Source organism: Terrabacter sp. 2RAF25 (genome assembly GCF_052115265.1).
Taxonomy (GTDB): domain Bacteria; phylum Actinomycetota; class Actinomycetes; order Actinomycetales; family Dermatophilaceae; genus Terrabacter.
The window spans coordinates 1-57,013 of record NZ_JBFRGJ010000013.1; the positions used below are offsets into that span (position 1 = coordinate 1).

A 57,013-nucleotide genomic window follows, 5' to 3' on the forward strand; every position below is an offset into this window, starting at 1 on the left:
GGTCCGAAGCACACTGGTTCGTCCGGTAGGCTTTGGTGGGTAGGAACCGCTGACACCAAGCGGGTTGAATCTGGACGGTCTGAAGGCTGGTTCGCGGGTTTGACTCCCAAGCTTGAGGCGGGTAAGTTTGAAGGGTTGCCCCGGAGGCCTCCTCGGTGAGGTGGTTGATGGTGTGTGTCCGATTCTTGAGAACTCAACAGCGTGTCAAAAATCGATGCCAATTACCTCGTCTCGAGGCTGGCTCGGGCTGCCCGTGTGGGTGGTTTGGGTTGGTTTTGGAACGAATTATCCTTTGGWTGAATTGAACTTCTAGCTTTTTGAGCTGGTTGTTCGACTTCAGTCAGGTTTTCGGACCCTTCTGGGTTCAAAGTGTGCTCGGGCGTTTTTCGCGTTCGGGTGTTTGAACATCAACGGAGAGTTTGATCCTGGCTCAGGACGAACGCTGGCGGCGTGCTTAACACATGCAAGTCGAACGGTGACGATCAAGCTTGCTTGGTCTGATCAGTGGCGAACGGGTGAGTAACACGTGAGTAACCTGCCCCAGACTCTGGGATAACCCCGGGAAACCGGAGCTAATACCGGATATGACACCAACCTGCATGGGTATGGTGTGGAAAGTTTTTCGGTCTGGGATGGACTCGCGGCCTATCAGCTTGTTGGTGAGGTAATGGCTCACCAAGGCGACGACGGGTAGCCGGCCTGAGAGGGCGACCGGCCACACTGGGACTGAGACACGGCCCAGACTCCTACGGGAGGCAGCAGTGGGGAATATTGCACAATGGGCGAAAGCCTGATGCAGCGACGCCGCGTGAGGGATGACGGCCTTCGGGTTGTAAACCTCTTTCAGCAGGGAAGAAGCGCAAGTGACGGTACCTGCAGAAGAAGCACCGGCTAACTACGTGCCAGCAGCCGCGGTAATACGTAGGGTGCGAGCGTTGTCCGGAATTATTGGGCGTAAAGAGCTTGTAGGTGGTTTGTCGCGTCTGCTGTGAAAATCCGAGGCTCAACCTCGGACTTGCAGTGGGTACGGGCAGACTAGAGTGTGGTAGGGGAGACTGGAATTCCTGGTGTAGCGGTGGAATGCGCAGATATCAGGAGGAACACCGATGGCGAAGGCAGGTCTCTGGGCCATTACTGACACTGAGAAGCGAAAGCATGGGGAGCGAACAGGATTAGATACCCTGGTAGTCCATGCCGTAAACGTTGGGAACTAGGTGTGGGTCTCATTCCACGAGATCCGTGCCGCAGCTAACGCATTAAGTTCCCCGCCTGGGGAGTACGGCCGCAAGGCTAAAACTCAAAGGAATTGACGGGGGCCCGCACAAGCGGCGGAGCATGCGGATTAATTCGATGCAACGCGAAGAACCTTACCAAGGCTTGACATACACCGGAATCACTCAGAGATGGGTGCGTCTTCGGACTGGTGTACAGGTGGTGCATGGTTGTCGTCAGCTCGTGTCGTGAGATGTTGGGTTAAGTCCCGCAACGAGCGCAACCCTCGTTCTATGTTGCCAGCACGTCATGGTGGGGACTCATAGGAGACTGCCGGGGTCAACTCGGAGGAAGGTGGGGATGACGTCAAATCATCATGCCCCTTATGTCTTGGGCTTCACGCATGCTACAATGGCCGGTACAAAGGGCTGCGAAACCGCGAGGTGGAGCGAATCCCAAAAAACCGGTCTCAGTTCGGATTGGGGTCTGCAACTCGACCCCATGAAGTCGGAGTCGCTAGTAATCGCAGATCAGCAACGCTGCGGTGAATACGTTCCCGGGCCTTGTACACACCGCCCGTCAAGTCACGAAAGTCGGTAACACCCGAAGCCGGTGGCCCAACTGTTTACAGAGGGAGCCGTCGAAGGTGGGACTGGCGATTGGGACTAAGTCGTAACAAGGTAGCCGTACCGGAAGGTGCGGCTGGATCACCTCCTTTCTAAGGAGCAGTCATTWATGGCAGCCCGGTCTGTCCCCGAGTGTGGGGCAGCGGGTGCTCAAGGGTGGAACATCGATTATTTGGCGCCGACCTGGTCGCTTTTCTCAAGTACAAGCTGGTAACAGCAGTGGAACGAGGGGGTGGCGGGGGAGGTGCCTGACACGTTGTTGGGTCCTGAAGGATCGGACGACACGCGCTGGGCCCGGTTGATACCGGGTTCTTCGTGTGTGYCGGCTGGTTTCTTCTGGTCGTGGGCCCTACCGAACATTCGAGCTGGTCTCGGGTGGGGTGTGGGGTGCCGGTTGTATTTTGAGAACTTCACAGTGGACGCGAGCATCTTTGTAGTGTTCAAGTTTTTAAGGGCACACGGTGGATGCCTTGGCACCAGGAACCGAAGAAGGACGTAGGAATCTGCGATAAGCCTCGGGTAGTCGATAACCAGACTGTGATCCGAGGATTTCCGAATGGGGAAACCCGGCTGGAGGCAAGTCCAGTCACCCGCACCTGAATATATAGGGTGTGTGGAGGGAACGTGGGGAAGTGAAACATCTCAGTACCCACAGGAAGAGAAAACAACAGTGATTCCGTGAGTAGTGGCGAGCGAAAGCGGATGAGGCTAAACCGGGCGTGTGTGATAGCTGTCAGGCGTTGCACGTTCGGGGTCGTGGGACCCGCCATCCAGTGCTGACATGCTGGTAGGGAGTAAGAAATCTGCGTCATAGTCGAAGAGCATTGAATGGCTCGGCACAGAGGGTGCGACCCCCGTAGACGAAATGGTGTGGACTCCCGGTGGATTTCCCAAGTAGCACGGGGCCCGAGAAATCCCGTGTGAATCTGGCAGGACCACCTGCTAAGCCTAAATATTCCCTGGTGACCGATAGCGGACAAGTACCGTGAGGGAAAGGTGAAAAGTACCCCGGGAGGGGAGTGAAATAGATCCTGAAACCGTGTGCCTACAATCCGTTGGAGCCTCCCGCCGTTGGGCGTGTGGGGTGACAGCGTGCCTTTTGAAGAATGAGCCTGCGAGTTAGTGCTCAGTGGCGAGGTTAACCCGTGTGGGGAAGCCGTAGCGAAAGCGAGTCCGAATAGGGCGACCATAGTCGCTGGGTCTAGACCCGAAGCGGAGTGATCTACCCATGGCCAGGTTGAAGCGCAGGTAAGACTGCGTGGAGGACCGAACCCACTTAGGTTGAAAACTGAGGGGATGAGCTGTGGGTAGGGGTGAAAGGCCAATCAAACTCCGTGATAGCTGGTTCTCCCCGAAATGCATTTAGGTGCAGCGTCACGTGTTTCTTACCGGAGGTAGAGCTACTGGATAGCTAATGGGCCTCACCAGGTTACTGACGTTAGCCAAACTCCGAATGCCGGTAAGTGAGAGCGTGGCAGTGAGACTGCGGGGGATAAGCTCCGTAGTCGAGAGGGAAACAGCCCAGATCACCAGCTAAGGTCCCTAAGCGTGTGCTAAGTGGGAAAGGATGTGGAGTTGCTGTGACAACCAGGAGGTTGGCTTAGAAGCAGCCACCCTTTAAAGAGTGCGTAATAGCTCACTGGTCAAGTGATTCCGCGCCGACAATGTAGCGGGGCTCAAGCACACCACCGAAGCTGTGGCATTGACATACTGCTCGGCACCGACACCTGCGGGTTCGGTGTCCAGGCGTGTTGATGGGTAGGGGAGCGTCGTGTGGCCAGGGAAGCGGCGGTGTGAACCAGCCGTGGAGGCCACACGAGTGAGAATGCAGGCATGAGTAGCGAATGACGGGCGAGAAACCCGTCCGCCGAATAACCAAGGGTTCCAGGGTCAAGCTAATCTGCCCTGGGTAAGTCGGGACCTAAGGCGAGGCCGACAGGCGTAGTCGATGGACATCCGGTTGATATTCCGGAACCGGCGAAGAACCGCCCATGATGAACCCAGTGATGCTAAGTGCCTGAAGCACGCCCACCGGACCTTCGGGTCCATCGGGTGTGTGGAGCGCACGACCCGATCTGGTAGTAGTCAAGCGATGGAGTGACGCAGGAAGGTAGCCTCCGCGTGGCGATGGTTGTCCACGTCCAAGGGTGTAGGGCGCGATCCAGGCAAATCCGGATCGCATGAAGCCTGAGACCTGATAGTGACCGCGAATGCGGGAAGAGGGTGATCCTATGCTGCCGAGAAAAACTTCTAGCGAGGTTCGAGCCGCCCGTACCCCAAACCGACTCAGGTGGTTAGGTAGAGAATACCAAGGCGATCGAGTGAATCGTGGTTAAGGAATTCGGCAAAATACCCCCGTAACTTCGGGAGAAGGGGGGCCCTGATCGTGACGACACAAGCTGTCTGAGCGTGATCGGCCGCAGAGACCAGGGAGAAGCGACTGTTTACTAAAAACACAGGTCCGTGCCAAGTCGCAAGACGATGTATACGGACTGACGCCTGCCCGGTGCTGGAACGTTAAGGGGACCGGTTAGCCTCACGGCGAAGCTGAGAACTTAAGCGCCAGTAAACGGCGGTGGTAACTATAACCATCCTAAGGTAGCGAAATTCCTTGTCGGGTAAGTTCCGACCTGCACGAATGGCGTAACGACTTCTCCACTGTCTCAACCACGAACTCGGCGAAATTGCACTACGAGTAAAGATGCTCGTTACGCGCAGCAGGACGGAAAGACCCCGGGACCTTTACTACAGCTTGGTATTGGTGTTCGGTACGGCTTGTGTAGGATAGGTGGGAGACTGTGAAGCCGTCACGTCAGTGATGGTGGAGTCAACGTTGAAATACCACTCTGGTCGTTCTGGATATCTAACCTCGGTCCGTGATCCGGATCAGGGACAGTGCCTGGTGGGTAGTTTAACTGGGGCGGTTGCCTCCTAAAAGGTAACGGAGGCGCCCAAAGGTTCCCTCAGCCTGGTTGGCAATCAGGTTTTGAGTGTAAGTGCACAAGGGAGCTTGACTGTGAGACAGACATGTCGAGCAGGGACGAAAGTCGGGACTAGTGATCCGGCGGTGGCTTGTGGAAGCGCCGTCGCTCAACGGATAAAAGGTACCCCGGGGATAACAGGCTGATCTTGCCCAAGAGTCCATATCGACGGCATGGTTTGGCACCTCGATGTCGGCTCGTCGCATCCTGGGGCTGGAGTAGGTCCCAAGGGTTGGGCTGTTCGCCCATTAAAGCGGTACGCGAGCTGGGTTTAGAACGTCGTGAGACAGTTCGGTCCCTATCCGCTGTGCGCGTAGGAAACTTGAGAAAGGCTGTCCCTAGTACGAGAGGACCGGGATGGACGAACCTCTGGTGTGTCAGTTGTTCTGCCAAGAGCACCGCTGATTAGCTACGTTCGGAAGTGATAACCGCTGAAAGCATCTAAGCGGGAAGCACGTTTCAAGATGAGGTTTCCAGGCCCGCAAGGGCGAGAGGCTCCCAGCTAGACTACTGGGTTGATAGGCCGGATGTGGAAGCACAGCAATGTGTGGAGCTGACCGGTACTAATAAGCCGATAACTTGACTTACAAAGATGCTACGCGTCCACTGTGCGGTTCCCGAGATACAAACGGGAACACACCCACTGAATTGATATCTCCATAGAGTTTCGGCTGTCATAGCGAAGGGGAAACGCCCGGCTCCATTCCGAACCCGGAAGCTAAGCCCTTCAGCGCCGATGGTACTGCACTGGTGACGGTGTGGGAGAGTAGGACGCAGCCGGACACACTTTTCGACCACGACGGCGGCACGATCGAGGTCGGTGCCGGCCAGTCGGTCCTCACCCGCGGTGGTGAGCGCATCCGCTACTCGTGCGGACCCGACGGGGCCGAGTACGTCGCCGTGTGCCTGCCCGCCTTCAGCCCCGACACCGTCCACCGTGACGACGACGAAGCCGTGGAGCAGGGGCAGTGAGCATCCCCGCGTACGAGGACGTCGAGCTGCTGGAGCGTGCACCCAAGGTCCTGCTGCACGACCACCTCGACGGTGGCCTCCGGCCCCAGACCATCCTCGAGCTCGCCCGGGACTGCGACTACGACGGGCTGCCCGAGTCGACCGCTGAGTCCCTCGGCACCTGGTTCCGTGAGAGCGCCGACTCCGGCTCGCTGCCCCGCTACCTCGAGACGTTCGACCACACCCTGGCGGTCATGCAGACCCGCGAAGGGCTCTTCCGGGTGGCGAGCGAGTGCGCCCAGGACCTCGCTGCAGACGGAGTCGTCTACGCAGAGAGCCGCTACGCACCCGAGCAGCACCTCACCCGCGGCCTGACCCTCGAGGGGGTCGTGGAGGCCGTGAACGCCGGCCTGCGCGACGGCGAGGCCAGAGCGGCGGAGGCAGGTCACCCGATCCGCGTCACCTCACTGCTCACCGCGATGCGCCACGCGGCGAAGTCCACAGAGATCGCTCAGCTCGCGATCCACTACCGCGACGAGGGAGTGTCGGGGTTCGACATCGCCGGCGCCGAGGCCGGCTACCCACCCACCCGACACCTCGACGCCTTCGAGTACCTCCAGCGCGAGAACTTCCACTTCACCATCCACGCCGGTGAAGCCTTCGGGCTGCCCTCCATCTGGCAGGCCATCCAGTGGTGTGGTGCCGACCGCCTCGGCCACGGTGTTCGCATCGTCGACGACATCACCATCGACGGCTCGCCGTTCGCCGAGTGGCTCGAGGGCAACAAGGACGACCCCGCTGCCCTGACCACCCTCGAGCTCCAACGCGTACGCCTGGGGCGACTGGCGGCATACGTGCGCGACAAGCGCATCCCGCTGGAGATGTGTCCCAGCAGCAACCTGCAGACGTCGGCGGCCCGGTCGATCGCCCTTCACCCGATCACCCTGCTCCGTCGACTGCGCTTCCGCGTCACCCTCAACACCGACAACAGGCTGATGAGCGGCACGTCGATGAGCCGCGAGGCGGCCCTGCTGCGCGACGAGGCAGGCTGGACCCTCGAGGACCTGCGCTGGGTGACGATCAACGCGATGAAGTCGGCCTTCATCCCGTTCGACGAGCGGCTGGCGCTCATCGACGGGGTCATCAAGCCCGGCTACGCCGAGCTCGGCTACGAGGTGCCTCCGATCGGCTGACCACGCGGAGGCAGCCCCGGGGGGAGCGCGCGCACCGCGAGCCCTCCGGGACCGCCACCTCTGGGGTGCCCGCCCTCGTCAGCCCGCTCAGTCGGCTGCGAGGGCAGCAGTGACTGCGGCCTCGACGTGCAGGCGGGTCGTCGGGAAGACCGGCACCGCGGAGTCGGACTGGTCGACGAGGAGCTCGATCTCGGTGCAGCCGAGGATGATGCCCTCGGCGCCTGCGGCCACCAGCCGTCCGATGACCTGGCGGTAGGCCTGCCGGGACTCCTCGCTCACGACGCCGAGGCACAGCTCCTCGTAGATGACGCGGTGCACGAGCGCCTGGTCGTCCGCTTCGGGGACGAGCACGGTGAGCCCGTGGCCGGCCAGTCGCTCACGCAGGAACGGTTGCTCCATCGTGTAGGCGGTGGCGAGCAGGCCGACCCGTGACAGGCCCGCCCCTCGCACGGCCGCGGCCGTGACGTCGCCGATGTGGAGCAGGGGGATCGACACGGCCTGCTCGACGGCGTCGGCCACCTTGTGCATCGTGTTGGTGCAGATGAGCAGCAGCTCTGCGCCACCGGCCTCGAGACCCGCTGCGGCTGCCGCGAGCAGCTCGCCGGCGTCGTCCCAGCGGCCCTCGGCCTGCAGTCGCTCCACCTCCGCGAAGTCGACGGAGTGCAGCAGCAGACGGGCGGACGACAGCCCGCCGACGCGCTCTCTCACGAGCTCGTTGGCGAGCCGGTAGTACTCGGCGCTCGACTCCCAGCTCATCCCGCCGAGCATCCCGACGAGCTTCACCGCCCGGCGCCTGCCCCGAGGAGCGCGCCGAGCTCGGCCTCGGCCTCGCGTGGGTGGACGCAGCGGGCCCCGTCGGCCCTGGCGCGGGCGATCACCGAGGGCTCGTCGCGCCACAGGGTGAGGCCACGACGCAGGAGGATGTGAGGCGGCTTGCGCCGCTCGGACAGGTCGCGCACGAACCTCCGAAGGGCCGTCAGCGTGCGGTTCTGGCGGACGCACAGCGCCTCGGCGAGCAACCCCTCGGCGCGCAGGGGTGCCACGAGGCGGCCGGCGAAGAGCCCCTCGGCCAGCACATAGTCGTGCGCACGCGCCGTCACGGTGTGCCGTCCGGTCACCGCCGAGGCGCCGATGTCGTAGACCGGCACCTCGACCGAACCGTCGTCGACGAGCGAGCGCAGGGCGGCGACCGCTGCCCCGGCATCCCACGAGTCGGGGTGGTCCCAGTCGGCGATGCCGAGCGGGGATCGGGGCAGGGCGGGGTCGCTCGCCTCGCGGTAGAAGTCATCGAGACGCACGACCGGCCAACCGTGGGCGGCGTGGAGCCGCGCCGAGAGCCTGCTCTTGCCCGACCCGCTCGGACCGGTCAGCAGGATGACGCGTCGCCGACCGCCCGACCCGTCGCCGACCGCGGACACGTGGCGTCCTCCCTGCTCGCTCCGCATCCGCGGCTCAGAGGCCCTTGGGGTGCCAGACCGTCTTCGTCTCGACGAACGCCTTGATGCGGCCGAGGCCGGGGTCGGTGTTCCAGTCGGGCTCGACGGGCTGTCCGTCGACCACCGTCGGGCGGTAGACGCGCTTGAGGTTGCCGGCTGCCTCGGCCTCGAGGGCGGCCCAGTCGACGCCCTCGGCGCCGGCCACGCCGGTGAGGTCGATGGCGTTGACGTCGCGGTGCGCAGCGAGCCACGAGGCGACCTCGGCCGTGCGGGCCGTGATGATGTTGACGACGCCGCCGGGCACGTCGGAGGTGGCGAGCACCTCGCCGAGGGTGACGGCCGGGAGCGGCCGGTCTGCAGACGTCACGACGACGGCAGTGTTACCCGCGGCGATGACCGGCGCGATGACCGACACGAGCCCAAGGAGCGAGGAGCCTTGCGGGGCAAGGATGCCCACGACACCGGTCGGCTCGGGTGCGGAGACGTTGAAGAACGGTCCGGCGACCGGGTTGAGGTTGCCGAGCACCTGGGCGATCTTGTCGGTCCAGCCGGCATACCAGACGACGCGGTCGATCGCGGCGTCGACGACGGCGTTCGCCGCGCGCGCCGACAGCCCCTCGCTCGCGGCGACCTCGTCGACGAACTGGGCACGACGCCCCTCGAGCACCTCGGCCACGCGGTAGAGCACCTGGCCACGGTTGTAGGGCGTCGCGCCGGACCAGCCGGCCAGGGCCGAGCGTGCCGCGACCACGGCGTCACGGACGTCCTTGCGCGAGCCCATCGAGGCGTTCGCGAGGAACTCGCCCTTGGCGGACACGATCTCGTAGGAACGGCCCGACTCGCTGCGCGGGAACTCGCCGCCGATGTAGAGCTTGTAGGTCTTGCGCACGTCGAGGCGGCTCATCGGGCGGCTCCCGTCAGGGTTGCAGGGGCGGTGGTGACGTAGGCCTCGAGGCCGTGGCGGCCACCCTCGCGGCCGTAGCCCGACTCCTTGTAGCCGCCGAACGGCGACGTCGGGTCGAAGCGGTTGAAGGTGTTGGCCCAGACGACACCGGCCTTGAGCTGGTCGGCCATCCAGAGGATGCGCGAGCCCTTCTCCGTCCAGACACCGGCGGAGAGGCCGTACGGGGTGTTGTTGGCCTTCGCGACCGCCTCCTGGGGCGTGCGGAAGGTCAGCACCGACAGCACCGGGCCGAAGATCTCCTCGGTCGCAACGCGGTGCGTCTGCGAGACGCCGGTGAGCACGGTCGGGGGGAACCAGAATCCCTTTGCGGGCAAAGAGCATTCGGGGCTCCAGCGCTCGGCGCCCTCGGCGACGCCCGCCTCGACGAGCGCGGTGATGCGGTCGAGCTGGGCCTTGCTGTTGATGGCGCCGAGGTCGCTGTTCTTGTCCATCGGGTCGCCGACCCGGAGGGTGCCGAGGCGCCGCTTGAGCTTCGCGATGACCTGGTCGTGGACGTTCTCCTGCACGAGCAGGCGCGAGCCGGCGCAGCAGACCTGGCCCTGGTTGAAGAAGATGCCGTTGACGATGCCCTCGACGGCCTGGTCGATGGGGGCGTCGTCGAAGACGATGTTGGCGGCCTTGCCGCCGAGCTCGAGGGTCGCCTTCTTGGACGTGCCGGCGATCGAGCGGGCGATCATCTTGCCGACCTCGGTGGAGCCGGTGAAGGCCACCTTGTCGACGTCGGGGTGCTCGACGAGCGCCTGACCGGTGCGGCCGTCACCCGTGATGATGTTGACGACGCCCGCGGGCAGGTCGGCCTGCTGGCACACCTCCGCGAAGAGCAGCGCGGACAGCGGGGTGGTCTCGGCGGGCTTGAGCACCACGGTGTTGCCGGTCGCCAGGGCCGGGGCGATCTTCCACGCGAGCATGAGCAACGGGAAGTTCCAGGGGATGACCTGGCCCACGACGCCGTGCGGGCGGGGGGCGTCGGCGCCCGAGGCGGACAGGCCGGCATACTCCAGCTTGTCGGCCCAGCCTGCGTGGTAGAAGAAGTGCGCGGCGGCGATCGGCACGTCGACGTCGCGGGTCTCCTTGATCGGCTTGCCGTTGTCGAGGGTCTCGAGGACGGCGAACTCGCGGGCGCGCTCCTGCAGGATGCGGGCGATGCGGAAGAGGTACTTGCCGCGCTCGGCGCCGGACATCCTGCCCCACACGCCCTCGAAGGCGCGGCGGGCTGCGGCGACGGCCTTGTCGACGTCCTTGGGGCCGGCCTGGCTGACCTCGGCGAGCACCGTCTCGTCGGCCGGGTTGATCGTGGCGAAGGTGGCCTTGGGGCGGGTGAAGGCGCCGTCGACGAAGAGTCCGTAGGACTTCTCGATCGTGACGATGGCGCGTGACTCCGGCGCCGGGGCGTACTCGAACGTGGGCATCAGGGTGTCTTTCTTGAGCTCAGTCTGTGCAGTCAAGGCGGTCGGCTGACGGGTGTCCGTCAGTCGATGGTCACGTAGTCGGAGCCCGAGTAGGCACCGGTCGCGAGCTTCTGACGCTGGAGGATGAGGTCATTGAGCAGGCTCGAGGCGCCGAACCGGAACCACTGCGGGCTCATCCAGTCGTCGCCGGCGATCTCGCTGACCATGACGAGGTACTTGATGGCGTCCTTGGTGGTCTTGATGCCACCGGCCGGCTTGACGCCGACCTGAACGCCGGTGAGCTCGCGCCAGTCGCGGACCGCCTCGAGCATGATGAGCGTGGCCGGCAGGGTCGCCGCCGGCTGCACCTTGCCGGTGGACGTCTTGATGAAGTCGCCACCCGCGAGCATCGAGAGGTAGGAGGCCCGGCGCACGTTGTCGTAGGTGACGAGCTCGCCGGTCTCCATGATCACCTTGAGGTGCGCGTCGCCACAGGCCTGCTTGACCTCGGCGATCTGGTTGAAGACCGTGAGGTAGTCGCCGGAGAGGAACACGCCACGGTCGATCACCATGTCGATCTCGTCGGCGCCGGCCTCGACGGCGTCACGCGTGTCGGCCAGCTTGACCGGCATGCTCGCGCGGCCCGACGGGAACGCCGTCGCGACCGCGGCGACGTGGATGCCGCTGTCGCCGAGAGCCGCCTTGGCCGTCGCGACCATGTCGCCGTAGACGCAGATGGCGGCCGGTCGGGGCGTCGTCGGGTCGAGGGCGTCGGGCACGAGCGCCTTCGCGCACAGCGACCGGACCTTGCCGACGGTGTCTGAGCCCTCGAGCGTGGTCAGGTCGATCATCCCGATGGCCGTGTCGATGGCCCAGGCCTTGCTGGTGGTCTTGATCGACCGGGTGCCCAGCGACGCGGCGCGGCCCTCGCAGCCGACCTGGTCGACGCCGGGCAGGCCGTGGAGCCACGAGGTGAGGGCAGGGTTCGTCAGGCGCGACACCCCGAGGACGTCACGCGCCTGGGCGGTGAGTTCCTGCGCGGAGCGCGTCGTGGTGCTAACAGTCACCACGGGAGTCTATCCACCATTCGAGACGGGCCGTGACCCGTGAGAGAGTGCCACCGTGAGTCCCGAACCACAGCCCGCAGGGCCGACCGGGCCGGCTCCTGACGCCGGCACCCCAGAGCGCCGCACGCTTCGGCCCGGCTCGTCCGTCGTGGTCGGGGCGCTGACCGGGCTGGCCGGTCTCGGGCTGCTCGTGCCCGTCCTGCTGACGTCTCCCCGCAGCTGGTCGCTGATCTCGGCCATCGTGCTCGCGCTCGTGCTCGTGTGGCTCTTCGTCGTGCGCCCGTGCGTCGTCATCCACGCCGAGGGCGTCCGCGTCGTCAACCCGATGCGCACCACCGAGCTCACGTGGCCGGTGATCACCGAGGTGCGCTCCCGCTGGGCTCTCGAGCTCGTCGCCGAGGGCGCCCGCTACACCGCCTGGGGCGTGCCGGCCGATCCTGGCCGGCCCCGCTACGGCCGTGGCCTGCTGACCTTCAGCGCGAACCGGGTGCGCGGCCGCGGCACGTCGGAGCTGCCGGCCACCTCGAAGGTCCAGGCCCAGGTGGTCGCGGCGGAGATCGAGGAGCGCATCGCCGCCGACCGCAGGCGCAAGGACGGCCGCACCCCTCGCATCGCGACGCGCGTGTGGGACCCCGTCTCGGTCGGTCTGCTGCTGGCCGCGGCCGCCTTCTTCGTCATCGCGACGTTCGTCGTCTGACGGCAGCTCCTCGAGAGGCCCGTCGGGCGCCGTGACGTCGTCACCGCCGGGTGGAGGCGAGGACGACCGCCGTCACAGCGACGTCAGGCGTTCCATGTCCGCGCGCACGTCGGCCAGCCGCGTCTCGGCAACGGCCTTGGACTCACCCAGACCGGCGGCGTCGGCCACCGGCTCGATGACCTCGAGGTAGACCTTCACCTTCGGCTCGGTGCCGCTGGGCCGCACGATGATGCGGGAGCGATCGGCCAGGTGGTAGCGCAGGCCCTCGGTCGGCGGGAGGCCGCCGTCGCCGCGGGCGAGGTCGTCGGCCCGGGTGACCTCGATGCCCGCCACCACCGTGGGCGGCTCGTTGCGGAGCCGGCCCATCAGCGCCTCCGTCTGGGCGAGGTCCGAGACCCGCACCGAGAAGGAGTCGGTGGCGTGCACGCCGTGCTCGACCGCGAGGTCGTCGAGCAGGTCGGTGAGCGTGCGACCTTCGGCCTTGAGGGTCGCGGCGAGCTCAGCGAGCAGCAGCGCGGCACTGACGCCGTCCTTGTCGCGCACGAGCTGGGGCGCGACGCAGTAGCCCAGGGCCTCCTCGTAGCCGTAGCGGAGCCGGCGCACGCGCGAGATCCACTTGAAGCCGGTCAGGGTCTCCTCGTGAGCGAGCTTGGCCGCCTTGGCGATCGACGCAAGCAGCCGCGAGGAGACGATCGAGTTGGCGAAGACGTCGCGGCGTGAGACGCCACGCCGCACGACGTGCGCCCCGAGCAGGGCACCGACCTCGTCGCCGCGCAGCATGCGCCAGTCGCCGAGGGCCGGGTCGAGCACCGCCGCCGCGCACCGGTCGGCGTCGGGGTCGCTCGCGATGACGAGGTCGCATCCCGTCGCGCGGGCCCGCGCGAGCGCGAGGTCGATGGCGCCCTTCTCCTCGGGGTTGGGGAAGGCGACGGTCGGGAAGTCGGGATCGGGCACGGCCTGCTCGTCGACGGCGACCGGCGCCGGGAACCCGGCCCGGACGAAGGCGGCGTGCACGGTGCCGTGGCCGACGCCGTGCAGGCTCGTGTGCACGACGCTGATGTCGCGAGGCGAGTCGGGGTCGACCACGGTGGCGACCGCGTCGACGTAGCTCTCGAGGAGGTTGTCGCCGAGCGTCTCCCAGCCCTCGGCCGCGCGGGGCACGTCGGCGACCCGTTCGACGCGGCCGATGTGGGCCGCGATCTCGCCGTCGGCTGGAGGCACGATCTGGCTGCCGTCGCCCAGGTAGACCTTGTAGCCGTTGTCCTGGGGTGGGTTGTGGCTGGCGGTGACCATGACGCCGGCGTCGGCGCCGAGGTGCCGGATCGCGAAGGCGAGGACCGGGGTGGGCAGCGGCTGGGGGAGCAGCAGGGCGCGCCCGCCGGCACCGACGACGACCGCCGCGGTGTCGCGGGCGAAGACGTCGGAGTTGTAGCGCGCGTCGTAGCCGATGACGACCGTCGGGTGCTCGCCCGCGCCGCCCTCGGCGCACAGGTAGGCCGTGAGGCCGGCCGCCGCACGGATGACGACGCTCCGGTTCATCCGGTTCGGGCCCGCGCCGAGCGCCCCGCGCAGCCCAGCGGTGCCGAACTCGAGCAGGCCCGACATCCGGTCAGCGAGGTCGGCCCCGGCCTCGGCGTCTCCGTCTGTGGCGCGCGTGAGCAGCGCATCGAGCTCGGCCCGGGTGGTCGGGTCGGGGTCGTCGTCGCGCCAGGCCCGCGCGGCGGCATACATGGTCTCGGTGGTGTCCACGGTCGTCATCACAGGCGCCCCACGACGGCCGCGAGCAGGCGCCCGCAGCGTTCGGCGGCGAGCTGACCGGCCTCGAGCACCTCGTCGTGGCTCAGCGGGGTCTCGGAGATGCCCGCGGCGAGGTTCGTGACGAGCGAGATCCCGAGGACGTCGAGGCCGCTCTGGCGTGCGGCGATGGCCTCGAGCGACGTCGACATGCCCACGAGGTCGCCTCCGATGACCTTGGCCATCTGCACCTCGGCCGGCGTCTCGTAGTGCGGACCGCGGAACTGGACGTAGACGCCCTCGTCGAGTGCCGGGTCGACCTCGCGGGCGATGTCGCGCAGCCGAGGCGTGTAGAGGTCGGTGAGGTCGACGAAGTTCGCACCTTCGACGGGGGAGTGCGCCGTGAGGTTGATGTGGTCGCGGATGAGCACCGGAGTGCCCGGCGACCACGCGGGATTGAGCCCGCCACAGCCGTTCGTCAGCACGATCGTCGAGCAGCCGGCGGCCTTCGCGGTGCGCACGCCGTGGACGACCGCCCGCACGCCGCGGCCCTCGTAGAAGTGGGTGCGGGTGCCGAAGACGAGTGCCCGACGACCGGTGTCGCCGATCGCAACCGACCGCATGCTGCCCGAGTGGCCGACGACGGCGGCCTTGTGGAAGCCGGGCACGTCGGCGTTGTCGACGGTCGCGAGGGTCTCGCCGATGAGTTCGGCCGTCTGCCCCCAGCCGGAACCGAGCACGAGCGCCACGTCGTGGCGCTCGGCTCCTGTGCGCTCGGCGATCACGGCGGCCGCGTCGGCGGCGACGGCGAACGGGTCGGTGGAGGGGTCGTTGAGGTCACGTGAGGAGCTGTTCACGATGTGGACTCTAGCGAGGTCGCCCGGGGCGACGCACCGGTCCCGCTCGGGCCCGGAGCCCTGCCTCGGCGTCGTCCGAGGGATGGTTGGATGGAACCCGTGATCACGCGCGAGACATCCGTTGTCATCATCGGCGGCGGCCCCGGCGGCTACGAGGCGGCCCTCGTCGCCGCCCAGCTCGGCGCCCAGGTCACCATCGTCGAACGCGACGGGCTCGGCGGCGCTGCGGTGCTCACCGACTGCGTACCGAGCAAGGCGCTCATCGCGACCGCCGACTACATGTCCGACTTCGAGACCGCCTCGCACCTGGGCGTGCGGCTCCAGGACGACGACGGCGACGAGGTGTCCGACGCCGTCGCCCAGGCCCACACCGTCAACGGCCGCATCCTCGAGCTGGCGGCCGCCCAGAGCGCCGACATCCAGGGGAGCCTCGAGCAGGTCGGCGTGACCGTGCTGCGCGGCACGGCCCGGGTCACCGCTCGCGAACGGGTGGTCGCCGAGCTCGCCGACGGCTCGACCCAGGAGCTGACCGCCCACGTCGTGCTCGTCGCCACCGGGGCCGCGCCCCGCGTCATGGACACGATGCGCCCCGACGGCGAGCGCATCCTCACGTGGCAGCAGATCTACTCGCTCGCGGAGCTGCCCGAACGGATCATCGTCATCGGGTCCGGCGTCACCGGGGCCGAGCTCGCTCAGGCCTACCTCGGCCTCGGCTCCCAGGTCGTGCTCGTCTCCTCACGGGACCGCGTGCTGCCCGGCGAGGACGCCGACGCCGCCACCGTCATCGAGGACGTCTTCCGCAAACGCGGCATGGAGGTGCTCAACAAGTCGCGCGCGGCATCCGTCGAGCGCACCGCCGACGGCGTCGTGGTGACGCTCGTCGACGGACGCACCGTCCGCGGCAGCCACGCGCTGCTGGCGGTCGGGTCGGTGCCCAACACGGCCGGCATGGGCCTCGAGGAGGTCGGCGTGGAGCTCAGTCCCTCGGGCCACATCCAGGTCGACCGCGTCTCGCGCACCAGCGTCGGCGGCATCTACGCCGCCGGAGACTGCACGGGCGTGCTGCCGCTCGCCTCCGTCGCCGCCATGCAGGGCCGCATCGCCATGTGGCACGCCCTCGGTGACGCCGTCGCACCGCTCAACGTCCGTGGGGTCGCTGCCAACATCTTCACCGAGCCCGAGATCGCGACGGTCGGCATCAGCCAGGGCGCCGCCGACGAGTCACCCGACGTCGAGTCGGTCATGCTGCCCCTCGCCCGCAACCCGCGGGCCAAGATGCAGGGCATCTCCGACGGCTTCGTCAAGCTCTTCTGCCGCAAGGTCTACGGCACGGTGCTCGGCGGCGTCGTCGTCGCGCCCAAGGCCTCCGAGCTCGTCTTCCCGGTCGCGCTCGCCGTGCAGAACCGCCTCAGCGTCGACCAGGTCTCCAGCACCATCACCGTCTACCCGTCGCTCTCCGGCTCGATCGCCGAGGCGGCACGTCAGCTGCACCAGTCCGACTGAGCTGCAACGGCATACGCCGGTCTGGCTGTCAGGGCGTCTGCTCGGGGGGCCGCGGTCCGTCCGGCTGCTCGCGCTCGAGCTCGGCCCGCCGGTCCTCCTCGGCCCACCGCTCCTTGCGCCGGCGCGACACCACCTCGCGCAGCTTCTTCTGGAGCGGGTAGACGACCGCTGCCACGACGAGCAGGATGATCAGGTTGGTCGCCGAGAAGGTCGGCTGGTTCGACGTCGCAGTGGCAAGGGTCGCAAGCACATGAGAAGTGTGCCAGAGGCGTAACGTCGGGCCCGTGGCGGCGTCGCCGGCACGTCAGGGGAACGCGCCGTCGCGGCAGCGCCCCTGACTGGTCTGACCGTGGAGGCACGCAGTGAGCGACTGGATCGACAAGGCCAAGGACTTCATCAAGGGCCACCCCGACCAGGCCGAGCAGGGGCTCGACAAGGCCGAGGAGATCATCAACGAGCGGACCGGTGGCAAGTACGCCGACCAGCTCGACAAGGGCGCCGATGCCGTACGCGAACAGCTGGGTCTGCCTGCTGACGACGCCACCCAGCCTCCCGCCACGCCGACGCCGCCGCCGGCTCCCGCGCCCGGCCCCGGCCCCGCGCCGACGCCCGAGCCTGCGCCGACGCCCGAGCCAGCGCCCACGCCCGAACCAGCGCCGACGCCTCAGCCTGCGCCGACGCCCGAGCCGGCCCCGACGCCGGGTCCGGCACCGGTCCCGGGTCCGCCTCCGGGACAGCCGGCACCGTCGCAGCCCTCGCCTCCCGTCAACCCCAACGACCCCGCGCCGGTCGACCCGCAGCTGCCCGGCAGCCCGGGTCCGTCCGAGATCCCGCCCGGCGGCGCACCGGCCGGTGAGCAAGACCTCCCGGGGCTGCCCGACCAGAGCGGGCCCGGCACCGAGAGCGGTGCCGGGAACGACAGCAGCGCCGGCGACGCGGGCGGTGGCGACATCACGCTGGGCGACCCGCCCCGGAACTGATCCCGGCCGCGCCGACACGACGAGGGCCGCTCCACCTCGCTGGTGGAGCGGCCCTCGTCGTGTGCTGACGCGCCTGCGGGGTGTCTCCGGCTCAGGCCTCGGCGTCCTTGATCTCGGCGAGGACGGCGCCGGAGGTGACGGTCTCGCCGACGGAGGCGGTCAGGCCGGTGATGACGCCGTCCTTGTGGGCGGTGATGGGCTGCTCCATCTTCATCGCCTCGAGGACGATGACGAGGTCGCCGGCGGCGACGGTGGCGCCTTCCTCGACGGCGATCTTGACGATGGTGCCCTGCATCGGGGCGGTGAGGGAGTCGCCCGAGGCGGCGCCGCCGGACTTGCCGCCGCCGGAGCGCTTCGGTGCCTTCTTCTTCGCGGCCGAGCCGCCACCGCCGCCGAGGGACAGGCCGCCGGGCAGCGACACCTCGAGGCGCTTGCCGCCGACCTCGACGACGACGGTCTGGCGCTCCTCGGGCTCGGCCCCGTCAGCGCCGCCACCCGACCCACCGGCATACGGCTGCACGGTGTTGTCCCACTCGGTCTCGATCCAGCGGGTGTGGATCGTGAAGGGCGTGCCGTCGGACGGGGCGAAGGCCGGGTCGGCGACGACCGCGCGGTGGAACGGCACGACGGTCGGCATGCCGTCGATGGTCAGCTCGGCCAGGGCGCGGCGGGAGCGCTCGATGGCCTGCTCACGGGTGCGGCCGGTGACGATGAGCTTGGCGATCATCGAGTCGAAGGCGCCGGCGACGGTGTCGCCCTCGACGATGCCGGCGTCCCAGCGCACACCGGGACCCTGCGGCACGACCATCTTCGACACGGTTCCGGGTGCCGGGAGGAAGCCGCGGCCGGCGTCCTCGCCGTTGATGCGGAACTCGATGGAGTGGGCGTGCGGCTCGGGGTCGGAGTAGTCGAGGGTCTCGCCGTTCGCGATGCGGAACTGCTCACGCACGAGGTCGATGCCGGTGACCTCTTCGGTCACGGGGTGCTCGACCTGCAGGCGGGTGTTGACCTCGAGGAAGCTGATGTCGCCGGCCGGGCCGACGAGGAACTCGCACGTGCCGGCGCCGACGTAGCCGGCCTCCTTGAGGATGGCCTTGGACGCACGGAGCAGCTCGGTGTGCTGCTCGTCGGTGAGGAACGGCGCGGGCGCCTCCTCGACGAGCTTCTGGTTGCGGCGCTGCAGCGAGCAGTCGCGGGTCGAGACGACCACGACGTTGCCGTGCTGGTCGGCGAGGCACTGGGTCTCGACGTGGCGCGGGTGGTCGAGGAAGCGCTCGACGAAGCACTCGCCGCGACCGAACGCCGTGACGGCCTCGCGGACGGCCGAGTCGTAGAGGTCGGGGATCTCCTCCATGGCGCGGGCGACCTTGAGGCCGCGGCCGCCGCCGCCGTAGGCCGCCTTGATCGCCACCGGGAGGCCGTGCTCCTTCGCGAAAGCGACGACCTCGTCGGCGCCGCCGACGGGGTCCTTGGTGCCGGGCACGAGCGGCGCGCCGGCCTTCGTCGCGATGTGGCGGGCCTTGACCTTGTCGCCGAGGGAGTCGATGGCCTCGGGGCCGGGGCCGATCCAGACGAGCCCGGCGTCGATCACGGCCTGGGCGAAGCCGGCGTTCTCGGCGAGGAAGCCGTAACCGGGGTGGACGGCGTCGGCGCCGGACTGTTTCGCGACGTCGAGCAGCTTGTCGACGAGCAGGTAGCTCTCGCCGGGGGTCGAACCACCCAGCGCGTACGCCTCGTCGGCGACCTTCACGTGCAGGGCATCCCGGTCGGGGTCCGCGTAGACCGCCACCGAGGCGATGCCGCTGTCCGCGCACGCCCGCGCAATGCGGACCGCGATCTCACCACGATTTGCGATCAGGACCTTGCTGATGGATGCCATGGCTCGGACTCTATCGGGCTGACGTCGCGTCACTTCCGCCTCCAGACGCCTATTCCAGGCCGTCCGGGAGTGAGGTCCGGCACATCGGGGCCCGTCACCCTCCCAGACACTAGATTGGCTCGCATGGGACTGTTCTCGCGGAAGGACAAGAGCGACGTCGAGTCGTCCTCGGACCCGACCCAAGCTGCCGACGCTGACGAGCCCGGTGACGAATCCGTGGCGTTCGACCCCGCGGGGCGGCCGGTGACGGGGCCGCTGGGCGAGGTCGAACGCGCCCGTCTCGATGCCGCGCTCGCGCATGCCGCGCAGGTCGGCGTCGACGTCGACAGCCTCGCCTCGATCGGCGAGCACTACGACGACGCGTACCGCCGCTGGGCGGCGAGCAACGGCGGCGACGGCGACGGTTCCGACGTCATCGTCGACACCTTCGCGACGGCGATCGGCGAGCACCTGGCTCGCCACAGCGCCCGGGAGTGGGCCGTCGTCACCGACGTCTTCGGCACCGACGTCGGGCTCGTCGCGGCCCGGGCCGACACGGTGGTCGTGCCGCACAACCTCGTGGGGGCCCGGTGGATGCGCGGCGAGACCGGGTGGATCCCGGGCGTCGTCTCCCACCTCGTGAGGATCCGCCCGCGGCCCAGCTGAGACGCCTCCTAGGATCTCTGGCATGGCCACGGACGACCGGCGCGTCACGCGCGAGCTCGAGGAGGGCATCGAACGCGACTTCACGCGCAAGATGTCCTACGGCGACTACCTGCGTCTTGAGACGCTGCTCAGCGCGCAGCAGCCGCTGAGCGACCCGCCGCAGCACGACGAGCTGCTCTTCATCATCCAGCACCAGACGTCCGAGCTGTGGCTCAAGCTCATGATCCACGAGCTGCGTTCTGCCCGAAGGCTTCTCGGTGAGGACGAGCTCGCGCCGGCGCTCAAGCGGCTGGCGAGGTTCAAGCACATCCAGCACACGCTCACCGACCAGTGGTCGGTGCTCGCGACGCTGACGCCCAGCGAGTACGCCGAGATCCGCCCGTTCCTCGCGACGAGCTCGGGCTTCCAGTCGGCCCAGTACCGCGAGGTCGAGTTCCTGCTGGGCAACAAGAACGCCGACATGGTCGCGGTCTTCTCGCACGACGAGGTCGCTCGCACCGAGCTGGACGGCCTGCTCCACGAGCGGAGCCTGTACGACGAGTTTCTCGCCTACCTGTCGCGCCGCGGGTACGCCGTCCCGCCGCACCTGCTCGACCGTGACTGGACCCAGCCCTACCGCCTCGACCAGGGGCTCGTCGACGTCTTCGCCGGGGTGTACGCCGAGCCGCACGAGCACTGGGGTGTCTACGAGACGTGCGAGGAGCTCGTCGACCTCGAGGACAACTTCCAGCAGTGGCGCTTCCGTCATCTCCAGGTCGTGCAGCGCACGATCGGCCAGAAGACCGGCACGGGCGGTTCGACGGGTGTCGACTTCCTCCGTCGTGCCCTCGACCTGACCTTCTTTCCCGAGCTCTATGAGGTGCGGACACGGATCGGAGGCTGACCGTGGCTCAGGACTGGCACGAGCGAGCGGATGTGCTTGCGGCGCAAGCGATCTCCGATGGCGCCCCTACAGCCTGGTTCGACCGACTGTATGCCGAGGGGTCGTCGGGCGTCGTGAGCATGCCGTGGGACCGGTCGGAGCCCGCGCCGCCGCTGCGGGACTGGGTGCAGGGGCGCGGGGTCGTCGGCGACGGGCTGCGCGCGGTCGTCGTCGGCTGTGGTCTCGGTGCCGATGCGGAGTTCGTCGCCGGCCTCGGCTTCCAGACCGTGGCGTTCGACGTCGCCCCGTCCGCCGTACGAGTGGCGCAGAACCGGCATCCGGGAAGTGCCGTCGACTACCGGGTGGCCGACCTGCTCGACCTGCCGGGGGAGTGGCTCGACGGCTTCGACCTCGTCGTCGAGATCTACACGGTCCAGGCGCTGCCGGACCCTCCGCGCTCGTCCGCGGTGGAGGGCGTGCGCAGCCTCGTCGCCCCGGGCGGAACGCTGTTCGCCGTGGAGTTCCGGGAGGACGGCGAGTCCGACTCGACGAGCGGTCCGCCGTACGCATTGAGCCGTGGTCGCATGCGGTCGTTCGCGGGTGAGGGGCTCGAGGAGGTCGAGGTGACCGCCATCGAGGGTCAGCGCTGGCGGGCCGTGTTCCGCCGGTGAGCTAACGGCCGAAGCGGTCGCGCTCTGGCTCACAACGGCGGGGGCAGCCGGACACGCAGAAGGCCTCGAAGCAGGCGTCCAGGCACGTGCAGTCATCCGTCATCGGAGCACTGTCGACGACCGGCTGGCGCCCACGCATGAGCCGCACCCGACGGCGCAGCTCCCCGTCGGTCGGATGGTCGGCCGGTCGCGCACGCTGCGGCTCCTTCGCTGCCTGCCGGTCGCGGAAGTCCCTGTGCCTGAACCACGCTCGGGCAGCCTCCCTGTCGTAGCGCGGACGAATCGCTCGTTCGTAGGGCACTTCGTCCGGCGGTGCCACGTCGAGGTGCGCCGGGAACCGGCGACCCTGGTTGTCGCGCACGAGGTCCTCTGGCACCGGTGCCACCATGTGCCCCTCGGCATCGACGACCGCCAGGCGCAGGCCGGCAACGGCGAGGATCTCTTCGAAGCGTCCCACGGTCGGCACCGACGCACCCGACTCGATGCGGCTCACCGTGCTCGCCGTCGCGCCCACGAGAGCCGCCAGATCGCGCTGGCTCAGGTCGGCGAGGCGACGAACCCGGACGACATAACGCCCGATCCGGTCGTCGCTGCCACCCGCGCCTCCTGCTCTCGCCATGACGACAGGCTGCAGCGCACAGCAGGCGGCTCGCTGGGACCGTCCACAGGTGGACGGGACGGAGATCTTCCCCGCGGTCCCCACGTCACTGTTGCGCGGGGCGCAGCAGTGACGTACGCGATCGGTGTAGTCACCTGGCGGGCGGCGCGTCCGGGCGGCTACGTCACTGTTGCGTGGGGCGCAGCAGTGACGTACGCGATTGGTGTAGTCACCTGGTGGGCGGCGCGTCCGGGCGGCTACGTCACTGTTGCACGGGGCGCAGCAGTGACGCGGTGTCTGCCGGGTCACGTGGTCAGACGGCGGTCTTCACCCGGACCTGGCGCTTGATGCGACCTAGCATCGCGACCATGCCGCGCATGCGAAGGGGCGAGACCGCCTCGGCGAGGCCGAACCGCATCGGGGCGTCGTCGGGGACCGCCAGCACCTCCGCCGCACTGAGCCCGTCCAGGCCCTCGTGGAGGATGCCGGCGAAGCCGCGGGTGGTCGGAGCCTCGGCGGGGGCGTCGAAGAAGAGGCTGACCGCCCGGTCGTCGAGGGACGCGCCGTCGGCGACCTCGACCGTGAGGAAGAGCGGCGACTGGCACTCGTCGACGCGCTCGAGCTGGTCGAGGTGACCGGCATACCGCTCGGGGAGGGCGGGCAGCTCGTCGCTGAACTCGAGGAGCAGCTGCAGCTTGAGCTCGTTGCTCGCCGACCGGAAGTCGTCGGCGATCTCGGACAGCGATGCAGGCAGCGGAGTGTCGCTCATGTGCTCAGCGCTCGATCGGGACGCGCACGGAGTTGCCCCACTCGGTCCACGAGCCGTCGTAGTTGCGCACCGTCTCGAAGCCGAGCAGGTGGGTGAGCACGAACCACGTGTGCGACGACCGCTCGCCGATGCGGCAGTACGCGACGACGTCGTCATTGGGGGCCAGGCCCTGCTCGGTCAGGTAGATCGCCTCGAGGTCCGCTCTGGACTTGAACGAGCCGTCCTCGTTGGCGGCCCGCGCCCACGGCACCGACTTCGCGCCGGGGATGTGCCCACCGCGCATGGCCCCCTCCTGGGGGTAGTCGGGCATGTGGAGCAGCTCGCCGGAGAACTCGCCGGGGGAGCGGACGTCGACCAGGGGCTTGCCGAGGTGGGCCAGGACGTCGTCCCGGAACGCGCGGATCGGGGCGTCGTCGCGCTCGGCCACCGGGTAGTCGACCGTGGTCGGCGCCGGGAGGTCGCGGGTCAGCTCACGACCCTCGGCGATCCACTTGGCCCGGCCGCCGTCGAGCAGTCGGACGTCCTCGTGGCCGAAGAGGCTGAAGACCCACAGGGCGTACGCGGCCCACCAGTTGCTCTTGTCGCCGTAGAGCACGACCGTCGTGTCGCGCGAGATGCCGCGCTTGCCCATCACCTCGGCGAAGCGCGCGCCGTCGACGTAGTCGCGCGTCACCGGGTCGTTGAGGTCGACGTGCCAGTCGATCTTGACCGCGCCGGGGATGTGGCCCGTGTCGTAGAGCAGGACGTCCTCGTCGGACTCCAGGACCACGATGCCGTCGGGACCCCCGACGGCACCCGCCGCGACCTGCTCGGCCAGCCAGTCGGTGGTGACGAGGCGCTCGGGGTGGGCGTACGCGGAGATCTTCGTGTCGTCAGCGCTCATGTGGCCCATCGTGTCACGCGAGCTTGTCGAGGTCCTCACGGCACCGGCGCTCGAACTCACCCAGCTCGGCGATGGCGTCCTGGATGTCGCGCAGCCGCTGGTCGAGGTCCGCACGGCGCTCGTCGATCTGGCCGAGGACGTACTCGAGCTGGGTGCGCCGCCCGCGTGGCGCGTCGAAGAGGTCGATGATCGTGCGGATCTCCTCGAGCGGGAAACCGAGGCGCTTGCCGCGCAGGATGAGGCTCAGACGAGTGCGGTCACGGCGGTGGAAGATGCGCTGCGTTCCCCGCCGTTCGGGGGAGATGAGGCCGAGGTCCTCGTAGTGGCGGACCGTGCGGTGGGTCACGCCGAACTCGTCGGCCACCTGGGCGATGGTCCACGTCGGCGCACTTGTCATGGCGTCGATCATGCTTTACGTTTACGTCAACGTCAAGCACGCGTCACGAGCGCGTGACGGCCGCGAACCCTTCAGGAGAACAGCGATGTTCGAGCTCAGCCAGGACCACGAGGACTTCCGCAAGGTCGTCCGCGACTTCGCCGAGAAGGAGGTCGCCCCTCACATCGCCAAGTGGGACGCCACCTCCCACTTCCCGGCAGACCTCGTGCCGAAGATGGGTGAGCTCGGCCTGTTCGGTCTCGTCGTGCCGGAGGAGTACGGCGGCGCCGGCGACGCCGGCGACTTCACGAGCCTCTGCGTCGCCATCGAGGAGCTCGGTCGGGTCGACCAGTCGATCGGCATCACGCTCTCCGCCGGTGTCGGCCTCGGCATCAACCCGATCCTGACCTACGGCAACGAGGAGCAGAAGCAGCGCTTCCTGCCCGACCTCGTCTCCGGGCAGACTCTCGCCGGCTTCGGCCTCACCGAGCCCGAGGCCGGCTCGGACGCCGCCGCGACGAAGACCCGCGCAGTGCGCGACGGCGAAGAGTGGGTCATCGACGGCGCCAAGGCCTTCATCACGAACTCCGGCACCGACATCACCTCCGTCGTCACCGTCACCGCGCGCACGGGCACCAACGAGGACGGGTCGCCGAAGATCTCGGCCATCATGGTCCCCGCCGGCACGCCCGGCTTCGTCGTCGAGCCGGCGTACCACAAGCTCGGCTGGCACGTCTCCGACACCCACGGCCTCACCTTCGAGGGCTGCCGCGTCCCCGCTGAGAACCTGCTCGGCGCGGAGGGGCAGGGCTTCAAGCAGTTCCTCAAGACCCTCGACGACGGCCGCATCGCCATCTCGGCGCTCGCCGTCGGGTGCGCCCAGGCGTGTCTCGAGCTCGCCACCGACTACGCGAAGACGCGCACCGCGTTCGGCAGGCCGATCGGCGTCAACCAGGGTGTCTCCTTCCAGCTCGCCGACCTCGCGGTCATGGTCGAGGGCGCGCGCCTGCTGACCTACAAGGCGGCCTGGCTCAAGGACGAGCTGCACGCCGGCAAGCGCTCGGTGAAGGAGGTCAAGCAGGCCGCCGCCATCGCCAAGCTCTACTCGACCGAGGCCGCCGTCACGGCGACCCGCATCGCCACCCAGGTCTTCGGCGGAAACGGCTTCATGGAGGAGTTCCCGGTGGCCCGCTTCTACCGCGATGCGAAGATCCTCGAGATCGGCGAGGGCACCTCCGAGGTCCAGCGGATGCTCATCGCGCGTGGCCTGGGGCTGCCCGCATGAGCGAGTCCGACCCGCGCGTCGCCGACGTCCGCGCCCGCCTCGCCAAGGCGCACGCCGCCTCCGCCAGCGCGCCCGAGAAGGCACAGGCGAAGCTCGACGCGCAGGGCAAGATCTACGTCCGCGACCGCATCGCGCTGCTCTTCGACGAGGGCTCCTTCGTCGAGGACGGCCGCTACGCCAACGCGCTCCAGCCCGGGCTGCCCGCCGACGGCGTCGTCACCGGCCGCGGCACCGTGGACGGCCGGCCCGCGATCGTCATCGCGAACGACCCGACCGTCAAGGCCGGCTCCTGGGGCTCGCGCACCGTCGAGAAGATCGTGCGCGCCACCGAGATGGCGCTGCGCGAGGAGCTGCCGGTCTTCTGGTTCGTCGATTCCGCCGGCGCCCGCATCACCGACCAGGTCGAGATGTTCCCCGGCCGCCGCGGCGCGGGCCGCATCTTCCACAACCAGGTCGCCCTGTCGGGCAAGGTGCCGCAGATCTGCTGCCTCTTCGGCCCGAGCGCGGCCGGTGGCGCCTACATCCCGAGCTTCTGCGACCTCATCATCATGGTCGAGGGCAACGCCTCGATGTACCTCGGCAGCCCCCGCATGGCCGAGATGGTCGTCGGCGAGAAGGTGTCGCTCGAGGAGATGGGTGGTGCGCGCATGCACTGCACCGTCTCCGGCGTCGGCGACCTGCTCGCCCACGACGACGCCGAGGCCATCGAGCTGGCCAAGCTCTACTTCTCCTACGTGCCCGGCACGTGGCGCGACCACCCACCGACGTATGCCGCCGAGGAGCCGGCGTCGCCGCTGACGCGCGACACGGTGCCCGAGCGCGAGTCCGTGCCGTTCGACATCCACGACGTCATCGAAGGCCTCGTCGACGACGACTCCTTCTTCGAGCTCAAGCCGCTCTGGGCGGGTGAGCTCGTCATCGGCTTCGGCCGGATCGACGGTCAGACGGTCGGCCTCGTCGCCAACAACTCGATGGTCAAGGGCGGGGTGCTGTTCACCGACAGCGCCGACAAGGCCGCGCGGTTCATCTGGCTCTGCGACGCCTTCAACATCCCGCTCGTCTACCTCGCCGACGTGCCCGGCTTCATGATCGGCTCCGAGGTCGAGCGCGGCGGCATCATCCGGCACGGCGCCAAGATGGTCAGCGCCGTCTCGTCCGCGACCGTGCCGCAGTTCTGCGTCGTCGTGCGCAAGGCGTACGGTGCGGGGCTCTATGCGATGGGCGGCCCCGGCTTCGGCCCCGACGCCACGATCGCCCTGCCGACCGCGCGGATCGCCGTGATGGGGCCGGAGGCGGCCGTCAACGCCGTCTACGCGAACAAGATCGCCGAGATCGAGCAGCAGCAGGGCGCCGAGACCCGCGACGCCTTCGTCGCCGACCGCCGCCGCGAGTACGAGGAGGACGTCGACATCGAGCGTCTCGCGGCGGACCTCGTGCTCGACTCCATCGTCGAGGCGGATGAGCTGCGCTCGGACCTCGTGCGCCGACTGGCTTATGCTTCCCGGCGTGACCGTCACTTCAGCGAGCGCCGCCGCGCCGTCCCGCCGGTCTGAGCCGCGCCTCGGTCACAGGCTCGAGCACCCCGACCGCCAGGCGGAGCTGAAGCTGCCGTTCTGGCGACGATTCCCGATCTGGTTCCCGTTCGCGGTCTTCGCCGTCTCTCGCCTGTTCGTGTGGGTCGCTGCCACCTACCTGTCCAGGTACCAGATCCCGCTGCCCATCGGCACCGCCAACATCCGCATCTTCTACCCCACACCGGCCGACCCCGGCTACAACGCGGTGATGACCGGCTGGGACGGCCAGTGGTACCGCGTCATCGCCGAGCAGGGCTACCCGGCCGTGCTGCCCAGGGTCGGCTGGGGCGGCATCGACATGAACCCGTGGGCCTTCTTCCCGGTCTTCCCGATGACCGTCGGGCTCATCATGAAGGTCACCGGCCTGCCGTTCGCACTCGTCGCGCCGACGCTCTCGACCGTCATCGGGTTCGTCGCGATGTACATGCTCTTCAAGCTCGTCGACCAGGTCGTGGGCCGCTGGGAGGCGATCGTCGCGGTCGTCGCGACGAGCTTTTTCATCGCCTCGCCCGCCTTCTCCGCGTCCTACACCGAGTCGACCGCCCTGCTCGGGGTGGTGACCGTGCTCTGGCTGCTGCGACGCCGGCAGTACTGGTGGGTGGCGGTCACGCTGCTCGTGCTCTCGCTCAGCCGCAACGTCGTCATCGCGATGGTCCCGGTCATCGTCGCCCACGCCGTCGTGCGCTGGCGGCAGGGCGACGAGGGTGCCCACCCGAAGCGCTTCCGGGTGGCGATGGGCGCGCTGGCGGCATACGCGGGCGCCCTGACGTGGCTGTGGCCGACGATCGTCACGATCGCCACGGACACCCCCAACGCCTACAACGACACGATGCTCGCCTGGAACATCGAGACCAAGATCAAGCTCTACCTGTGGTGGAACCTGCTGTACCAGTACTGGGGCGTCCTGGGGCAGGTCGGCGGTGTCCTCGGCGTCGCGGCCTTCGCGTGGTTCATGCTGTCGAAGCAGTCGTGGCGCTGGGGGCCGGAGATCTGGGGCTGGGCCGGCGCCTACCCGGCATACATCATCCTCGTCACGAGCACGACGCCGAGCCGCGTGCGTTACGCGCTGCTGGCGTTCCCCATGACCCTCGTGATCGCCTGGTTCCTCAAGCTGCGCTGGTGGCGGCGCTACCGCTACTGGCTGCTCGGGCTCATCGTCGTCGTCGGTGCGGCCCAGATGTGGTGGTGGACCGAGCACTACCTCGTCATCGAGAACCTCACCGACGACCTCTACCCCTGAGTCGCGCCGGCCGGTGAGCCGCCCGCGACGTCGAACCAGCCGATGCCGGCGTCGCCGAGCAGCTCTCGCAGCAGGGGCAGGGAGAGGCCGACGACGTTGTGGTGGTCGCCCTCTACGGAGGTGACGAAGGCGCCGCCGAGGCCGTCGATCGTGAACGCGCCCGCGACGGTGAGCGGCTCACCGGTCGCGACGTACGCGTCGATCTCGGCGTCTGAGAGCGTGGCGAAGTGGACCGTGGTCGAGGCGGTCGCGCCGAGCGTGGCGCCGCCCGGGCCTCGGTCGTCGACGAGCCAGTGACCCGTGTGCAGCACGCCCGAGCGCCCGCGCATGCGGTGCCAGCGCCGGATCGCATCGGCCGCGTCGGCCGGCTTGCCGTGCACCTCCCCGTCGAGCTCGAGCACCGAGTCGCAGCCGAGCACGACGGCGCCCGCGTCGAGGCCGGATGCGACGTCCTCCGCCTTCGCCCGGGCGAGCAGCAGCGCGATGTCGGCGGGCTCGAGCGGGCCGTAACGCTCGGTGGCCTCGGCCACGGCGAGGTCCTCGTCGACGGTGCTCACGACGACGGTCGGCTCGATGCCCGCCGCGCGCAGCGTGGTGAGGCGGGCGGGCGAGGCGGAGGCGAGGACGAGGGAGACGGCGGGGGCGTCGGTGAGGGGGGTCGACATGCCGTCATCGTAGGGGCCGAGCCGCAGCCGGGAACGACCGACGGCACCACCCCGTGGGAGCGGCGCCGTCGGTCGATCTTGACGGACGTGGTTCGGTGTCAGGCGATCGCTGCCGTCTGCGCCGAGTAGACGGCCCTGGTGAGGTAGCCGGTCCTGGCGCCCGTGACACGGACCTTGACGTACTTGCCCTTGTCGAGGCTCGTCAGCTTGTACGTCCTCGCGGTCGCCCCCGAGATGGCGGCGCCGGAGCGGTACCACTGGTAGGCGTACGCGGTGGGCGCCGGGGACCACGTGCCGGGCACGGCCGTCAGCGTGTAGGCGACCTTGCGGGTGCCCGACATGGTCGGCGTCGGGGCCGTGAAGGCCCCCAGCACCGCGGTGGTCGCCGCCGAGGTCTTCGCGACCGTGAGGTAGCCGGACCTGGCCCCGGTGACGCGGACGGTCATCGTCTTGGCCTGGTCGGTCGTCGTGAGCTTGTAGGTGCTCGCGGTGGCACCGGAGACGGCGACCCCGGAGCGGTACCACTGATAGGCCAGCGTGACCGGGGCCGGCCCCCACGCGCCGGGGACGGCGGTGAGGGTGTAGCCGACCGCCTTGGTGCCGCTGATCGTGGGCGTCGGCGCGGTGAGGCCGCCGAGCACGGCGGTGCTCGCCGCCGAGGTCTTCGCCGCGGTCGCGTAGTCGGACTTCGTGCCCGTGACCCGGACGGTCATCGTCTTGGCCTGGTCGGTCGTGGTCAGGGCGTAGGTGCTCGCCGTGGCGCCCGCGATGGCGACCCCGGAGCGGTACCACTGATAGGCCAGCGTGACCGGGGCCGGCCCCCACGCGCCGGGGACGGCGGTGAGCGTGTAGCCGACGGCCTTGGTGCCGCTGATCGTCGGCGTCGGCGCCGCCAGGGTGCCCACGACCTGTACGCCGTTGCCGTACATCTCCGCGGCGCGGTAGCCGGGGAGAGTTCCGGTCACCTTCGCGGTGACGTACGAGCCGGCGAGGTCGCTGGTCGTGGTGAACGTCGAGGCGGTGGCTCCGGCGATCGGCACCAGCCCGGCGGTGCCGTACTTCATCCACTGGTAGCTCAAAGCCACGCCGGACGGGCCCCAGGCGCCCGGGTCGACGGTGAGCACGCTGCCCACCGCCGATGAGCCGCTGACCATCGGCTCGGCGGCGGTGAGGCCCTTGCCGGCCACGGGCAGCACCATCGTCAGCTCGCGCTTGCGGGTGTCGGACGTGACGGTGAACGGCGTTGCGGTCTCGAGCGTCGTCGCGTTGTCGTAGCACCGGTCCTGGTAGCGGGTCGCAGGCGCCCACCCGTTGCCGTACCAGGTGTCGTAGACGCAGATCTTGTACGTCTTGCCGACCTCGGTCTGCTCGGCGAAGATGCCGTCCGCTCCGGTGAGCAGCGGGCCGTACTGGCGCCCGAACCAGTCGCCCTGGGCCGAGCGGTACTCGTAGAGGTTCCAGTTGATGTTCTCGAGCGGCTTGCCGGCCGCGTCGGTCACCTTGACGACGACACCGGTCCACGGGTCGAGGACGAAGTTGACCCCGGTGATCGTCTTGCCGGCCGGGATGGTCCAGTCGACGTAGTCGCTCGTGCTCTTCGTGCCGTCCCAGGTCGCCGACGCGTAGAGGTGCTGGTCGGCCGCGTCGAAGGCCTGGACGGTGCTCGGGCCCGACTCGACACCGCTGAGCGTGAAGCTGCCGTCAGCGGCAGACGTGGTGTCGACCTGCATGCCTCCGGTCGTCTTGGACGCGGCGACGCTGAAGCCGCTCAGCGGCTGGCCCGCGGTGTTCTTGACGGTGCCCTTGATCGTCGAGCGGCGGTCGAGCCTGATGTTCGCGACGGCGGGGGTCACGCCGGCGGTGACCGGGGTGGCGTCATCGAAGCTGCCCTTGTCGGCGTACCACTCGATGCCCCACTGCGAGGCGCACGTCATCGTGCCCCAGCAGCCGGCCTCGATCCTGTAGGGGCCGGGCGAGGCGAACGTGGCCGAGTAGGTGCCGTCCGAGCTGAACGTGACCGAGCCGGCGTCCTGGTACGTGGCGTCGTAGATCCAGAGGCCCGCGTCCCCGACACCGACGACGGCGCCGGTGGCGTCGAGGCCGGTGACGCGACCGGTGATGGTGTAGGTGGCGGCGTCGGCGGACGGGGCGGCCAGCGGCAGCAGGCCGAGGGCGACGGTGGTGGCGGTGAGCGCGGTCAGGAGACGGCGCGCAGCACGGCGCGTGATCGTCCCCTGGGTCCGGCCCACCGCGGTGCGGTGGCGGAACACGATTTCTCCCCTGTGGTGTGAGCGCCTGCTGCGAGTCGGCGGCGCGAGCACAGCATAGGTGCGGGCAGGGCCTCGCGGCGATGGGGAGCAGTACCCATCCGGACCCCTCGACGGAGGGCCCCCGACCGTCGTGGTCGGGGGCCCTCCGGAGCGCTGCCGTCGGCGCGTGGCGGTCAGATCTCCTGAAGGACCGCGGCCCGCAGCGTGTCGAGGCCGACACCGCCGATGTCGAGGGCCCGGCGGTGGAAGGCCTTGAGGTCGAAGGCATCGCCCTCGCGCTCACGCACCTCGTCGCGCAGCTGGAGCCACAGGCGCTCGCCGATCTTGTAGCTCGGGGCCTGCCCCGGCCAGCCGAGGTAGCGGTTGAGCTCGAACCGGAGGATCTTCTCGTCCATGAAGCCGTAGCGGGTCAGGTAGGTCCACGCCTTGTCGTAGTCCCACGCTCCGCCGCCGACCTCGTCGGGGGCGTCGAACCCGCAGTGCACGCCGATGTCGATGACGACGCGGGCGGCCCGAAGCGACTGTCCTGCAAGCCAACCCATCCGGTTGCCCGGGTCGTCCATGTAGCCGAGCTCGGCCATCAGGCGCTCGGCGTAGAGGGCCCAGCCCTCACCGTGGCCGGAGGTCCAGGCCTCGAGCCGGCGCCACTTGTTGAGCAGGGCCGAGCGGTAGACGGTCTGCGCGACCTGCAGGTGGTGGCCCGGGACGCCCTCGTGGTAGACGGTCGTCAGCTCGTTCCAGGTGCGGAACTCGGTGTTGCCCTTGGGCACCGACCACCACATCCGCCCCGGCCGGCTGAAGTCGTCGCTCGGGCCGGTGTAGTAGATGCCTCCGGTCTGGGTCGGGGCGATCATGCACTCGATGGTCTCGACCGGGCCGGGGATGTCGAAGTGGACGTCCTTGAGGTTGTCGATGACCTCGTCGGCGCGCTCCTGCATCCACGCCTTGAGGGCGTCGGTGCCGTGGAGCTGGTACTTCTCGTCGGCGTCGAGGATCTCCACGCCACGCTGCACGCTGGCGCCCGGCTCGAGCCCCTCGGCGATCTCGGTCATCTGCGCGTGGAGGCTCGCCACCTCCTGCTGGCCCCAGCGGTAGGTCTCCTCGAGGTCGACCGCGGCGCCGAGGAAGTAGCGGGACTCGAGGCGGTAGCGGTCGATGCCGCAGGCGTCGGCGTCGGGGGCGTGGGGCAGCAGCTCCCGCTCCAGCCAGTCGGCCATCTCGCCGTATGCCGCCGCTGCCGCCGCTGCGGCGTCGGCCAGGCGGGCCTTGACGTCACCGTCGAGCGGTGCGTCTCCGACCGTGGCGTCGGCGACGATCTTGGTGAAGTAGCCGTCGTCGGCGACGAGGTCGCGCGACTGCTCGGCGCAGGCCTCGACCTGCCGGCGCGGCGACACCTGGCCGCGCTCGCGCGCGACCAGCAGGGACTCCTTGTAGCCCTCGAGGGCCGCCGGGATCTTGGCCATGCGCGCCGCGAAGGTGCTCCAGTTGTCCTCGGTGTCCTGCGGCATGAGGTCGAAGACGTCGCGCACCGCCTGCAGCGGCGAGGCGAGGACATTGAGCGACATCTCGTCGAGCCCGGCGGCATACCGGTCCTCGGAGAGCTGGAGGCGCTCGGTCATGGCGTCGACGGTGACGCGGTCGACGTCGTCGGCGGGCGTCGCGTCGCCGAGCTCGGCGAGGGTGGCCCGGCGCAGCTGCGAGGCAGCGGCGGTGCCCGCGGGGGAGAGGTCGTCGAGGTCCTCCTCGGCGCCTGGGACGCCGAGGAAGGTCGCGTTGATGGGGCTGAGGGCGACGGCGGCGTCGAAGTAGGTCTCCGCGATGCGGTCCACGTCGGTCCGGGGTCGCGCTGTCTGGGTGTTGGCAGTCACCCGGCGAACGTATTAGAGCGTGGCGACACGTGCCAGTGCATTGACGACGACAGGCGCCGCCGACGGCGGTCAGTCGTTCTGGTTGCCGTTGCCGTTGCCGTTGCCGTTGTCGCCGGCGGCGGCCTTGTCGCCGCCACCTGCGACGACGAGCACGACGACACCGTCGGCAGTCGGCTGGCCCGCGCTCGGCCAGGTTCCGACGACCTGGTCCCTGCTGTCGCCCGGGACGGTCACCCGCGTCACGCGGACGTCCTCCTTCTCGAGGCGCGACATGGCCTTCTTCGCGTCGGTGCCGACGAGGCCGTCCGGCACGACGAAGGACGTGTTGCTGGCGGCGGGCGCGTGGCCGCGGCTGACGACGAGGGCGACGGTCTGCCCCTTGGTCATCGGCTGGCCCTCGGCCGGGAAGGTGCCCAGAACGGTGTCCTCGGGTTTCGTCGAGCGCACGAGCACCCAGCGCACGTTGACCCCGGACTTGATGAGGGCGTCCACTGCCGCGCCTCGCTGCGCCCCGACCAGGCCGGTCGGGACGGTGCCGCCGTCGCTGGGCTGGGGGCCGGTCGCGCTGGGCGACGGGGCTGCCGTCGTGCTGGCGGTCGGCTTGGGCTGCGGGGCCGCCGGTCCGGCGGCGTCGGTGCCCGAGCCCGACAGGAGGACGAAGCCGAGAGTGGCCACGAGTGCGAGGACGACCGCGACGAGCGCCCAGACCAGGACGCCGGGGCCGCGGCGACGGCCGCCGTCGCGACGGGACCGCTGGGTCTCGGTCCTGGTGTCGGCGGACGTCTGCTCCCCGGTGGGCAGCAGACCGGTGGGAGGTGGGTCGCCTGCGCTCGTCGCGGACCTCGTGTCGAGCGACGAGGTGGCGAGCGCCGCGGCTGCTGCGACCGGGGCTGACGGGACGCCCAGGGCAGGCATCCGCGCCGTGTTGGCGTCGACCGCGAGCACGGACGTCGCCTCGCCGGCCGGGAGGGCCCGCGTCGCGGCGTCGGCGCCGGGCTCGCGGCGGGCGAGGGCCATCGCCATGGCGTCCGCGTCGGCGTAGCGCTCGGACGGCACCTTGGCCGTCGCCCGCAGGACCACGTCGTCGAGATCGGCTGGCAGGTCGTGGACCCGCGAGCTCGGGAGCGGGATCGGCTCGTCGAGGTGGCGCATCGCGATCGCGACCGGAGTGTCACCGTCGAAGGGGACCGAGCCGGTGAGCATCTGGAACAGCAGGATGCCGAGCGAGTAGATGTCGGTGGCGGGGCTCGTGGCCTGGCCGCGGGCCTGCTCGGGGGAGACATAGGCGGCGGTGCCCATCACCGTGCCGGTGTCGGTGAGCGAGGCCTGGCCGAGGGCCTGGGCGATGCCGAAGTCGGTGACCTTGACGGCGCCGTCGGGCCGCACGATGACGTTGCCGGGCTTGATGTCGCGGTGGACCACACCGGCCCGGTGCGCGGCGGCCAGCGCCGAGCAGACCTGCTCGGCGATGCGAACCGCGTCGCTGGGTGTGAGCCGCCCGACCTGGCGCAGCAGGCGGGAGAGGTCGGAGCCGTCGACGTGCTCCATGACGATGAAGTGCGAAGAGCCGTCGACGCCGTAGTCGTAGACCTGGGCGATGTTGGGGTGTGAGAGCGCCGCGGCCGTGGTGGCCTCGCGGCGGAACCGCTCGACGGACTCCGGGTAGTGCGCGACGGCGGGCGCGAGCACCTTGACCGCCACGACTCGACCGAGGCGGTCGTCGGTGGCGAGGTGGACCTCTCCCATCCCGCCGACGGCGATGCGCTCGCGCAGCGTGTAGCGCTGGGCCAGGCGGACGGCTGCGGAGGAGTCGACGGACATGGGCAAACAGCCTACGGGTGCAGGCCCCTGATCGCCCAACCGGAACTGGGGCACCCGGGGCGCGCAAGCGGCCGGCCCGGTAGCACCGTCGGGCCGACCCGCGTGGGTCGGCGCGGGTCAGCGTGGGTCAGCGCGGCAGGCCGCTGGAGCGCCAGCCGCCGTGGGCGCGCGAGGGACCCACGAGGCGCCACGACGGGTCCGACCAGGCAGAACGGCCGTGCTGGGCGGGGGGCTCTGCGCCGTGGCCGAGCGCGGACAGGACGGCGACGAGTGCCGCGATCTCCTCGGGGGTCGCGTCGCCGTTCACCCGGATCGTGGCCGCGAGTGCGGCCGACGTGTCGTTGACCACAGCTCTTTCGGCGGCCACGGTGCCCTCGGCGTCCACAGCGGTGTCGGGGCTCACAGCGCTCACAGTGCTCACAGTGGGATGTTCCCGTGCTTCTTGGGCGGCAGGGTCTCGCGCTTGTTCTGCAGCGCGCGCAGGGCCCGGGTGACGTTCATGCGCGTGTTCGACGGGCTGATGACGGTGTCGATGTAGCCGCGCTCGGCCGCGATGTAGGGGTTGGCGAGCGTCTCCTCGTAGTGCGCGATGAACTCCTGACGCTGCGCGTCGACGTCGCCCCCCTGCTCCGCGGTGTGCTTGAGCTCCTTGCGGTAGAGGATGTTGACGGCGCCCTGGGCGCCCATGACGGCGATCTGGCCGGTGGGCCAGGCGAGGTTGATGTCGGCGCCGAGGTGCTTGGAGCCCATCACGTCGTAGGCGCCGCCGTAGGCCTTGCGGGTGATCACGGTGATCTTCGGGACGGTGGCCTCGGCGTACGCATAGATGAGCTTGGCGCCGCGGCGGATGATGCCGTCCCACTCCTGGCTGGTGCCGGGCAGGAAGCCGGGCACGTCGACGAAGGTCAGCACCGGCACGTTGAAGCAGTCGCAGGTGCGCACGAACCGGGCGGCCTTCTCGGAGGCGTCGATGTCGAGGCAACCGGCGAACTGCAGCGGCTGGTTGGCGACGATGCCGACCGACATGCCGTCGATGCGGGCGAAGCCGGTGAGGATGTTCGGGGCGAAGAGGGGCTGGACCTCGAGGAAGTCGCCCTCGTCCACGATGTGCTCGACGACCTGCTTCATGTCGTAGGGGACGTTGGGGGAGTCGGGGATGCACGTGTCGAGCCAGCGGTCGTCGTCGGTGAGGGTGAGGTCGCCGTCGACGTCGTACGCCGGGGGCTGGTCCATGTTGTTGCTCGGCAGGTAGGACAGGAGCGCCTTGACGTAGTCGATGGCGTCCTGCTCGTCGGTGCCCATGTAGTGCGCGACACCCGACTTGCTGTTGTGCGTGAGGGCGCCGCCGAGCTCCTCGAAGCCGACGTCCTCGCCGGTGACCGTCTTGATGACGTCGGGGCCGGTGATGAACATGTGCGAGGTCTGGTCGACCATCACGGTGAAGTCGGTGATCGCGGGCGAGTAGACGGCCCCACCCGCGCACGGGCCCATCACGAGGCTGATCTGCGGGACGACGCCCGATGCCATCACGTTGCGGTGGAAGATCTCGCCGTAGAGGCCGAGTGAGACCACGCCCTCCTGGATGCGGGCGCCGCCGGAGTCGTTGAGGCCGATGACGGGGCAGCCGATCTTCATGGCGAAGTCCATGACCTTGACGATCTTCTCGCCGAAGACCTCGCCGAGGGAGCCGCCGAAGACGGTGAAGTCCTGCGCGAAGACGGCGACCTGGCGGCCGTCGACGAGGCCGTAGCCGGTGACGACGCCGTCGCCGTAGGGCCGGTTCTTCTCCTGGCCGAAGTTGTTGCTGCGGTGTCGGGCGTACTTGTCCATCTCGATGAAGGTGCCCTCGTCGAGCAGCATCGCGATGCGCTCGCGGGCGGTCTTCTTGCCGCGGGCGTGCTGCTTCTCGACGGCGCGGTCGGAGCCGGCGTGGGCGACCTCGGCGACGCGGCGCTTGAGGTCGGCCAGCTTGCCGGCGGTCGTGGTCAGGTCGGGACCGTCTGACGTGCTGGTGGGCTGCTCCGCCACGGCGTGTTCGCTTGCCATGCTGCGCAGCCTAGCCTTGGAGACGTGCGCGATTCGCTGGACTCGGACTCTGTCAGTGCGGCCTTGGTCACGTCCGGCCGCCCGTGGCGCGGAGTGGAGTTCCACCCCACCCTCGGCTCCACGAACACCCGCCTCCGTGAGCTGCTGAGCGGCCGGCCCGGGCAGGAGCCTCCCGTGCCCACGGCGCTGTATGCCGGCTCGCCCGGGCCGGGGGAGGCCGCCCTCTGGTGGGTGGTGGCCACCGACCACCAGACCGGGGGCCGGGGTCGGCTCGGCCGCGCCTGGACGGTGCCCGACCGCGCCTCGCTGGCAGTCAGCGTCGCCGTCCCGGTCGCTGACACCGCGCAGGCCGGGTGGCTGCCGCTGCTCGCCGGACTCGCGCTGGCGCGGGCTGTCTGCGACGTGTCGAGCGACGCCGGCAGTGAGGTCACGCCCCGGCTCAAGTGGCCCAACGACGTGCTCGTCGCCGAGGACGGTGACCGCAAGCTGAGCGGCATCCTCTGTGAGCTCGTCACCGTGGGCGGACGGCCGGCGGTGGTGGTCGGCACCGGCGTGAACATCGACCAGGGCCGCGACGAGCTGCCGGTCGACACCGCGACCTCGCTCGCGCTCGCCGGTGCGCAGGTGCGTCGGGAGGACCTGCTCGTCGCCTACCTCGACCACCTCGCCCGCGTGCTCGTCGAGGCCGGGATCACTCAGCTGCCCGGCAGCCCGGGCGCGAACCCCGACGGACCGAGCCGGACCGACGCCGTGGCAGTGAGGACGGCCTACCGCGAGGCGTGCTCGACGATCGGGAAGGCCGTGCGCGTACACCTCCCCACGGGTGACGCGGTGGTCGGGACGGCCGTCGGTGTAGACGAGGACGGCGCGCTCGTCGTGCGCAGCGGCAGCGGCACCAGGACGTTCGCAGCCGGTGACGTCGTCCACGTCCGACCCGCGGAGGACGGGCTGGCATGATCGGGCCATGACCGAGCCGGGCACCGAACCGGGCACAGACCCCGGCAGTGGCCCCGGCGCCGACCCTGGCAGTGGCCCTGGCAGCGCGCCCGCCACCGAACCCCCCGGGCGGGTGAGCGAGGACTACACCGAGGCGCTGCTCGGCCGCCCGCTCGAGCTGCGGCGACGCGACGTGAGCCGTGGCGCCGAGGTCTCGCTGCTCTCGGCCCGCAAGTTCTGGCACGCTCTCGGCTTTCCCGTCGTCGACACGGACGACCAGCTGTTCACCGCGGCCGACCAGAAGGCGCTCGCCGCTGTCGCGGGCATCGTGCGCGACGGGCTGCTCGACGAGCAGGTCGCGCTCGCGATGACGCGGGCCTTCGCGCGCTCGTCCGACCGGCTGGCCGGCTGGCAGTCGCAGCTCATCGCCGAGGCGGTCGAGGAGCACATGTCGGCCGCGATGGCGCACGCGGCCGACGACGACGAGCACGAGACGCGGTCGGTGCCGACCGTCGAGACCGCCACCGAGACCGCCCGCCGTCTCGCCGAGCTGACCGACCGACTCGAGCCGCTCCTCGTCTACGCGTGGCGCCGGCACCTGTCGGCCACGGTGGCACGCATGCTGGCCGACGCCGACCCCGAGTCCTACGGCATGACGAAGATGCGATCGGTCGGTTTCGCCGACCTCGTCAGCTTCACCGCCCTGGTGCGGCGGCTGTCGGAGCGCGACCTCGCCCGGCTCGTGTCACGATTCGAGGCGCTGTCGGCCGACGTCATCACCGCGCACGGCGGCCGTCTCATCAAGACCGTGGGTGACGAGGTGCTCTTCACGACCATGGGCGCGGCGCCCGCAGCGGCCATCGCGCTCGACCTCGTCGACACGATGACGCAGGACGACGTGCTGCCGGCGGTGCGCTGCGGCATGGCGCGCGGACCGATCATCTCCCGGCTCGGCGACGTCTTCGGCACGACCGTCAACCGGGCCTCACGCCTGACCGCCGTCGCGCAGGCGGGCACCGTCCTCGTCGACGCGACGATGGCCCGCGAGCTCGCGAGCCTCTCGGGCTTCGAGCTGACCGGCCAGCGCCGGCGCATCCTGCGCGGTGTCGGGCCGGTGACTCCCTCGGTGCTGCGCCGTGCCGCGACCACCGGACGTCGGCAGGCCACGAGCGCCTCCGTCCCCGACCCCAACCACCGAACCGGGTCGCGCAGCGACGCGTGACCTTCGAAGGAGACCGACGTATGCCGTCAACGACGCCTGCCGGAGACGCCCCCCGCACCGACGGGGCGGGTGAGGCCGCCCTCGTGCGGGTGGAGCGCTTCGACGAGCCGGAGCTCGCCCACGTCGCCGAGATCGTGCTCGACCGGCCCGAGGCCATGAACGCCGTCTCGACGGCCATGGCGAGGGCGATCGCTGCGGCCACCGCACAGGTCGCGGCCGACGAGTCGGTGCGCTGCGTGGTGCTCACCTCGAGCCACGCCAAGGCGTTCTGCGTCGGCGCGGACCTCAAGGAGCGCAACTCCTTCACCGACGCGGACCTCATGGAGCAGCGCCCGGTCGCGCGGGCGGCATACGGCGGCGTGCTCGACCTGCCGGTGCCGGTCATCGCGGCCGTCGACGGGTTCGCCCTCGGAGGCGGCTTCGAGCTGGCCCTGTCGTGCGACCTCGTCGTGGCGGGCGACGCCGCCCTCGTCGGCCTGCCCGAGGTGAGCGTCGGCGTCATCCCGGGCGGCGGCGGCACCCAGCTCCTCGTGCGCCGGGTCGGGTGGTCGCGTGCCGCCCGCGCGATCTTCACGGCCGCTCGGCTCCCGGCAGCCGAGGCCCTCGCCCTGGGCGCCGTCGACGAGGTGGTGCCCGCCGGCACCGCCCGCGACCGTGCGCTCGAGATCGCCCGCGCCATCGCCGCCAACTCGCCGGTCGGGCTGCGCAACGCCAAGCGGGCGATGCGCCTCGGCGCCGACGTGGGCCTGGCGGCCGGCCTCGAGATCGAGGACGGCTGCTGGCGGGCGACCGCCTTCTCCGGCGACCGTCGCGAGGGCGTTGCGGCGTTCGCGGAGAAGCGGCGGCCCGTGTGGCCGGGGCGCTGAGCGCCGCGCGAACGACCGCCGTGTCGCAACCGTGTCCGGTCCGTGTCCGTGTCGCGGGCGGCTCGGGGTGCAAATCGGATGGTTGTCGATAGGCTCACGTCGGTCGGTGCGCCCCCTCGCCGGCAGATCTTGAGGACGGTGACATGACCCGAGTGCTCCTGGCGGAGGACGACCCAGCCATCTCCGAGCCGCTGGCGCGCGCGCTGCGGCGCGAGGGCTACGACGTCGACGTGCGCGAGGACGGGGCGGCCGCGCTCGACGGAGCCAAGGAGAACCCCGACCTCGTGTTGCTCGACCTCGGCCTGCCGAAGATCGACGGCCTCGAGGTGTGCCGCCGCATCCGCGCCGAGGGCCGCACCATCCCCGTGCTCATCCTCACCGCACGCGCCGACGAGGTCGACACCGTCGTCGGCCTAGACGCCGGCGCCGACGACTACGTCACCAAGCCGTTCCGGCTCGCCGAGCTGCTGGCCCGGGTGCGGGCGCTGCTCCGGCGCACGCCCACCGAGGTCGTCGCGTCCGGCGAGCTGGTCCGCATCGACTCCGACGGCCGCCGCGCCTGGTTCAAGGGCGAGGAGCTGCAGCTGACGGCCAAGGAGTTCGACCTGCTCCGCGTCCTCGTGCGCGAGCAGGGCAAGGTCGTCTCGCGCGAGCAGCTGATGCGCGAGATCTGGGACACCGCGTGGTTCGGGTCGACCAAGACGCTCGACATGCACATCTCGGTGCTGCGCCGGAAGCTCGGCGACGACGCGACCTCCCCGCAGTACATCGCCACCGTCCGTGGCGTCGGCTTCCGGTTCGAGCGACCTCAGGCCGACTGACCGTGAGGCGCATGCTCGACCGGATGGCGCTCGTCGTGGCGGCGGTGTGCGCCGGCGCGTGCGTGCTGCTGGCCACGGCCGTCGTCGCCTTCGTCCTCGCGACCCGACGCGACGTCATGACCGACTGGCTGGCCGCCGACCCGTCCGCGGGCGTCGCCCGCTTCGGCACGGCCATGCTGGTCGTGGGCGCCGTGGGGGGCGTGACGGCATACCTCGTGACGCTCGGCACCCGGGCGCGCGTGGAGCGCTCGTCGAAGGAGCTCGTCGAGCTGGCCACCCGCTTCGCTGCCGGCGAGGCGCGCCTGACACCCGTGCACTCCGAGATCGACGAGATCGAGCACGTGTCGGGCGTCATGACCCGTCGTGCCCACGACATGACCAAGTCGCTCGCGGCCGAGCGCGACTTCGCCGCCGACGCCTCCCACCAGCTGCGCACGCCTCTCACCGCCCTGCTCATGCGTCTCGAGGAGATCTCCGAGACCGACGACGCCGACGTCGTCAAGGAGGAGGCCAACATCGCGATCGCGCAGGTCGAGCGCCTCACCCGCGTCGTCGACGACCTCCTCGGGCGCACCCGCGGCGCGGGCGGTCCCTCACCGGCGGTGTCGCTCGACTCGGTCATCGCAGCCCTGCAGCGCGAGTGGCAGCCGGCCTTCGAGCAGGCCCGGCGCTCCGTGCGCGTCCGCGGCGAGCGTGGCCTCTTCGTGCGCTCGACCCCGGTCGCACTCTCCCAGGTGCTCTCGACGCTGCTCGAGAACTCCCTCGTCCACGGGCGTGGCACCGTCGACGTGCACGCCCGACGGTCCGGTCCCTCGGTCATCGTCGAGGTCAGCGACCAGGGCGACGGCGTGCCGGCCGCGATGGCGCCGCACATCTTCGAGCGCTCGGTGAGCAGCGGCGCGGGGGGCAGCACCGGTCTCGGCCTTGCCCTGGCTCGTGACCTCGCCGAGTCCAACGGCGGACGACTCGACCTCGTGCAGGCGCAGCCGGCCCGCTTCGCCCTGTTCCTCTCCGAGGCCGAGACCGACTGACCGGACCAACTGAAGGCGCCGAGAACGCCCGGTTGCGCGGGGTAGGGTTCCCGCGTGAGGCGCCTGCGTGAGTTCCTGTTCGTGCGCCACCGCCACAACTGGGTGCTGCTGCTCCGGTTCGGGGTCGTGGGTGCCTCCGGCGTGCTCGTCAACCTGCTGACGCTCATCGCGGTCAAGAAGCTCGGGCCCGGGTTCAACCAGGCGATCATCGGCCTTCCGGCCAGCGACTACAACGTGCGCTGGTACCACGTCTACTCGACGGTCGCCTTCGTGGTCGCCAACCTCTGGAACTTCCAGCTCAACCGCACCTGGACCTTCCGCACCTCCGCCCACGCCCGCTGGTGGCACGAGTACTGGCCCTTCCTCGTCGTCGGGCTCCTCGGCCAGGTGGTGGGCCTGCTCCTGCTGACGATGCTCATGCACCTCAACTCGCCGCTGCACCTGCCGACGTCCGTGTTCGACGACTCGACCGGCTTCCGCACCCGCCTCTACTGGGCTCAGCTGATCGTCATCGCCGTCGTCACGCCGATCTCCTTCGTGCTCAACAAGATCTGGACCTTCGCCGCGGTGCGCAGCCACCACCCCGACCTCGCCGACCCGAGCCACGCCCAGGCGGTGCTTCACGACGAGGCCGCGGACGCCGGGCTCGGCGCCGGGCACCCGGCCGGGTCCGGCACGGGCCGCCCCGACCGGCTCGCCTGAGGCCCAGTACGCTTGGGCGACGTGAGCCAGCCGAAGCGCGCCCCCGGAGGATTTCCCGTCGTCGGCGTGGTCGGCGGCGGCCAGCTCGCCCGCATGATGCAGGGCCCGGCGGTCGAGCTCGGCCTCCAGCTCTCGGTGCTCGCCGAGAGCGACATGGCCGCGGCTGCGCTCGTCGTGCCGAGCTCGCCGGTGGGCGAGCACACCGACCTTGACACGGTGCGGGCGTTCGCGGAGCACTGCGACGTCGTCACCTTCGACCACGAGCACGTGCCGCCGGAGGTGCTCGAGGCTCTGGAGGCCGACGGCGTCGCCCTCCACCCCACGCGCGCCGCCCTGCGCTTCGCCCAGGACAAGCTGGCCATGCGCGACCGGCTGACCGCCCTGGGCATCGCCTGCCCGCGCTGGGCCCGCGCCACCACCGCCGACGAGGTCGCCGCCTTCGGTGACGAGGTGGGCTGGCCGATCATCGCCAAGACCCCCCGCGGGGGCTACGACGGCAAGGGTGTGGCCGTCGCGGCGTCGGCCGACGACCTCGCGGACTGGCTCGCCCGCGTCGGTGAGCCCGGGCCGCTGGCCGACGGGCTGCTCCTCGAGGAGAAGGTCGACTTCGTCCGCGAGCTCGCCGTCCTCATCGCGCGCAGCCCGTCGGGGCAGGCGGCGGCCTGGCCCGTCGTCGAGACCGTCCAGACCGACGGCATCTGCACCGAGGTCCTCGCCCCGGCGCCCGCCCTCGACCCCGACCTCGCGTCGGTCGCCACCGAGGCCGCGCTGCGCATCGCCGGCGAGCTCGGTGTCACCGGGGTGCTCGCCGTCGAGATGTTCGAGCTGCGTCCCGGGAAGGGCGCGCAGGCGGCATACGTCGTCAACGAGCTCGCGATGCGCCCCCACAACAGCGGCCACTGGTCGATGGACGGCGCCGTCACCGGGCAGTTCGAGCAGCACCTGCGGGCCGTGCTCGACCTGCCGCTCGGCGACCCGCGCACTCGCGCTCCGTGGACCGTCATGGCCAACGTGCTCGGCGGCGACCTGCCCGAGCACGAGGAGCTCTACTCCGCCTACCGCCACATCATGGCCCGCGACCCCGGCGCCAAGGTGCACGTCTACGGCAAGGGGGTGCGCCCCGGCCGCAAGATCGGGCACGTCAACGTCAGCTCGAGCGACCTCGACGACGCGCGCGACCGTGCCGGGCACGCTGCCGACTACCTCCGAGGAGTGATCACCGAATGAGCGCGACCGCAGCGACCCCGCCCTCCAACGAGGGCGCCGCGCCCGTCGTCGGCATCGTCATGGGCAGCGACAGCGACTGGCCCGTGATGCGCGAGGCCGCGCGGGCGCTCGAGGAGTTCGGCATCCCCTACGAGGCCGATGTCGTCTCGGCGCACCGGATGCCCGACGAGATGATCGCCTACGGCCAGGGCGCTGCCGCCCGAGGGCTGCGCGTCGTCATCGCCGGCGCCGGGGGAGCGGCCCACCTGCCCGGCATGCTCGCGTCGGTGACGCCGCTGCCGGTCGTCGGCGTGCCGGTGCCGCTGAAGTACCTCGACGGGATGGACTCGCTGCTGTCCATCGTCCAGATGCCTGCGGGTGTGCCGGTGGCGACCGTGTCGATCGGTGGCGCTCGGAACGCCGGTCTGCTCGCTGCGCGGATCGTCGGGACGGGAGCCGACGAGCTCGCGGGCGACGTGCGCGAGCGGATGGTCGAGTTCCAGTCCGACCTGCGCGACCAGGCGCACGCGAAGGGTGCGGCACTGCGCGAGCAGGTCGGCCGCGGACTGTCCGACTGACCCGACCGGCCTGCTGACCCGACCGGCCTGACTGACCCGGCAGGCCTGACGGACGGCGCCGCGGGCCGGGGAGCACGCGTACGCGAACTGCTCAGTCGGACGCGTCGAGGAAGTCGCGCACGACCGCGGTGAACGTCTGCGGCTCGGTGGCGTGGACGAGGTGACCGGCGTCGATGCGCACGAGCCGGCCGTCGGCGACGGTGGCGGCCATCTCGGCAACGTGCTCGGACGGCATCGGGCTGGACGGGCCGCCCCGGACGGGCCGCCCCGGGCGACGAGACAGGCGACCAGACCGCCGAGCGAGTGGGCGACGACGTCGACGGGTCTGCCGTCGGGGTCGGCGGCAACGAGCCTCTCGACCGTGCTCTCCAGGTCGGTGGCGAGCTCGGTCAGGGGGTAGCTGCCGGGCCACGGGCTGTCGCCGTGCCCGCGCAGGTCGACCGCCACGACGAGGCGGTTCGTCGCCAGCCCCGGGGCGACCTGCGACCAGTCGGCGCCCGTCTCACCGGTCGCGTGGACGAGGACGACCCCTGGCCGGGAGCCGGGTTCGCCCCAGCGGCGTTCGTGCAGGAGCAGCCCGTCCACCGAGGCTCAGTCGGTGACAGCGGACGCGCCGTCACCCGGCTGGAGGCGGGGGTACTCGATCTTCGGGCACGTGTCCATGACGACCGACAGCCCGGCCTCCTCCGCACGAGCGGCGGCGTCCTCGTCGATGACCCCGAGCTGGAGCCACAGCGCCTCGATGCCGAGCCGCGCGCGCTCGGCGATCGCCTCGTCGACGACGGCGCCCACCCGCTGGCTGTTGACGAAGCAGTCGACGACCTTGACCACGGTGCCGTCGGGGATGTCGGAGAGCGACTTGTAGCCCTGGCAGCCGTGCACCGTCGCGGCTGTGGGGTGCACCGGCACGAGCCGGATGCCGAGCTCTCGCTGGAGCCACAGCGAGACCCGGTAGGCCGTGCGGTCGGGGTTGTCACCGAGACCGACGACGGCCCAGGCCGCCGGCGTGTGCAGCAGGTCACGGATGACGTCGGGGTCGTTGTGGTGCTGGCTCATGGCCCCCATCCTCACACGCAGGCCTGCCGCGATCGCGTCCAGAGGCAGTCCAGCAGGGCGTGGTTGGATGGTCGGATGCGATTTGGAATGTTCGTCCCCCAGGGTTGGCGCATGGATCTCGTCGGCATCGAGCCGGCGCAGCAGTGGGAGGCCATGGTCAACCTCGCCAAGCACGCCGACGACGGCGACGTCTTCGAGTCCATCTGGGTCTATGACCACTTCCACACCGTGCCGGAGCCCTCCGACGAGGCGACGCACGAGGCGTGGACCCTGATGGCCGGCTTCGCCGCCGCGACGAGCAGGGTGCGGCTCGGCCAGATGTGCACCTGCATGACCTACCGCAACCCCGCCTACCTCGCGAAGGTGGCCGCGACCGTCGACGTCATCTCGGGCGGCCGCACCGAGATGGGCATCGGGGCCGGGTGGTACGAGCACGAGTGGCGCGCCTACGGCTACGGCTTCCCCAAGGCCGGTGACCGGCTCGGGGCTCTGCGCGAGGGGGTCCAGATCTTCCGTGACATGTGGACCAAGGGGTCAGCGACGCTCGACGGCACGTACTACCAGGTCGACGGCGCCCTCTGCGCCCCCCGGCCGCTGCAGGGCACCAGCCACCCGGGCAGCGCCGACAACGGCATCCCGATGTGGATCGCCGGCGGCGGCGAGAAGGTCACGCTGAAGATCGCCGCCCAGTACGCCGACTACACGAACTTCGACGGCTCCCCGGAGGGCTTCGACCACAAGAGCGCGATCCTCAAGGGCCACTGCGACGACCTCGGCCGCGACTTCGGCTCGATCGTGCGCTCGGGCAACTACAACGTCGTCATCGGCGAGACCGAGGCCGACGTCGAGGACCGCCTCGCGTTCAACGGCGAGCTGCTCCGCCGCGGCGGGGTGCCCGAGAAGAAGGTCGCCGAGCACGTCGACAGTCTCCGCAAGCAGCCGGCGGTCGGCACCCCGGAGAAGATCGTCCAGATGTTCAAGGACATGGAGGCCCGCGGCATGACGTACGCGATCACCTACTTCGGCGAGGCGGCGTACGACCGCTCTGGCATCGAGCTCTTCGAGGAGAAGGTCGCTCCCGAGCTCGCGTCCTGACGCTCGGTTCGATGTGGCTGCTGGTCGCCGGTGACCAGCAGCCACATCGAACGGGGGAGGATGGCGGGGTCACCAGGCGGTCCAGCCGCCGTCGACGGCGACGACCTGCCCGGTGACGTACGCCGACGCGTCCGACGCGAGCCACGTGACGACGCCCCGGAAGTCGTCCTCGGTGCCCATCCGGCCGAGTGGCGTGAGGCGCTCGTAGCGCTCCACGAACGCGTCGTCCTGGCCGCGTGCGATGCCGCCCGGCGCGAACGCGTTGACCCGCACCTCGGGCGCGAGCACCGTCGAGAGGTAGCGGGTCAGCTGGGCGAGCCCTCCCTTGCTGGCCGCGTATGCCGCCGGGTTGCCCATGCGGGTCCCCTCGTAGAGGCCCATGTTGGGACCGACGAGCCCGTAGATGCTCGACACGTTGACGACGCTGCCGTGCCCGGTGGCGCGCAGGAGCGGAGCGAGGCCCCGGGTCAGCGAGAAGGGTGCCGTGAGGTTGAGCGCTAGCGCCATCGCGAAGGCCTCGTCGGTCTGCTCGTCGAAGGGGACGGCATACCCGGGCACGCCCGAGGTGCCGGTGAACGCGGCGTTGTTGACGAGGACGTCGCAGGCGCCGAGCTCGGTGACGGACTCGACGACGTGCGAGAGCCCTTGCGGGTCAAGGAGGTTCGCACCGAGCGCCACGTGGCCGGAGCCGTGCAGCTCGTTCGCGGCAGCGGCGCACGCGCTCTCGTCGAGGTCGACGACGACGACGCGCGCGCCCGCCGTCGCCAGCGCGTCGGCGAGGACCCGCCCGAGGGGGCCGGCGCCGCCGGTGACGACGGCGGTGCGTCCGGCCAGGCCGGACGGGTCGGTGGGGGCGGGCGTCATCGGACGGGCTCCTTCGTCGGGGCGGCGGCATCGAGCCACGGCAGGGTGATGAGCCCGGCGCCGATGAGGGCCTCGATGAGGCGGAACTCGTACTCGTCGTCGATCGAGAAGGCCTGGGCCTCGGGGATCTCGAGGCCCTCGTGGGTGCCCTCGTCGAACCACGAGGCCTCGAGGCGGCGCACGAGGTCGGCCCGCCAGAGGTAGAAGTTGCCGTTGATGCGCAGGAACCGGTCGACGTCCTGGCGCCGGGTCACGCCGGTGCCGGCGCCGAAGTAGCGGGCCAGGGCACCGCCGCGCCCGCTGTCGGGCCGCACGCCCACCCAGACCGGGTTGAACGTCGGCTCGGAGACGCTGATGACGCCGTCCAGGGCGGGCTTCGCCGCAAGGCGCCGCGCCGCCTCGGCCAGCTGCTCCGGCACGCGCGCGGGACTGGTCGGGTCGAGCAGCAGCACGGCGTCGTACGGGGTGCCTTCGTCGCTCTCGGCCCACTCGAGCGCGTGCCGGACCACGGGCGCCATCGGGGTGTCGTCGGCGGCGAGCTCGGTCGGCCGCAGGAACGGAGCCTCACCCCCGTGCTCGCGCACGATGCCTGCGATCTCGGGGGAGTCGGTCGTGACGATGCAGCGGGTCACCTCGGGAGTCAGGGCGGCGGCCCGCACGCTGTGGACGATGAGCGGCAGACCCCACATCGGCCGGATGTTCTTGCCGGGCAGGCCCTTCGAGCCGCCGCGCGCAGGGATGACGGCGAGGATGCGTTGGGGGGAGTCGGTCATGTGGGCTCCTTCTGCGTGCGTTCGTCGCCGGAGGCGTGGCCCGCGGCCCGCGCGGAGTCGCACAGTCGGACGGCTGCCACTCCCTCGGCGAGGCTGGCCGGGGCGCCGCGGGCGATGCGCTCGTCGGCGGGCGCGGTGGGCAGAAGGTCGAGGGCCGCCCTGGCCTGCGTGCCCATCACGATGTCCCGGTCGAGGTCGTGGTCGAAGACCTGCTCGGTCGTGTCGCCCTCGGGCGTGGTGTGGCGGACGACCGCCCGGACGACATCCCACTCGAGGCTGCCGCCGGGGGAGTGGACGACGACGCCACGGCTCGTCGGACGCGTCGTGTAGTCGAGGCGTGCCGTGACGGTGAACGACCGGTCGGTCGACCACAGGAGCGTGGCCGCCTGGTCGGCCTCGATGTCGAGTGGGCCGCTCGTGTCGACCGCGGCTCCGAGGAGCGTCGGCGCGCCGAAGAGGGCGCCGGCGTAGTCGATCTCGTGCACGAGGTCGCGAAGGACGCCACCCTCGTCGGGTCGCGCGGAGTAGGACCGGCGGTAGTCGCGGTCGGGTCGCCAGTCGGGCAGCCACGACTGCGACCACACGTGGGCCGAGGCGGGCCCCTCGAGGTGGCGCACGAGGCGGCGGAGGTGGCGGAAGCCCTCGTGGGCGCGCAGCGGGGCCGCCACCCAGACGAGCGTGTGCCGGAGGTGCTCCGAGAGGGCGGTCGCCTCGGGAGCCGTGGGCGCGACGGGCTTCTCGAGCAGGACCTTCTCGGCGCCGCCGTCGAGGGCCTCGAGCGCGTCGGTGACGTGTCGCGACGTGTCGGTCGCGACGACGACGAGGGTGGCGCCGCGCACGGCGTCCGGGCCGGTGGTGTCGTCGAGCAGGTGCGCGCCGGTCGCCTCGTCGACGGCGCCGGCGGCCGCGGGGCCGCGGTCGCGGACGGGCCACAGGGCGACGTCGGCACCCACCTGGCGGAAGACGCGCGCGTGCCGCTGTCCGATCGAGCCGGACCCGCGCACGACGACGCTCGCGCTCACCCGGCCCTCCTTCGCCCTAGTAGGTTGCCCATCGTGGCAGATCACCCCGACCCTCCCGCGCCCGACACCGGGCGCGTGGAGCCTTCTGGTCGCCAGGGCGACGCCAACCCCCCACGGGGTGCTGCTTCGCTCGGTGCGCACTCGGTGATCTACCTCGTCGGCACCGCCCTGCAGGGCCTGGGTGTGCTGCTCGTGCTCCCGTTCGCCACCCGGCTGCTCGGCCAGGTCGAGTACGGCAAGGTCGCCACTGCCCTGGTGGTCGTCCAGATGATCGGCACGGTGGCCGCCGCCGGGCTGCCGCAGGTGATCCTGCGCGAGTACCACCGGGGGGACGACGGGCCGACGGCCGGCCGAGCGCTCGCCGGCACGATGGTCGGCCTCGCCGTGGCCCTCGGCGTGATCGGGGTCGTGCTCGGCGTCGTCCTGTCCGCGACGGGTCGGGTCGACCTGGTCCAGTGGTGCCTCGTCGTGGTCGCGAGCGCAGCCCTGACGACGGTGGTGGCCGGGCAGTCCCTCTCGCGCGCCCGCCTGCGGCCGTTGCACTTCCTGCTCCTCGCGGTCTTCTCGACCGTGGTCGCCCACTTGTCGGGTCTGCTTGCAGCGCAGGGGGACCGTTCGTCGCGAACGTACCTGACGGCATACGCCACGGCATTGGTCGCGGCAGCGGTGCTCGCTCTCGTTGTGGGGCGCCCACTGCCACCGACGGCCGCGCGTGAGCGGGTGCGGGCCGGCATACGGCTGGCGGCCCCGCTGCTGCCCCAGGCGGTGGCGATGCTCGGCCTGCTCATGGGGGACGTGCTGCTCGCGAACCGGCTGCTCGGCGATGCGGCCGCGGGCAACTACCAGGTGGCGCTCCAGCTCGGGAACATCCCGTTCGTCCTCGCCGTGGCGCTCTTCAACGGCTGGGGGCCGCTGGTGCTCTCGCACCCGCAGGAGCAGCGCTGGGAGTGGACCGGCCGCACCGGCACCGCGCTGCTCGCGGTGGTCGTCGTCGGGTCGGGACTCGTCGGGGCGACCGGCGCCTGGCTGGCGCGCGTCGTCGCGGGTGGCGCCTTCGACATCGACGGCATCGGTGCGACGGTCGCCGTCCTGAGCCTGGTGGCGGTGCTCTACATGCTCTACCAGGGCTCCTCGCTCGCGGCCCTCGACAGTGAGCGCACCGGCCGGCTGGCCCTGGCGGCGCTCGCCGGCGTCGTCGTCCTCGTGGTCGCCTCGGTCCCCTTGGCGGCCGGGTTCGGTTTCGCCGGCATCGCGGTCGCCAAGCTCGTCGGGTACGCCGTGCTCGCCGGTGCCACGGTCGTGGCCTCGCGCCGCACGCTCCGATGGCCGGTCGCCGCGTGGTTCGCGCTCGGGGTGGCGGTCGCCGCCACGTCCGTCTCAACCCTCGGCGGGCCCGTCCTCGGCATCGGCGTCGCTGTGGTGCTGCTCGTGGGTGGGGCGGTCATCGCGCCGAGAGTGCTGCACACGCTGCGTCGATAGGATGGGCCGCTGGCCCGCCGCAGACCCGACCGAACGACACGCAGGAGACACGTTTTCGTGGTGACACCACTCGTCCACATGGGGTTGGGCTACGACGACCTGCTGGTGCCCGCGCTCGTCCACGCGGGCTTCGAGACGAAGGACCTCGTCCTCGTCGTGCGCACCGACGCCAACCTCGCGTGGGTGCGCAAGCACGCTCCGCGAGCCACGACCGTCCGACTGCCGTATGCCGCAGCCCGCAAGGCCAACGTCGTGAGTGGCCTCGCGCCGCACGCCGCCCTCAAGCGGGCCTGCGCCGGCGTCGGCCTCGACGTGCTGGACCTCCTCGTCTCCGAGCGAGCCCTGCGCCGCAACCGGGTCGACACGGCGATGAACTTCCTCAACCTCGCGGCGGAGGAGCTCGAGGCGGCCCTCGAGGGGCGCGGGCCGGTGCTCGCCCTCGTCGAGTTCACCGTCACCTCCGAGCTGCTGACGGCCGGCCTCGTCACCCAACACGGCGGCCTCGCGACCTGGCCCCGTGGCATCCGGCTCCCTTCTGACCGCTTCGGCCTGATCGGCGCACCTCGCGGCACCACCCTCTGGCGTCGCGAGGTCGAGGACCCTTCCGCGCTCGCGGCGGGGCAGGCGTTCATCGACACCTGGCGGGCCGAGCACGGCCGGCCGATGGGCTTCGCCCGCAACCTCAAGGTCGAGACGGGCCAGGAGATCTGGCGTCTGGCCAGCGACCGCATCAAGGAGTTCGCCGTCGACCGCGGCGCCAACCTCCAGCTGCCGCGGCCCAGCGACTACGCCCGGCTGCCCTGGCTCAACCCGGTCAAGGCCCGGCTCAACCTCCGCGAGTACCAGTCGCGCCGCTGGGACCCGGTGCCCGAGAAGTTCGTGTTCCTGCCGCTGCAGGTGCAGCCTGAGTCGAGCGCCGACGTCATGGGCCAGGAGTGGCGCGACCAGGCCTACACCGCCCGAGTGCTCGCCGACGCCCTCGCGCCGCTCGGCATCGGCGTGGCCGTCAAGGAGCACGCCCACTTCATGTGGCGGCGCGACCCCGACTACTGGCCGCAGTTCGACGCGCACCCGGGCATCGCGACGATCGACCCGTTCGCCGACTCGCGAGAGCTGATGAAGCAGGCCGTCTTCACCGTCACCGCGACCGGCACCGTCGGTCTCGAGGCGGGGTTGCTCGGGCTGCCGGTCGTCACCGGCGCCGACATGCCGTGGAGCGGCCTCGGCAACATCGCGCGACTCCAGTCGCCCGACGACCTCACGCAGTTCGTGGCCGACCGCGGCTGGGAGTCGCTGCACGCCGACCGCGCGGCGATCGACGAGTGGTTCGTCGACGACTACGTGCGCAACTCGTGGGAGGGGCTCGTGCTCGACCCGCCGCGCGTGCCCGCGGTCCTCGAGCCCGACAACATCCGCAAGGTCGCCGCCGCGCTCGGTGAGGCGGCTGCCTCCCTGGGACACCGCGCGGGTGTCGCAACGGCCGGGAAGGCCTGAGATGGCTGACGACTCGCCCGGCTGGGTGGTGCTCGGCGCCGGTGGCCACGCACGCTCCGTCGTCGACGTGCTCGAGCGGGCCGGCCACACCGTCGTCGCGGTGAGCGGCGGCGAGACGGGTGGCGAGCCGTGGCACGTCGACGTGCTCACCGACGACCGTGAGGCCTTCGAGCTCATCGCCGTCCGCAACCTGCGGGCGGTCGTCGCGATCGGAGCCGGTCAGGCCCGCAGCACGCTCGTGCGCGAGCTGCTCGAGCGCGGACTCGCTGCTCCACCCGTCGTGGCGTCGACCGCCACGGTGTCGCCGCGCAGCGTCCTCGGTCCCGGCACCGTCGTGCTCGAGCACGCCCACGTCGGCCCGGCGACCCGCGTCGGGGAGGCCGTCATCGTCAACACCGGCGCCATCGTCGAGCACGACTGCCGTGTCGGGGCCGGCACGCACGTCGCGCCGGGCGCGGTCCTGCTCGGAGGCGCCTCCGTCGGTGGTGGCGTGCTCGTCGGCAGCGGGGCGCGCGTGCTGCCCCGTGTGTCGGTGGGCGTCGGCGCGACGATCGGTGCGGGCGCCGTCGTCACCGCACACGTGGCCGACGGCCAGACCGTCATCGGCGTCCCCGCCGTCACCCGAGGCGTCGGCCGTGCCTCCCGAACCGGAGGTAACCCGTGATCGACCCCCTGAACGCCGTCCACCCCGTCAGCATCGGCGCCACGGCCGTGCCCACCCCCGACGAGGTCTACGTCATCGCCGAGGCCGGCGTGAACCACAACGGCGACATCGGGCTGGCCCACCGGCTCGTCGACATCGCCGCCGCGTCGGGCGCGGATGCCGTCAAGTTCCAGACGTTCTCTCCCGACAAGCTCGTCTCGTCAGCAGCCGCCACCACGCCCTACCAGCGCGACCGGGGCGGCAGCTCCGACCAGCGCAGCCTGCTCGAGGCGCTGACCCTGCCCAAGGAGGCCTGGGTCGAGCTGCGCGACCATGCGACCGAGGCCGGCACGACGTTCCTGTCGACGCCGTTCGACCTCGACAGCGCCGAGATGCTCGTCGACCTGGGGCTGCCGGCGCTCAAGGTCAGCTCCGGCGAGCTGACCAACCTGCCCTACCTGCGCGAGATGTCGCGCCTCGGCGTCGTGCTCCTCGTCTCGACCGGCATGGGCACCGAGGAGGAGGTCGAGGCAGCCGTCGAGGCGTGCGCCGAGGCGCCCGGTCTCGTGCTCTTCCACTGCGTCTCGGCCTACCCGGCGCCCGTCCAGGAGTGCAACCTGCGGGTCATCCCGCGGCTCACCCAGCTGCACGGCATACCCGTGGGTTGGTCGGACCACACGCCGGGCCTCACGACCGCGCTCGGGGCGGTGGCGCTCGGCGCCCCCATCCTCGAGAAGCACTTCACGAGCGACCGCACGCTGCCCGGTCCCGACCACCTGGCCAGCCTCGAGCCCGACGCACTGACGGAGTACGTCGCCGCCACCAAGGCGCTCGCCCGTGCCCTCGGCGACGGGGTCAAGGTGCGGATGCCGTCCGAGGAGGAGAACGCCGTCCTCGTACGCCGTTCGTGGCACGCCGCGCGGGCGCTCCCGGCCGGCACGGAGCTGGCCGGCGCCGACCTGCAGCTGCTGCGGCCAGAGGGCGGCGTCAGCCCGGCCGTCGACATCCGCGGACGGGTGCTCGCACGCGCGGTCGAGGCGGGCGCTCCCGTCAGCGACGCCGACCTCGCCCGCTGAGGCGGGTCGATGACGCCCCGCCCCGCCCCGCTCACCGTCGGCGTCTTCGTCGGCACCCGCGCCGACCTCGGCCCGCTCTCGCCCGTGCTCGAGGCGCTGCAGGCCGCTGACGACGTGGCGCTCCGCGTGCTGACGGGGGTGATGTATGCCGCCGACGACCTCGTCGCGGCCCTGCCGGCGAGCGTCTCCGCAGACCAGTGGCGGGAGGCCGTCGTGCCGCTCGCCGACCCGATGGGTGAGGTCACGGCGGCGGCCCAGGTCGAGCAGGGGGCCCTGCTCGCGCGGGCGACCGGGCGGCTCCTGCGCGAACTGCACGTCGACGTGCTCGTCGTGCTCGGAGATCGGTGGGAGCTGCTCTACGTCGTGCCGCCCGCCGTCGTGCTCGGCGTCCCGGTGGTGCACCTGCACGGGGGAGAGGTCACCGAGGGCGCCGTCGACGAGCGGGTGCGCCACGCGGTCACCAAGCTGGCCGACCAGCACTGCGTCGCCTCCGAGGACGCCGCCGCCCGGCTGCGCCAGCTCGGCGAGCCGGCGGACCGAATCCACATCACCGGCGCGCCTGGCCTCGACCGCCTGGCCGGGGCCGCGCCCATGCCCGACGCCGAGCTTGCGACGCTGCTCGCGGTCCCGTCGGTGACGCGGCCCATCGGCCTGTTCACCTACCATCCGCCCACGGCCCAGCCCGGCGCGCCGGTCGGCGAGTGGGCGCGGGAGGCCGCCGAGGCCGCTCTGGCCGCCTGCGGCACGGTCGTCGCCACGCACCCCGGCATGGACGAGGGGCGGGACGAGGTGCTCGCAGCCCTCACCGGGCTGGCCGGTCGGGAGCCCCGGCTGCGGCTGGTGCCCGCGCTCGGACGCGACTACCCCCGCGTGCTCGCGACCAGCGACGTCGTGGTGGGCAACTCGAGCTCGGGAGTCATCGAGGCGGCCACGGTGCACGTGCCGGCGGTCGACATCGGCGAGCGCCAACGGGGCCGGCTGCGCGGAGACAACGTCGTGCACGCCGACGAGGGGCGCGTCGCGGTCGAGGCTGCCCTGCGCACCGCCCTGAGCCCGAGCTGGCGACGGCGTGCGGCTGCCGTTGCCAACCCCTACGGCACGGGTGAGGCGAGCGCCCGCATCCTCGATATCGTTCGGTCAGCGGCCCGTGAGAGCCGGGTCAAGCGGTTCGTGGACCTGGCGGGCCGCGCGGACGACGGAGAGGAAGGGCCCGAGTGACGGCGCGAGACCTGCGCGCGGCGTGCGCGCCGACGACGGCGACCGTGCGTGACGCGCTCGAGGTGGTCGACCGCAGCGCGACGCTCGTGTGTCTCCTCGTCGACGACGACCTGCACCTGGCCGGGTTGCTGACCGATGGTGACCTGCGTCGGGCGGTGCTCAAGGGTGATGGTCTCGATGCGCCGGCCCTGGACTACGCGACCCGGTCGCCGCACTTCGTCGCGGCGGGGTCGCCGCGGGCTCTGGTGCTCGACCTGATGCAGGCGCTGCGCATCTCGGCGGTGCCCGAGCTCGACGAGGACGGCACGGTGGTCAACCTGCACACGCTGTCCGACGTGGTGGGTTCGGCGCCGTTGCCGAACGTCGCGGTGGTCATGGCGGGTGGGCGGGGCACCCGGTTGGGGGAGCTGACGAAGGACACGCCGAAGCCGTTGATGACGGTGGCGGGCCGTTCGATCCTCGAGTGGATCGTGCTGGGACTGGTGGGCGACGGCATCCGTGAGGTCTACGTGAGCGTCAACTACCTCGCGGAGCAGATCGAGGAGCACCTCGGTGACGGCTCGCGCCTCGGGGTGGTCGTGCGCTACCTGCGTGAGGATGCCGAGCGGCCGCTGGGGACCGCGGGGTCGTTGACGCTGCTGCGTGAACAGCGGCCCGACCTGGAGCACCCGGTGCTGGTGATGAACGGTGACCTGATGGTCGAGTTCGACGCGGCCGCGTTCCTCGAGGCGCACCGGCGCACGGGTGCGGCGGTGACGGTCGCGACGCGCACCTACCAGCACGAGGTGCCCTTCGGTGTCGTGGAGAGCAGAGGGGGCCGGGTCACCGGGGTCTCGGAGAAGCCGACGCTGAGCTTCGACATCAACGCCGCCGTGTATGCCGTCGAGCCGCGTGCGCTGGCGTGGCTGCCGGCCGGGAGGGCGAGCACGATGCCGGGGCTGGTCGAGACGTGCCTCGAGCGTGACGAGCGGGTCACCGCGTGGCCGATCCAGTCCGAGTGGATCGACGTCGGCACCCCGAAGGACCTGGCCCGGGCCAAGGGCGAGGCATGAGCCACCCGGCTCTGCCGCACGTGCGGCGCGCACAGCTTCATGGATGATGACAACCACGACGAAAAGGCAGATGTGACAACAGAACTCATGCCCAAGCCGATGGCCGGGTCCATCGCCGGCAAGACGGTTCTCGTGACGGGCTCTGACGGGTTCATCGGGTCCCACGTCGTCGAGCGGCTCGTCGCCGACGGTGCGCGGGTCAAGGCGTTCTGCCTCTACAACTCCAACGGGTCGACCGGCTGGCTGGAGGAGTCCGACACGTTCAAGCAGGCGGTGCGCGAGGGGCAGGCCGAGGTCGTGCTCGGTGACATCCGCGACCCCGAGCACGTCATGGCGAGCACCGAGGGTGTCGACGTGGTGCTGCACCTGGCGGCACTGATCGCGATCCCGTTCTCCTACGTGGCTCCCCGCTCCTACGTCGAGACGAACGTCATCGGCACCCTGAACGTCCTCGAGGCGGTCCGCCGGCACGGCACGCCGCGGATGGTCAACACCTCGACCTCCGAGGTCTACGGCACGCCGGAGGAGGTGCCGATCACGGAGGCACACCCACTGCGCGGTCAGTCGCCCTACTCGGCGACGAAGATCTCCGCCGACAAGATGTGCGAGTCGTACGCGCTGTCGTTCGAGACACCCGTGACGACGCTGCGCCCGTTCAACACGTTCGGGCCGCGGCAGTCGACCCGCGCGGTCATCCCGACGGTGCTCTCGCAGCTGCTGGCCGGCGCGAGCGAGCTCAAGCTGGGCGACGTCAGCCCGAAGCGCGACTTCACGTTCGTCACCGACACGGCCGACGGGTTCGTGCGGGCCGCCCTGGCCGAGGTGGCGCCGGGCACGA

General features: G+C 70.4%; 49 protein-coding genes, 3 rRNA genes and 1 pseudogene (1 of these 53 cut by a window edge). 29 read left to right on the forward strand and 24 right to left on the reverse strand.

What is annotated here, in order from left to right:
* The first annotated feature begins 407 nt into the window (after positions 1–407).
* From AB4091_RS20975 to AB4091_RS20990, 4 genes are all read left to right on the forward strand, one after another.
* Positions 408–1,930, forward strand: a 16S ribosomal RNA gene (locus AB4091_RS20975).
* A gap of 346 nt (positions 1,931–2,276) precedes the next feature.
* A 23S ribosomal RNA gene (locus AB4091_RS20980) occupies positions 2,277–5,406 on the forward strand.
* Between the two features lie 79 nt (positions 5,407–5,485).
* Positions 5,486–5,602: ribosomal RNA gene (gene rrf, locus AB4091_RS20985) — 5S ribosomal RNA — on the forward strand.
* Together the 16S, 23S and 5S rRNA genes form the textbook arrangement of a ribosomal RNA operon.
* 185 nt (positions 5,603–5,787) lie before the next feature.
* Positions 5,788–6,963 carry an adenosine deaminase gene (locus AB4091_RS20990; protein WP_442294679.1) on the forward strand — a complete coding sequence of 392 codons (1,176 nt, stop codon included), beginning with the start codon at positions 5,788–5,790 and terminating at the stop codon, positions 6,961–6,963.
* Positions 6,964–7,050: 87 nt separating this feature from the next.
* On the opposite strand, the gene AB4091_RS20995 is transcribed toward AB4091_RS20990, so the two are convergent.
* The 5 genes from AB4091_RS20995 to deoC are packed head-to-tail and all read right to left on the reverse strand — an operon-like array spanning position 7,051 to position 11,818.
* Positions 7,051–7,746 (reverse strand): aspartate/glutamate racemase family protein, encoded by a 696-nt coding sequence (locus AB4091_RS20995; protein ID WP_442294681.1) that lies wholly within the window; start codon positions 7,744–7,746, stop codon positions 7,051–7,053.
* A complete protein-coding gene (locus AB4091_RS21000) occupies positions 7,743–8,381 on the reverse strand; it encodes a uridine kinase family protein (protein WP_442294683.1) in 639 nt (212 codons plus the stop codon). Before AB4091_RS21000 ends, AB4091_RS20995 begins: the two co-directional genes overlap by 4 nt.
* A gap of 34 nt (positions 8,382–8,415) precedes the next feature.
* Complete coding sequence (locus AB4091_RS21005; protein ID WP_442294685.1) at positions 8,416–9,303, reverse strand: aldehyde dehydrogenase family protein; 888 nt, start codon at positions 9,301–9,303, stop codon at positions 8,416–8,418.
* Positions 9,300–10,772 (reverse strand): aldehyde dehydrogenase family protein, encoded by a 1,473-nt coding sequence (locus AB4091_RS21010; protein ID WP_442294687.1) that lies wholly within the window; start codon positions 10,770–10,772, stop codon positions 9,300–9,302. Before AB4091_RS21010 ends, AB4091_RS21005 begins: the two co-directional genes overlap by 4 nt.
* Before the next feature lie 59 nt (positions 10,773–10,831).
* Complete coding sequence (deoC, locus tag AB4091_RS21015; RefSeq protein WP_442294689.1) at positions 10,832–11,818, reverse strand: deoxyribose-phosphate aldolase; 987 nt, start codon at positions 11,816–11,818, stop codon at positions 10,832–10,834.
* Positions 11,819–11,873: 55 nt separating this feature from the next.
* Here deoC and AB4091_RS21020 point away from each other — a divergent pair, with 55 nt between their 5' ends.
* On the forward strand, positions 11,874–12,515 hold the full coding sequence (locus tag AB4091_RS21020) for a PH domain-containing protein (protein ID WP_442294691.1): 642 nt from the start codon (positions 11,874–11,876) through the stop codon (positions 12,513–12,515).
* 72 nt (positions 12,516–12,587) lie between these two features.
* Here AB4091_RS21020 and AB4091_RS21025 read toward each other — a convergent pair whose 3' ends face one another.
* A complete protein-coding gene (locus tag AB4091_RS21025) occupies positions 12,588–14,273 on the reverse strand; it encodes a phospho-sugar mutase (protein ID WP_442294693.1) in 1,686 nt (561 codons plus the stop codon).
* Entirely contained in the window at positions 14,273–15,106 is an 834-nt protein-coding gene (locus tag AB4091_RS21030) for a purine-nucleoside phosphorylase (protein WP_442294695.1), read from the reverse strand. The genes AB4091_RS21025 and AB4091_RS21030 overlap by 1 nt, the downstream gene beginning before the upstream one ends.
* A 90-nt stretch (positions 15,107–15,196) precedes the next feature.
* Here AB4091_RS21030 and AB4091_RS21035 point away from each other — a divergent pair, with 90 nt between their 5' ends.
* Complete coding sequence (locus AB4091_RS21035) at positions 15,197–16,609, forward strand: NAD(P)H-quinone dehydrogenase (protein ID WP_442294697.1); 1,413 nt, start codon at positions 15,197–15,199, stop codon at positions 16,607–16,609.
* Between the two features lie 28 nt (positions 16,610–16,637).
* Here AB4091_RS21035 and AB4091_RS21040 read toward each other — a convergent pair whose 3' ends face one another.
* Positions 16,638–16,859 (reverse strand): hypothetical protein, encoded by a 222-nt coding sequence (locus AB4091_RS21040; protein ID WP_442294699.1) that lies wholly within the window; start codon positions 16,857–16,859, stop codon positions 16,638–16,640.
* 112 nt (positions 16,860–16,971) lie between these two features.
* On the opposite strand from AB4091_RS21040, the gene AB4091_RS21045 reads away from it, so the two are divergent.
* A complete protein-coding gene (locus tag AB4091_RS21045; protein WP_442294701.1) occupies positions 16,972–17,589 on the forward strand; it encodes an antitoxin in 618 nt (205 codons plus the stop codon).
* Between the two features lie 91 nt (positions 17,590–17,680).
* Here AB4091_RS21045 and AB4091_RS21050 read toward each other — a convergent pair whose 3' ends face one another.
* Entirely contained in the window at positions 17,681–19,468 is a 1,788-nt protein-coding gene (locus tag AB4091_RS21050) for an acetyl/propionyl/methylcrotonyl-CoA carboxylase subunit alpha (RefSeq protein WP_442294703.1), read from the reverse strand.
* Between the two features lie 123 nt (positions 19,469–19,591).
* On the opposite strand from AB4091_RS21050, the gene AB4091_RS21055 reads away from it, so the two are divergent.
* From AB4091_RS21055 to AB4091_RS21065, 3 genes are all read left to right on the forward strand, one after another.
* Complete coding sequence (locus AB4091_RS21055) at positions 19,592–20,113, forward strand: DUF3806 domain-containing protein (protein ID WP_442294705.1); 522 nt, start codon at positions 19,592–19,594, stop codon at positions 20,111–20,113.
* A gap of 22 nt (positions 20,114–20,135) precedes the next feature.
* On the forward strand, positions 20,136–20,996 hold the full coding sequence (locus AB4091_RS21060; RefSeq protein WP_442294707.1) for a tryptophan 2,3-dioxygenase: 861 nt from the start codon (positions 20,136–20,138) through the stop codon (positions 20,994–20,996).
* 119 nt (positions 20,997–21,115) lie between these two features.
* Positions 21,116–21,646, forward strand: a complete 531-nt coding sequence (locus AB4091_RS21065; protein ID WP_442294778.1) for a class I SAM-dependent methyltransferase — start codon at positions 21,116–21,118, stop codon at positions 21,644–21,646.
* 1 nt (position 21,647) lies between these two features.
* Here the strand turns inward: AB4091_RS21065 and AB4091_RS21070 are convergent, their stop codons facing one another.
* The 4 genes from AB4091_RS21070 to AB4091_RS21085 all read right to left on the reverse strand — a co-directional run bounded on the left by AB4091_RS21070 (position 21,648) and on the right by AB4091_RS21085 (position 24,293).
* Positions 21,648–22,265: a helix-turn-helix domain-containing protein gene (locus AB4091_RS21070; RefSeq protein ID WP_442294709.1), complete on the reverse strand. Its 618-nt coding sequence runs from the start codon at positions 22,263–22,265 to the stop codon at positions 21,648–21,650.
* Between the two features lie 292 nt (positions 22,266–22,557).
* The gene (locus AB4091_RS21075; protein WP_442294711.1) at positions 22,558–23,013 is read right to left on the reverse strand and encodes a SufE family protein; all 456 of its coding nucleotides are present in this window, start codon (positions 23,011–23,013) and stop codon (positions 22,558–22,560) included.
* A 4-nt stretch (positions 23,014–23,017) separates the two neighbouring features.
* Positions 23,018–23,896, reverse strand: a complete 879-nt coding sequence (locus AB4091_RS21080; RefSeq protein WP_442294713.1) for a sulfurtransferase — start codon at positions 23,894–23,896, stop codon at positions 23,018–23,020.
* 13 nt (positions 23,897–23,909) lie between these two features.
* A complete protein-coding gene (locus AB4091_RS21085; protein ID WP_442294715.1) occupies positions 23,910–24,293 on the reverse strand; it encodes a MerR family transcriptional regulator in 384 nt (127 codons plus the stop codon).
* Positions 24,294–24,378: 85 nt separating this feature from the next.
* Between AB4091_RS21085 and AB4091_RS21090 the strand changes: the two genes are divergently transcribed.
* The 3 genes from AB4091_RS21090 to AB4091_RS21100 are packed head-to-tail and all read left to right on the forward strand — an operon-like array spanning position 24,379 to position 28,371.
* Positions 24,379–25,557 carry an acyl-CoA dehydrogenase family protein gene (locus AB4091_RS21090; RefSeq protein ID WP_442294717.1) on the forward strand — a complete coding sequence of 393 codons (1,179 nt, stop codon included), beginning with the start codon at positions 24,379–24,381 and terminating at the stop codon, positions 25,555–25,557.
* Complete coding sequence (locus AB4091_RS21095; protein WP_442294719.1) at positions 25,554–27,110, forward strand: acyl-CoA carboxylase subunit beta; 1,557 nt, start codon at positions 25,554–25,556, stop codon at positions 27,108–27,110. The genes AB4091_RS21090 and AB4091_RS21095 overlap by 4 nt, the downstream gene beginning before the upstream one ends.
* Positions 27,064–28,371 carry a hypothetical protein gene (locus AB4091_RS21100; RefSeq protein ID WP_442294721.1) on the forward strand — a complete coding sequence of 436 codons (1,308 nt, stop codon included), beginning with the start codon at positions 27,064–27,066 and terminating at the stop codon, positions 28,369–28,371. The genes AB4091_RS21095 and AB4091_RS21100 overlap by 47 nt, the downstream gene beginning before the upstream one ends.
* Here AB4091_RS21100 and AB4091_RS21105 read toward each other — a convergent pair.
* The 6 genes from AB4091_RS21105 to AB4091_RS21130 form a co-directional block, all read right to left on the reverse strand.
* Positions 28,362–29,036 carry a Maf family protein gene (locus tag AB4091_RS21105; RefSeq protein WP_442294723.1) on the reverse strand — a complete coding sequence of 225 codons (675 nt, stop codon included), beginning with the start codon at positions 29,034–29,036 and terminating at the stop codon, positions 28,362–28,364. The genes AB4091_RS21100 and AB4091_RS21105 overlap by 10 nt on opposite strands.
* Before the next feature lie 98 nt (positions 29,037–29,134).
* Positions 29,135–31,306 (reverse strand): carboxypeptidase regulatory-like domain-containing protein, encoded by a 2,172-nt coding sequence (locus AB4091_RS21110; RefSeq protein WP_442294725.1) that lies wholly within the window; start codon positions 31,304–31,306, stop codon positions 29,135–29,137.
* A 173-nt stretch (positions 31,307–31,479) separates the two neighbouring features.
* Positions 31,480–33,174 carry a DUF885 domain-containing protein gene (locus AB4091_RS21115; RefSeq protein ID WP_442294727.1) on the reverse strand — a complete coding sequence of 565 codons (1,695 nt, stop codon included), beginning with the start codon at positions 33,172–33,174 and terminating at the stop codon, positions 31,480–31,482.
* Positions 33,175–33,243: 69 nt separating this feature from the next.
* Entirely contained in the window at positions 33,244–34,995 is a 1,752-nt protein-coding gene (locus tag AB4091_RS21120; protein ID WP_442294729.1) for a protein kinase domain-containing protein, read from the reverse strand.
* A gap of 127 nt (positions 34,996–35,122) precedes the next feature.
* Entirely contained in the window at positions 35,123–35,407 is a 285-nt protein-coding gene (locus AB4091_RS21125) for an acyl-CoA carboxylase subunit epsilon (RefSeq protein ID WP_442294731.1), read from the reverse strand.
* A gap of 5 nt (positions 35,408–35,412) precedes the next feature.
* Positions 35,413–37,041, reverse strand: a complete 1,629-nt coding sequence (locus AB4091_RS21130) for an acyl-CoA carboxylase subunit beta (protein ID WP_442294733.1) — start codon at positions 37,039–37,041, stop codon at positions 35,413–35,415.
* A gap of 24 nt (positions 37,042–37,065) precedes the next feature.
* On the opposite strand from AB4091_RS21130, the gene AB4091_RS21135 reads away from it, so the two are divergent.
* The 8 genes from AB4091_RS21135 to purE all read left to right on the forward strand — a co-directional run bounded on the left by AB4091_RS21135 (position 37,066) and on the right by purE (position 44,403).
* Positions 37,066–37,998 carry a biotin--[acetyl-CoA-carboxylase] ligase gene (locus AB4091_RS21135; RefSeq protein WP_442294735.1) on the forward strand — a complete coding sequence of 311 codons (933 nt, stop codon included), beginning with the start codon at positions 37,066–37,068 and terminating at the stop codon, positions 37,996–37,998.
* 7 nt (positions 37,999–38,005) lie between these two features.
* A complete protein-coding gene (locus AB4091_RS21140; RefSeq protein WP_442294737.1) occupies positions 38,006–39,199 on the forward strand; it encodes an adenylate/guanylate cyclase domain-containing protein in 1,194 nt (397 codons plus the stop codon).
* A 20-nt stretch (positions 39,200–39,219) separates the two neighbouring features.
* Positions 39,220–40,065, forward strand: a complete 846-nt coding sequence (locus AB4091_RS21145) for an enoyl-CoA hydratase/isomerase family protein (RefSeq protein WP_442294739.1) — start codon at positions 39,220–39,222, stop codon at positions 40,063–40,065.
* A gap of 143 nt (positions 40,066–40,208) precedes the next feature.
* Positions 40,209–40,886, forward strand: coding sequence for a response regulator transcription factor (locus tag AB4091_RS21150; RefSeq protein WP_188031287.1), 678 nt, complete (start codon positions 40,209–40,211; stop codon positions 40,884–40,886).
* Between the two features lie 11 nt (positions 40,887–40,897).
* On the forward strand, positions 40,898–41,917 hold the full coding sequence (locus AB4091_RS21155) for a sensor histidine kinase (RefSeq protein ID WP_442294742.1): 1,020 nt from the start codon (positions 40,898–40,900) through the stop codon (positions 41,915–41,917).
* Between the two features lie 54 nt (positions 41,918–41,971).
* Positions 41,972–42,619, forward strand: coding sequence for a GtrA family protein (locus AB4091_RS21160; protein WP_442294744.1), 648 nt, complete (start codon positions 41,972–41,974; stop codon positions 42,617–42,619).
* 21 nt (positions 42,620–42,640) lie between these two features.
* Positions 42,641–43,846 (forward strand): 5-(carboxyamino)imidazole ribonucleotide synthase, encoded by a 1,206-nt coding sequence (locus AB4091_RS21165; RefSeq protein ID WP_442294746.1) that lies wholly within the window; start codon positions 42,641–42,643, stop codon positions 43,844–43,846.
* Positions 43,843–44,403 (forward strand): 5-(carboxyamino)imidazole ribonucleotide mutase, encoded by a 561-nt coding sequence (gene purE, locus AB4091_RS21170; protein WP_442294748.1) that lies wholly within the window; start codon positions 43,843–43,845, stop codon positions 44,401–44,403. The genes AB4091_RS21165 and purE overlap by 4 nt, the downstream gene beginning before the upstream one ends.
* A 132-nt stretch (positions 44,404–44,535) precedes the next feature.
* Here purE and AB4091_RS21175 read toward each other — a convergent pair.
* Together AB4091_RS21175 and AB4091_RS21180 are read right to left on the reverse strand one after the other, a co-directional pair.
* Positions 44,536–44,988 (reverse strand): annotated as a pseudogene (locus tag AB4091_RS21175) (alpha/beta fold hydrolase); the annotation flags it as partial.
* Positions 44,989–44,994: 6 nt separating this feature from the next.
* Positions 44,995–45,459 carry a CoA-binding protein gene (locus AB4091_RS21180; protein WP_442294750.1) on the reverse strand — a complete coding sequence of 155 codons (465 nt, stop codon included), beginning with the start codon at positions 45,457–45,459 and terminating at the stop codon, positions 44,995–44,997.
* A 75-nt stretch (positions 45,460–45,534) separates the two neighbouring features.
* On the opposite strand from AB4091_RS21180, the gene AB4091_RS21185 reads away from it, so the two are divergent.
* A complete protein-coding gene (locus tag AB4091_RS21185; protein ID WP_442294752.1) occupies positions 45,535–46,554 on the forward strand; it encodes an LLM class F420-dependent oxidoreductase in 1,020 nt (339 codons plus the stop codon).
* A gap of 69 nt (positions 46,555–46,623) precedes the next feature.
* Here the strand turns inward: AB4091_RS21185 and AB4091_RS21190 are convergent, their stop codons facing one another.
* Genes AB4091_RS21190 through AB4091_RS21200 form a run of 3 tightly spaced genes read right to left on the reverse strand, consistent with a single transcriptional unit; the run spans position 46,624 to position 49,213 of the window.
* Entirely contained in the window at positions 46,624–47,418 is a 795-nt protein-coding gene (locus AB4091_RS21190; RefSeq protein ID WP_442294754.1) for an SDR family oxidoreductase, read from the reverse strand.
* Positions 47,415–48,191, reverse strand: a complete 777-nt coding sequence (locus tag AB4091_RS21195) for an acylneuraminate cytidylyltransferase family protein (protein WP_442294756.1) — start codon at positions 48,189–48,191, stop codon at positions 47,415–47,417. Before AB4091_RS21195 ends, AB4091_RS21190 begins: the two co-directional genes overlap by 4 nt.
* Complete coding sequence (locus AB4091_RS21200; RefSeq protein WP_442294758.1) at positions 48,188–49,213, reverse strand: Gfo/Idh/MocA family protein; 1,026 nt, start codon at positions 49,211–49,213, stop codon at positions 48,188–48,190. Before AB4091_RS21200 ends, AB4091_RS21195 begins: the two co-directional genes overlap by 4 nt.
* A 33-nt stretch (positions 49,214–49,246) precedes the next feature.
* Between AB4091_RS21200 and AB4091_RS21205 the strand changes: the two genes are divergently transcribed.
* The 7 genes from AB4091_RS21205 to AB4091_RS21235 form a co-directional block, all read left to right on the forward strand.
* Positions 49,247–50,692, forward strand: a complete 1,446-nt coding sequence (locus AB4091_RS21205; protein WP_442294759.1) for a lipopolysaccharide biosynthesis protein — start codon at positions 49,247–49,249, stop codon at positions 50,690–50,692.
* Positions 50,693–50,752: 60 nt separating this feature from the next.
* Positions 50,753–52,186, forward strand: coding sequence for a hypothetical protein (locus tag AB4091_RS21210; RefSeq protein WP_442294760.1), 1,434 nt, complete (start codon positions 50,753–50,755; stop codon positions 52,184–52,186).
* 1 nt (position 52,187) lies between these two features.
* Entirely contained in the window at positions 52,188–52,850 is a 663-nt protein-coding gene (locus tag AB4091_RS21215; protein ID WP_442294762.1) for a NeuD/PglB/VioB family sugar acetyltransferase, read from the forward strand.
* Positions 52,847–53,905 (forward strand): N-acetylneuraminate synthase family protein, encoded by a 1,059-nt coding sequence (locus AB4091_RS21220; protein WP_442294764.1) that lies wholly within the window; start codon positions 52,847–52,849, stop codon positions 53,903–53,905. The genes AB4091_RS21215 and AB4091_RS21220 overlap by 4 nt, the downstream gene beginning before the upstream one ends.
* Positions 53,906–53,914: 9 nt before the next feature.
* Positions 53,915–55,123: a UDP-N-acetylglucosamine 2-epimerase gene (neuC, locus tag AB4091_RS21225; RefSeq protein ID WP_442294766.1), complete on the forward strand. Its 1,209-nt coding sequence runs from the start codon at positions 53,915–53,917 to the stop codon at positions 55,121–55,123.
* Positions 55,120–56,175, forward strand: a complete 1,056-nt coding sequence (locus tag AB4091_RS21230) for a nucleotidyltransferase family protein (RefSeq protein WP_442294768.1) — start codon at positions 55,120–55,122, stop codon at positions 56,173–56,175. Before neuC ends, AB4091_RS21230 begins: the two co-directional genes overlap by 4 nt.
* 87 nt (positions 56,176–56,262) lie before the next feature.
* A protein-coding gene (locus tag AB4091_RS21235) for an SDR family NAD(P)-dependent oxidoreductase (RefSeq protein ID WP_442294770.1) crosses the window boundary here: on the forward strand, positions 56,263–57,013 show its 5' portion. Its footprint extends 272 nt past the window's final position; the window shows 751 of its 1,023 coding nt (coding positions 1–751); the start codon lies at positions 56,263–56,265; the stop codon falls past the right edge of the window.

What these genes read in the sequence shown, in the direction of transcription:
- AB4091_RS21005 (WP_442294685.1), bottom strand. Translation starts at nt 9,303, where the DNA reads ATGAGCCGCCTCGACGTGCGCAAGACCTACAAGCTCTACATCGGCGGC.
- AB4091_RS21010 (WP_442294687.1), bottom strand. Translation starts at nt 10,772, where the DNA reads ATGCCCACGTTCGAGTACGCCCCGGCGCCGGAGTCACGCGCCATCGTC.
- AB4091_RS21025 (WP_442294693.1), bottom strand. Translation starts at nt 14,273, where the DNA reads ATGACGACCGTGGACACCACCGAGACCATGTATGCCGCCGCGCGGGCC.
- AB4091_RS21035 (WP_442294697.1), top strand. Translation starts at nt 15,197, where the DNA reads ATGGAACCCGTGATCACGCGCGAGACATCCGTTGTCATCATCGGCGGC.
- AB4091_RS21050 (WP_442294703.1), bottom strand. Translation starts at nt 19,468, where the DNA reads ATGGCATCCATCAGCAAGGTCCTGATCGCAAATCGTGGTGAGATCGCG.
- AB4091_RS21055 (WP_442294705.1), top strand. Translation starts at nt 19,592, where the DNA reads ATGGGACTGTTCTCGCGGAAGGACAAGAGCGACGTCGAGTCGTCCTCG.
- AB4091_RS21060 (WP_442294707.1), top strand. Translation starts at nt 20,136, where the DNA reads ATGGCCACGGACGACCGGCGCGTCACGCGCGAGCTCGAGGAGGGCATC.
- AB4091_RS21065 (WP_442294778.1), top strand. Translation starts at nt 21,116, where the DNA reads ATGCCGTGGGACCGGTCGGAGCCCGCGCCGCCGCTGCGGGACTGGGTG.
- AB4091_RS21070 (WP_442294709.1), bottom strand. Translation starts at nt 22,265, where the DNA reads ATGGCGAGAGCAGGAGGCGCGGGTGGCAGCGACGACCGGATCGGGCGT.
- AB4091_RS21075 (WP_442294711.1), bottom strand. Translation starts at nt 23,013, where the DNA reads ATGAGCGACACTCCGCTGCCTGCATCGCTGTCCGAGATCGCCGACGAC.
- AB4091_RS21080 (WP_442294713.1), bottom strand. Translation starts at nt 23,896, where the DNA reads ATGAGCGCTGACGACACGAAGATCTCCGCGTACGCCCACCCCGAGCGC.
- AB4091_RS21085 (WP_442294715.1), bottom strand. Translation starts at nt 24,293, where the DNA reads ATGACAAGTGCGCCGACGTGGACCATCGCCCAGGTGGCCGACGAGTTC.
- AB4091_RS21090 (WP_442294717.1), top strand. Translation starts at nt 24,379, where the DNA reads ATGTTCGAGCTCAGCCAGGACCACGAGGACTTCCGCAAGGTCGTCCGC.
- AB4091_RS21095 (WP_442294719.1), top strand. Translation starts at nt 25,554, where the DNA reads ATGAGCGAGTCCGACCCGCGCGTCGCCGACGTCCGCGCCCGCCTCGCC.
- AB4091_RS21105 (WP_442294723.1), bottom strand. Translation starts at nt 29,036, where the DNA reads ATGTCGACCCCCCTCACCGACGCCCCCGCCGTCTCCCTCGTCCTCGCC.
- AB4091_RS21120 (WP_442294729.1), bottom strand. Translation starts at nt 34,995, where the DNA reads ATGTCCGTCGACTCCTCCGCAGCCGTCCGCCTGGCCCAGCGCTACACG.
- AB4091_RS21130 (WP_442294733.1), bottom strand. Translation starts at nt 37,041, where the DNA reads ATGGCAAGCGAACACGCCGTGGCGGAGCAGCCCACCAGCACGTCAGAC.
- AB4091_RS21140 (WP_442294737.1), top strand. Translation starts at nt 38,006, where the DNA reads ATGACCGAGCCGGGCACCGAACCGGGCACAGACCCCGGCAGTGGCCCC.
- AB4091_RS21145 (WP_442294739.1), top strand. Translation starts at nt 39,220, where the DNA reads ATGCCGTCAACGACGCCTGCCGGAGACGCCCCCCGCACCGACGGGGCG.
- AB4091_RS21150 (WP_188031287.1), top strand. Translation starts at nt 40,209, where the DNA reads ATGACCCGAGTGCTCCTGGCGGAGGACGACCCAGCCATCTCCGAGCCG.
- AB4091_RS21155 (WP_442294742.1), top strand. Translation starts at nt 40,898, where the DNA reads ATGCTCGACCGGATGGCGCTCGTCGTGGCGGCGGTGTGCGCCGGCGCG.
- purE (WP_442294748.1), top strand. Translation starts at nt 43,843, where the DNA reads ATGAGCGCGACCGCAGCGACCCCGCCCTCCAACGAGGGCGCCGCGCCC.
- AB4091_RS21180 (WP_442294750.1), bottom strand. Translation starts at nt 45,459, where the DNA reads ATGAGCCAGCACCACAACGACCCCGACGTCATCCGTGACCTGCTGCAC.
- AB4091_RS21185 (WP_442294752.1), top strand. Translation starts at nt 45,535, where the DNA reads ATGCGATTTGGAATGTTCGTCCCCCAGGGTTGGCGCATGGATCTCGTC.
- AB4091_RS21190 (WP_442294754.1), bottom strand. Translation starts at nt 47,418, where the DNA reads ATGACGCCCGCCCCCACCGACCCGTCCGGCCTGGCCGGACGCACCGCC.
- AB4091_RS21195 (WP_442294756.1), bottom strand. Translation starts at nt 48,191, where the DNA reads ATGACCGACTCCCCCCAACGCATCCTCGCCGTCATCCCTGCGCGCGGC.
- AB4091_RS21215 (WP_442294762.1), top strand. Translation starts at nt 52,188, where the DNA reads ATGGCTGACGACTCGCCCGGCTGGGTGGTGCTCGGCGCCGGTGGCCAC.
- neuC (WP_442294766.1), top strand. Translation starts at nt 53,915, where the DNA reads ATGACGCCCCGCCCCGCCCCGCTCACCGTCGGCGTCTTCGTCGGCACC.